Source organism: Cellulosimicrobium composti (assembly GCF_009711085.1).
GTDB classification, from domain to species: Bacteria; Actinomycetota; Actinomycetes; order Actinomycetales; family Cellulomonadaceae; genus Cellulosimicrobium; species Cellulosimicrobium composti.
This window is the reverse complement of the sequence record NZ_WMKA01000004.1, coordinates 57,672-113,829: the sequence shown is the minus strand read 5'-3', so window position 1 is coordinate 113,829 and position 56,158 is coordinate 57,672. Positions and strand designations below refer to the sequence as shown.

General features: G+C 75.1%; 55 protein-coding genes and 1 riboswitch (2 of these 56 only partly in view). Of the genes, 28 read left to right on the top strand and 27 right to left on the bottom strand.

The window, feature by feature from the left end; genetic code table 11:
- The 3 genes in view from GJV82_RS03015 to GJV82_RS03005 are tightly spaced (at most 48 nt apart) and all read right to left on the bottom strand, a layout consistent with a single transcriptional unit that may run on beyond the window.
- Positions 1 to 533, bottom strand: the beginning of a protein-coding gene (locus GJV82_RS03015; protein WP_024840987.1) for an NYN domain-containing protein. Its footprint begins 742 nt before the window's first position; only the first 533 of its 1,275 coding nucleotides appear in the window; it begins with the start codon at positions 531 to 533; its stop codon lies off the left edge, out of view.
- A gap of 48 nt (positions 534 to 581) precedes the next feature.
- On the bottom strand, positions 582 to 1,148 hold the full coding sequence (locus tag GJV82_RS03010) for a GNAT family N-acetyltransferase (RefSeq protein ID WP_318657218.1): 567 nt from the start codon (positions 1,146 to 1,148) through the stop codon (positions 582 to 584).
- A 40-nt stretch (positions 1,149 to 1,188) separates the two neighbouring features.
- Positions 1,189 to 1,830 carry a hypothetical protein gene (locus GJV82_RS03005; RefSeq protein ID WP_024840985.1) on the bottom strand — a complete coding sequence of 214 codons (642 nt, stop codon included), beginning with the start codon at positions 1,828 to 1,830 and terminating at the stop codon, positions 1,189 to 1,191.
- Positions 1,831 to 2,032: 202 nt separating this feature from the next.
- Between GJV82_RS03005 and GJV82_RS03000 the strand changes: the two genes are divergently transcribed.
- From GJV82_RS03000 to GJV82_RS02960, 9 genes are all read left to right on the top strand, one after another.
- Positions 2,033 to 4,318, top strand: a complete 2,286-nt coding sequence (locus GJV82_RS03000) for a carbon starvation CstA family protein (RefSeq protein WP_155098186.1) — start codon at positions 2,033 to 2,035, stop codon at positions 4,316 to 4,318.
- Complete coding sequence (locus GJV82_RS20615; protein ID WP_318657217.1) at positions 4,315 to 4,650, top strand: YbdD/YjiX family protein; 336 nt, start codon at positions 4,315 to 4,317, stop codon at positions 4,648 to 4,650. Before GJV82_RS03000 ends, GJV82_RS20615 begins: the two co-directional genes overlap by 4 nt.
- 178 nt (positions 4,651 to 4,828) lie before the next feature.
- Complete coding sequence (locus GJV82_RS02990; RefSeq protein ID WP_115943426.1) at positions 4,829 to 5,524, top strand: VOC family protein; 696 nt, start codon at positions 4,829 to 4,831, stop codon at positions 5,522 to 5,524.
- 45 nt (positions 5,525 to 5,569) lie between these two features.
- Positions 5,570 to 6,193 (top strand): hypothetical protein, encoded by a 624-nt coding sequence (locus GJV82_RS02985; protein ID WP_155098185.1) that lies wholly within the window; start codon positions 5,570 to 5,572, stop codon positions 6,191 to 6,193.
- A gap of 42 nt (positions 6,194 to 6,235) precedes the next feature.
- Positions 6,236 to 7,408 carry a sensor histidine kinase gene (locus tag GJV82_RS02980; protein ID WP_155098184.1) on the top strand — a complete coding sequence of 391 codons (1,173 nt, stop codon included), beginning with the start codon at positions 6,236 to 6,238 and terminating at the stop codon, positions 7,406 to 7,408.
- Complete coding sequence (locus GJV82_RS02975) at positions 7,405 to 8,250, top strand: LytR/AlgR family response regulator transcription factor (protein WP_318657216.1); 846 nt, start codon at positions 7,405 to 7,407, stop codon at positions 8,248 to 8,250. The genes GJV82_RS02980 and GJV82_RS02975 overlap by 4 nt, the downstream gene beginning before the upstream one ends.
- A 116-nt stretch (positions 8,251 to 8,366) precedes the next feature.
- Positions 8,367 to 8,765, top strand: a complete 399-nt coding sequence (locus GJV82_RS02970) for a heavy metal transporter (RefSeq protein WP_155098183.1) — start codon at positions 8,367 to 8,369, stop codon at positions 8,763 to 8,765.
- Positions 8,762 to 10,288, top strand: a complete 1,527-nt coding sequence (locus GJV82_RS02965) for a sodium/solute symporter (RefSeq protein WP_318657215.1) — start codon at positions 8,762 to 8,764, stop codon at positions 10,286 to 10,288. The genes GJV82_RS02970 and GJV82_RS02965 overlap by 4 nt, the downstream gene beginning before the upstream one ends.
- A gap of 217 nt (positions 10,289 to 10,505) precedes the next feature.
- Positions 10,506 to 11,771, top strand: coding sequence for an ATP-binding protein (locus GJV82_RS02960; RefSeq protein ID WP_155098221.1), 1,266 nt, complete (start codon positions 10,506 to 10,508; stop codon positions 11,769 to 11,771).
- 28 nt (positions 11,772 to 11,799) lie between these two features.
- Here the strand turns inward: GJV82_RS02960 and GJV82_RS02955 are convergent, their stop codons facing one another.
- Entirely contained in the window at positions 11,800 to 12,063 is a 264-nt protein-coding gene (locus GJV82_RS02955) for a hypothetical protein (protein ID WP_024840975.1), read from the bottom strand.
- A 48-nt stretch (positions 12,064 to 12,111) separates the two neighbouring features.
- Positions 12,112 to 13,056 (bottom strand): alpha/beta fold hydrolase, encoded by a 945-nt coding sequence (locus tag GJV82_RS02950; RefSeq protein WP_024840974.1) that lies wholly within the window; start codon positions 13,054 to 13,056, stop codon positions 12,112 to 12,114.
- 132 nt (positions 13,057 to 13,188) lie between these two features.
- Positions 13,189 to 13,291, top strand: a riboswitch (SAM riboswitch).
- Positions 13,292 to 13,382: 91 nt separating this feature from the next.
- Here GJV82_RS02950 and GJV82_RS02945 point away from each other — a divergent pair.
- Entirely contained in the window at positions 13,383 to 14,447 is a 1,065-nt protein-coding gene (locus GJV82_RS02945; RefSeq protein ID WP_318657214.1) for a methylenetetrahydrofolate reductase, read from the top strand.
- Between the two features lie 33 nt (positions 14,448 to 14,480).
- Positions 14,481 to 16,964, top strand: coding sequence for a 5-methyltetrahydropteroyltriglutamate--homocysteine S-methyltransferase (gene metE, locus GJV82_RS02940; RefSeq protein WP_155098182.1), 2,484 nt, complete (start codon positions 14,481 to 14,483; stop codon positions 16,962 to 16,964).
- A gap of 62 nt (positions 16,965 to 17,026) precedes the next feature.
- Here the strand turns inward: metE and GJV82_RS02935 are convergent, their stop codons facing one another.
- Positions 17,027 to 17,278, bottom strand: coding sequence for a hypothetical protein (locus tag GJV82_RS02935; protein WP_024840971.1), 252 nt, complete (start codon positions 17,276 to 17,278; stop codon positions 17,027 to 17,029).
- A gap of 52 nt (positions 17,279 to 17,330) precedes the next feature.
- Positions 17,331 to 17,579, bottom strand: coding sequence for a DUF2630 family protein (locus GJV82_RS02930; protein WP_024840970.1), 249 nt, complete (start codon positions 17,577 to 17,579; stop codon positions 17,331 to 17,333).
- Between the two features lie 111 nt (positions 17,580 to 17,690).
- Between GJV82_RS02930 and GJV82_RS02925 the strand changes: the two genes are divergently transcribed.
- Entirely contained in the window at positions 17,691 to 18,086 is a 396-nt protein-coding gene (locus GJV82_RS02925; protein ID WP_155098181.1) for a VOC family protein, read from the top strand.
- Positions 18,087 to 18,090: 4 nt separating this feature from the next.
- On the opposite strand, the gene atpC is transcribed toward GJV82_RS02925, so the two are convergent.
- Complete coding sequence (gene atpC / locus GJV82_RS02920) at positions 18,091 to 18,411, bottom strand: ATP synthase F1 subunit epsilon (protein WP_196217169.1); 321 nt, start codon at positions 18,409 to 18,411, stop codon at positions 18,091 to 18,093.
- Positions 18,412 to 18,992: 581 nt separating this feature from the next.
- On the opposite strand from atpC, the gene GJV82_RS02915 reads away from it, so the two are divergent.
- A complete protein-coding gene (locus GJV82_RS02915; RefSeq protein ID WP_024840967.1) occupies positions 18,993 to 19,499 on the top strand; it encodes an FBP domain-containing protein in 507 nt (168 codons plus the stop codon).
- Positions 19,500 to 19,532: 33 nt separating this feature from the next.
- Here the strand turns inward: GJV82_RS02915 and GJV82_RS02910 are convergent, their stop codons facing one another.
- Together GJV82_RS02910 and GJV82_RS02905 are read right to left on the bottom strand one after the other, a co-directional pair.
- Positions 19,533 to 21,839, bottom strand: a complete 2,307-nt coding sequence (locus GJV82_RS02910; RefSeq protein WP_155098179.1) for an MMPL family transporter — start codon at positions 21,837 to 21,839, stop codon at positions 19,533 to 19,535.
- Positions 21,840 to 22,081: 242 nt separating this feature from the next.
- Positions 22,082 to 25,405, bottom strand: coding sequence for a family 16 glycoside hydrolase (locus GJV82_RS02905; protein WP_155098178.1), 3,324 nt, complete (start codon positions 25,403 to 25,405; stop codon positions 22,082 to 22,084).
- Positions 25,406 to 25,593: 188 nt separating this feature from the next.
- On the opposite strand from GJV82_RS02905, the gene GJV82_RS02900 reads away from it, so the two are divergent.
- From GJV82_RS02900 to GJV82_RS02890, 3 genes are read left to right on the top strand one after another with little or no spacing between them, the layout of a single operon-like run.
- A complete protein-coding gene (locus GJV82_RS02900; RefSeq protein ID WP_155098177.1) occupies positions 25,594 to 26,541 on the top strand; it encodes a PhzF family phenazine biosynthesis protein in 948 nt (315 codons plus the stop codon).
- 57 nt (positions 26,542 to 26,598) lie between these two features.
- Complete coding sequence (locus GJV82_RS02895; protein WP_143314320.1) at positions 26,599 to 27,912, top strand: MFS transporter; 1,314 nt, start codon at positions 26,599 to 26,601, stop codon at positions 27,910 to 27,912.
- A 4-nt stretch (positions 27,913 to 27,916) separates the two neighbouring features.
- Positions 27,917 to 28,741, top strand: a complete 825-nt coding sequence (locus GJV82_RS02890) for an alpha/beta hydrolase (RefSeq protein ID WP_155098176.1) — start codon at positions 27,917 to 27,919, stop codon at positions 28,739 to 28,741.
- Positions 28,742 to 28,799: 58 nt separating this feature from the next.
- Here the strand turns inward: GJV82_RS02890 and GJV82_RS02885 are convergent, their stop codons facing one another.
- From GJV82_RS02885 to GJV82_RS02870, 4 genes are all read right to left on the bottom strand, one after another.
- The gene (locus GJV82_RS02885; RefSeq protein ID WP_024840961.1) at positions 28,800 to 29,789 is read right to left on the bottom strand and encodes a sugar phosphate isomerase/epimerase family protein; all 990 of its coding nucleotides are present in this window, start codon (positions 29,787 to 29,789) and stop codon (positions 28,800 to 28,802) included.
- A gap of 340 nt (positions 29,790 to 30,129) precedes the next feature.
- Positions 30,130 to 33,084: an FAD-binding and (Fe-S)-binding domain-containing protein gene (locus GJV82_RS02880; protein WP_318657213.1), complete on the bottom strand. Its 2,955-nt coding sequence runs from the start codon at positions 33,082 to 33,084 to the stop codon at positions 30,130 to 30,132.
- Entirely contained in the window at positions 33,081 to 33,968 is an 888-nt protein-coding gene (locus GJV82_RS02875; protein WP_155098175.1) for a MurR/RpiR family transcriptional regulator, read from the bottom strand. The genes GJV82_RS02880 and GJV82_RS02875 overlap by 4 nt, the downstream gene beginning before the upstream one ends.
- Positions 33,969 to 35,156: an N-acetylglucosamine kinase gene (locus GJV82_RS02870; protein ID WP_318657212.1), complete on the bottom strand. Its 1,188-nt coding sequence runs from the start codon at positions 35,154 to 35,156 to the stop codon at positions 33,969 to 33,971.
- Between the two features lie 146 nt (positions 35,157 to 35,302).
- Between GJV82_RS02870 and GJV82_RS02865 the strand changes: the two genes are divergently transcribed.
- On the top strand, positions 35,303 to 37,030 hold the full coding sequence (locus tag GJV82_RS02865; protein WP_155098174.1) for an outer membrane protein assembly factor BamB family protein: 1,728 nt from the start codon (positions 35,303 to 35,305) through the stop codon (positions 37,028 to 37,030).
- Positions 37,031 to 37,049: 19 nt separating this feature from the next.
- Here the strand turns inward: GJV82_RS02865 and GJV82_RS02860 are convergent, their stop codons facing one another.
- The 4 genes from GJV82_RS02860 to GJV82_RS02845 all read right to left on the bottom strand — a co-directional run bounded on the left by GJV82_RS02860 (position 37,050) and on the right by GJV82_RS02845 (position 39,530).
- Positions 37,050 to 37,745: a DNA alkylation repair protein gene (locus tag GJV82_RS02860; RefSeq protein WP_155098173.1), complete on the bottom strand. Its 696-nt coding sequence runs from the start codon at positions 37,743 to 37,745 to the stop codon at positions 37,050 to 37,052.
- A 77-nt stretch (positions 37,746 to 37,822) separates the two neighbouring features.
- A complete protein-coding gene (locus tag GJV82_RS02855) occupies positions 37,823 to 38,608 on the bottom strand; it encodes a 3-hydroxyacyl-CoA dehydrogenase (protein WP_024840955.1) in 786 nt (261 codons plus the stop codon).
- Between the two features lie 134 nt (positions 38,609 to 38,742).
- Positions 38,743 to 39,315, bottom strand: a complete 573-nt coding sequence (locus GJV82_RS02850) for a DUF6993 domain-containing protein (RefSeq protein ID WP_155098172.1) — start codon at positions 39,313 to 39,315, stop codon at positions 38,743 to 38,745.
- Between the two features lie 38 nt (positions 39,316 to 39,353).
- Entirely contained in the window at positions 39,354 to 39,530 is a 177-nt protein-coding gene (locus GJV82_RS02845) for a hypothetical protein (RefSeq protein ID WP_155098171.1), read from the bottom strand.
- Between the two features lie 170 nt (positions 39,531 to 39,700).
- On the opposite strand from GJV82_RS02845, the gene GJV82_RS02840 reads away from it, so the two are divergent.
- Complete coding sequence (locus GJV82_RS02840) at positions 39,701 to 40,183, top strand: glutathione peroxidase (RefSeq protein ID WP_024840953.1); 483 nt, start codon at positions 39,701 to 39,703, stop codon at positions 40,181 to 40,183.
- Positions 40,184 to 40,192: 9 nt separating this feature from the next.
- Here GJV82_RS02840 and GJV82_RS02835 read toward each other — a convergent pair whose 3' ends face one another.
- Entirely contained in the window at positions 40,193 to 40,834 is a 642-nt protein-coding gene (locus GJV82_RS02835) for a nucleoside/nucleotide kinase family protein (RefSeq protein ID WP_115941472.1), read from the bottom strand.
- A gap of 430 nt (positions 40,835 to 41,264) precedes the next feature.
- Between GJV82_RS02835 and GJV82_RS20400 the strand changes: the two genes are divergently transcribed.
- The gene (locus tag GJV82_RS20400) at positions 41,265 to 41,393 is read left to right on the top strand and encodes a hypothetical protein (protein WP_263971377.1); all 129 of its coding nucleotides are present in this window, start codon (positions 41,265 to 41,267) and stop codon (positions 41,391 to 41,393) included.
- Here GJV82_RS20400 and arsM read toward each other — a convergent pair.
- Positions 41,390 to 42,175, bottom strand: a complete 786-nt coding sequence (arsM, locus tag GJV82_RS02830) for an arsenite methyltransferase (RefSeq protein WP_024840951.1) — start codon at positions 42,173 to 42,175, stop codon at positions 41,390 to 41,392. The two genes, GJV82_RS20400 and arsM, sit on opposite strands and share 4 nt — an antisense overlap.
- A gap of 89 nt (positions 42,176 to 42,264) precedes the next feature.
- Here arsM and GJV82_RS02825 point away from each other — a divergent pair, with 89 nt between their 5' ends.
- Positions 42,265 to 42,639: an ArsR/SmtB family transcription factor gene (locus tag GJV82_RS02825; protein ID WP_024840950.1), complete on the top strand. Its 375-nt coding sequence runs from the start codon at positions 42,265 to 42,267 to the stop codon at positions 42,637 to 42,639.
- Positions 42,636 to 43,106 carry an arsenate reductase ArsC gene (locus GJV82_RS02820; RefSeq protein ID WP_318657211.1) on the top strand — a complete coding sequence of 157 codons (471 nt, stop codon included), beginning with the start codon at positions 42,636 to 42,638 and terminating at the stop codon, positions 43,104 to 43,106. The genes GJV82_RS02825 and GJV82_RS02820 overlap by 4 nt, the downstream gene beginning before the upstream one ends.
- 54 nt (positions 43,107 to 43,160) lie before the next feature.
- Here the strand turns inward: GJV82_RS02820 and GJV82_RS02815 are convergent, their stop codons facing one another.
- A complete protein-coding gene (locus tag GJV82_RS02815; RefSeq protein ID WP_155098170.1) occupies positions 43,161 to 43,997 on the bottom strand; it encodes an MBL fold metallo-hydrolase in 837 nt (278 codons plus the stop codon).
- A 153-nt stretch (positions 43,998 to 44,150) separates the two neighbouring features.
- Complete coding sequence (locus tag GJV82_RS02810) at positions 44,151 to 44,747, bottom strand: TetR/AcrR family transcriptional regulator (RefSeq protein WP_155098169.1); 597 nt, start codon at positions 44,745 to 44,747, stop codon at positions 44,151 to 44,153.
- A 79-nt stretch (positions 44,748 to 44,826) separates the two neighbouring features.
- Between GJV82_RS02810 and GJV82_RS02805 the strand changes: the two genes are divergently transcribed.
- The 3 genes from GJV82_RS02805 to GJV82_RS02795 are packed head-to-tail and all read left to right on the top strand — an operon-like array spanning position 44,827 to position 46,261.
- Positions 44,827 to 45,279 (top strand): hypothetical protein, encoded by a 453-nt coding sequence (locus tag GJV82_RS02805; protein ID WP_024840946.1) that lies wholly within the window; start codon positions 44,827 to 44,829, stop codon positions 45,277 to 45,279.
- Positions 45,276 to 45,830 (top strand): nitroreductase/quinone reductase family protein, encoded by a 555-nt coding sequence (locus GJV82_RS02800; RefSeq protein ID WP_318657210.1) that lies wholly within the window; start codon positions 45,276 to 45,278, stop codon positions 45,828 to 45,830. Before GJV82_RS02805 ends, GJV82_RS02800 begins: the two co-directional genes overlap by 4 nt.
- Positions 45,827 to 46,261, top strand: a complete 435-nt coding sequence (locus GJV82_RS02795; protein WP_024840944.1) for a VOC family protein — start codon at positions 45,827 to 45,829, stop codon at positions 46,259 to 46,261. The genes GJV82_RS02800 and GJV82_RS02795 overlap by 4 nt, the downstream gene beginning before the upstream one ends.
- Positions 46,262 to 46,279: 18 nt before the next feature.
- On the opposite strand, the gene GJV82_RS02790 is transcribed toward GJV82_RS02795, so the two are convergent.
- Positions 46,280 to 46,963 (bottom strand): FadR/GntR family transcriptional regulator, encoded by a 684-nt coding sequence (locus tag GJV82_RS02790; RefSeq protein WP_225873028.1) that lies wholly within the window; start codon positions 46,961 to 46,963, stop codon positions 46,280 to 46,282.
- 75 nt (positions 46,964 to 47,038) lie between these two features.
- On the opposite strand from GJV82_RS02790, the gene GJV82_RS02785 reads away from it, so the two are divergent.
- Positions 47,039 to 48,286, top strand: a complete 1,248-nt coding sequence (locus GJV82_RS02785) for an MFS transporter (protein WP_155098167.1) — start codon at positions 47,039 to 47,041, stop codon at positions 48,284 to 48,286.
- 161 nt (positions 48,287 to 48,447) lie between these two features.
- On the opposite strand, the gene GJV82_RS02780 is transcribed toward GJV82_RS02785, so the two are convergent.
- Together GJV82_RS02780 and GJV82_RS02775 are read right to left on the bottom strand one after the other, a co-directional pair.
- On the bottom strand, positions 48,448 to 49,626 hold the full coding sequence (locus tag GJV82_RS02780; protein WP_318657209.1) for an SLC13 family permease: 1,179 nt from the start codon (positions 49,624 to 49,626) through the stop codon (positions 48,448 to 48,450).
- A gap of 165 nt (positions 49,627 to 49,791) precedes the next feature.
- Entirely contained in the window at positions 49,792 to 50,658 is an 867-nt protein-coding gene (locus GJV82_RS02775; protein ID WP_318657208.1) for a helix-turn-helix transcriptional regulator, read from the bottom strand.
- A 101-nt stretch (positions 50,659 to 50,759) separates the two neighbouring features.
- On the opposite strand from GJV82_RS02775, the gene GJV82_RS02770 reads away from it, so the two are divergent.
- Positions 50,760 to 51,467, top strand: a complete 708-nt coding sequence (locus GJV82_RS02770) for an SDR family NAD(P)-dependent oxidoreductase (RefSeq protein WP_024840939.1) — start codon at positions 50,760 to 50,762, stop codon at positions 51,465 to 51,467.
- Positions 51,468 to 51,492: 25 nt separating this feature from the next.
- Here GJV82_RS02770 and GJV82_RS02765 read toward each other — a convergent pair whose 3' ends face one another.
- On the bottom strand, positions 51,493 to 52,464 hold the full coding sequence (locus GJV82_RS02765; RefSeq protein WP_155098166.1) for an AraC family transcriptional regulator: 972 nt from the start codon (positions 52,462 to 52,464) through the stop codon (positions 51,493 to 51,495).
- 82 nt (positions 52,465 to 52,546) lie between these two features.
- Between GJV82_RS02765 and GJV82_RS02760 the strand changes: the two genes are divergently transcribed.
- Positions 52,547 to 53,602, top strand: coding sequence for an aldo/keto reductase (locus tag GJV82_RS02760; protein ID WP_115941479.1), 1,056 nt, complete (start codon positions 52,547 to 52,549; stop codon positions 53,600 to 53,602).
- An 89-nt stretch (positions 53,603 to 53,691) separates the two neighbouring features.
- Complete coding sequence (locus tag GJV82_RS02755) at positions 53,692 to 55,317, top strand: ATP-dependent DNA ligase (RefSeq protein WP_155098165.1); 1,626 nt, start codon at positions 53,692 to 53,694, stop codon at positions 55,315 to 55,317.
- Positions 55,318 to 55,386: 69 nt separating this feature from the next.
- Here GJV82_RS02755 and GJV82_RS02750 read toward each other — a convergent pair whose 3' ends face one another.
- Positions 55,387 to 56,158: the final stretch of a glycoside hydrolase domain-containing protein gene (locus tag GJV82_RS02750; protein WP_155098164.1), read on the bottom strand. Its footprint extends 4,340 nt past the window's final position; 772 of the gene's 5,112 nt are visible here — the last part of the coding sequence; the start codon falls outside the window, past its right edge; the stop codon is at positions 55,387 to 55,389.

Here is a 56,158-nt window from a genome sequence, read left to right as displayed (position 1 = left end):
GTCCCGCCGGACGTGCGCGACCCGCGGACCGAGCGCGGCTCCGGCTCGTCGGGCACGTCCACGCCCTCCAGGCGGTCGTAGAACAGGAACTCGTCGCACGCGGGCGGCAGGAGGCGCGACGTCGACTTCTCGACGCCGACGCCGATGACGCGCTTGTTGAGCTCGCGCAGCTTGTGGACGAGCGGGGAGAAGTCGCTGTCCCCCGTGCACATGACGAACGTCGAGATGTAGTCGCGCTCGAACGCCATCTCGATCGCGTCGACGACCATCTTGATGTCGGCCGCGTTCTTGCGCGACGCGCCCATGCGCTGCGGCATCTCGATGAGCTCGACCTGGTGCCGCGTGAGCGAGCGGCGGTCCTCGTCGAAGTACGACCAGTCCGCGTACGCGCGCCGCACGACGACCCGCCCGCGCACCGCGAGGGCGTCCGCGATCGGGCCGAAGTCGAACGTCATGCCGCCCAGGTGCTCCCGCGCACCGAGCGCGAGGTTCTCGTAGTCGATGAAGACGGCCAGGCGTTCCTCGGTGTCCATGGCCGCCAGCCTAGGTCCAGACGGCGGGGCTGCTCTCGCCGAACGGCCTCACGGCGTCGGGGCGGTGACCTCGAAGAGCTCGCACGTCGTGTCGTAGTACGCCTGCGTCGTGCCTCGGTAGGTCATGCCGATCCGGCGGCACACCGCCTGGGACGCCGCGTTGTCGGCGTGCGTGACGGCGACGACGCGCTCCAGCCCGCGCTCGAACGCGTGCGCGAGGACGGCGGCCGCGGCCTCCGTCGCGTACCCGCGGCCCCACACGTCGGGGTGGAAGTGCCAGCCGATCTCCGTGTCCCCCGAGGGCTGCGGCGGCTCGCCCGTGCCCGACGCCGGGATCGGCTTGAGCAGGATCGACCCCACGGGCACGCCCTCGCCCGGGTGCGCGCCCTGCGCCGCGTCCGTGCGCGGCACGACGGCCCACACGCCGTGCGTCCCGTCGTCGACGGCGTTCCACCGCTTGACCCGCTCCGCCGCCTCGTCGCGGTGCTCCAGCACGCGCGGCGTCACGCCGACGAACCGCATGACGTCCCAGCGCGAGTAGATGTCGAGGGCGGCGTCGGCGTCCTCGGTCCGCCAGGGGCGGAGCGTGAGCCGGGCGGTGGTGAAGGTCTGCACCGCCCCAGGCTACGAGAGCGGGCGACGCCCGACGCCCCGGTCAGACGATCTTGGGGAAGCTCACGAGGAAGCCGACGCCCACGACGAGCAGCACGCACGCGGCGCCCACCATGCCCCACGACGCGCGGGGGGAGCGGAACCTCCCGGCGAACGCACCGAAGAAGAGCACGAGCGCGAACAGGACGGTCACGAGCGTGTAGTCGTCGCCCCGCTGGTTGCTCACGAGCGCCCGGGCGAACAGCGCGTCGGCGCGCGCGTCCGCCTCGGCGGCCTCGACCTGGCCCGGCGGGACGTAGGAGTCGAGCGCGAACGGGCTCGGCGCGGCGTCCGGGTTCTGCAGCGGCCGCGACGCGAGCCACTCCTCGAACGCGGGCTCGAAGTGCGTCGTGAACCGGTCGCGCGCGAAGTCGGCGAGCAGGTCGTTGCCGGTCGCCGTGCCCTGGAGGTACAGCGCGAACACCTGGAGGTCGATCTCGCGTGCGGCGTCCGCGTGCGAGCGCTCGGTCGACGCCTCGATGCGCTGGGCGGAGGCGCGCGAGAACGCGATCGACATCTCGCCGCCCCACTTGCTCGCCTCGAACCCGCTCCACGCCGTGAGGACGGCCGTCACGGACAGCAGCACCACCGTGACGGTCTCCCGCAGCGACCTGCCGTCCCGGCGGTCCGCTTCCTCGTCGGCCACGGCAGGACCGTAGTCCTCGCGGGGCGGGTGCGCGCGGCGAGGGACGCGTCCCGCCGGCCGCCGACGCGCCCGCCGTTCGTCGCACACCGGCCACCGTTCGTCGCACACCTCGACCGCCCACCGACGTGACGTGGGTCACGGTCCGCACCGGTTCCTAGCCTTCCCACGTCGGACCGCAACGACGCGACCCTGGAGAGGCTCGATGACGACAGACACCCGTGCGGCGCGGAACGCCGCCCCCGACGATCCCGCGATCGTCCAGGACCCGTCCCTGCCGCCCACGGCGGTGCCCGAGGAGAAGGCGCGCACGCGCTGGACCCCGCAGAAGATCGCCCTGTGGGCCGCGATCTCGCTGCTCGGCGGCGTCGCGTGGGTCATGCTCGCGGTCGTCCGCGGCGAGACCGTCAACGCGATCTGGTTCGTGTTCGCCGCGGTGTGCACGTACCTCATCGGGTACCGCTTCTACTCCAAGGTCATCGAGCGCTACATCACGCGCCCCGACGACCGTCGCGCCACGCCCGCCGAGGTACGCGAGGACGGCAAGGACTACGTCCCGACCGACCGGCACGTGCTGTTCGGCCACCACTTCGCCGCCATCGCCGGCGCCGGCCCCCTCGTGGGCCCCGTGCTCGCCGCGCAGATGGGCTACCTGCCCGGGACGATCTGGATCATCGTCGGCGTCGTGCTCGCGGGCGCGGTGCAGGACTACCTCGTGCTGTTCTTCTCCATGCGCCGCGGCGGCCGGACCATCGGTCAGATGGCACGCCAGGAGCTCGGCCGCGTCGGCGGCACCGCCGCGATCGTCGCGTCGCTGCTCATCATGATCATCATCGTCGCGATCCTCGCGCTCGTGGTCGTCAACGCGCTCGGCGAGAGCCCGTGGGGCGTGTTCTCCGTGTCGATGACCATCCCCATCGCGCTGTTCATGGGCGTCTACCTGCGCTACATCCGCCCGGGCAAGATCACCGAGGTCTCGGTCATCGGCTTCGTCCTGCTGCTCGCCGCGATCGTCGGCGGCGGCTGGATCGCGGACACCGCGTGGGGCGCCGAGCTCTTCCACCTCGACCGCACGACCATCGCGGTCGGCGTCATCGTCTACGGCTTCGTCGCGGCCGTCCTGCCCGTGTGGCTCCTGCTCGCGCCGCGCGACTACCTGTCGACGTTCATGAAGGTCGGCGTCATCGTCGTCCTCGCGGTCGCGGTGATCGTGGTGCGGCCCGAGATCACGGTCCCCGCGATCAGCGAGTTCGCGAGCGGCGAGACGGGCCCGGTCGTGTCCGGGGCGCTGTTCCCGTTCCTCTTCGTCACCATCGCGTGCGGCGCGCTGTCCGGGTTCCACGCGCTCATCGCGTCGGGCACCACGCCCAAGCTCGTCGAGAAGGAGCGCCAGACGCGCTTCATCGGGTACGGCGGCATGCTCATGGAGTCGTTCGTCGCGATCATGGCGCTCGTCGCGGCGATCTCCATCGACCGCGGCATCTACTTCGCGATGAACTCGTCCGCGGCCGCCACGGGCGGCACGGTCGAGGGCGCGGTCGCGTTCGTCAACGGCCTCGGCCTCATGGGCGTCAACCTCACCCCCGACATGCTGTCCTCCACCGCCGCGGCGGTCGGCGAGCCGTCGATCGTCTCCCGCACGGGCGGCGCACCGACGCTCGCGCTCGGTCTCGCGCACATCATGCAGCAGGTCGTGGGCGGCACCGCGATGATGGGCTTCTGGTACCACTTCGCGATCATGTTCGAGGCGCTGTTCATCCTCACGGCCGTCGACGCCGGCACGCGCGTCGCGCGGTTCATGCTCCAGGACACCATCGGCAACGTGGCGCCGAGGTTCCGCGACGTGACGTGGCGGCCGGGCGTGTGGCTGTGCACCGCGATCATGGTCGCCGGGTGGGGCAGCATCCTCTACCTCGGCGTCACCGACCCGCTCGGCGGCATCAACACGTTCTTCCCGCTGTTCGGCATCGCGAACCAGCTCCTCGCGGCCATCGCGCTCGCCGTCGTGCTGGCGATCGTCGCCAAGCGTGGGCGCAGCTACCAGCGCTGGCTGTGGATCGTCGCGGCGCCGCTCGCGTTCACCGCGGTCATCACGATCTGGGCGTCGATCGAGAAGATCTTCTCCCCCGTCCCCGCGGTCGGGTACTGGGCCAACCACAACGCGTTCAAGGACGCGCTCGCGGCCGGCGAGACGTCGTTCGGCACGGCCGGCTCGGTCGAGGCCATGGAGGCCGTGGTCCGCAACACGTTCGTCCAGGGCACGCTGTCGATCGTGTTCGTCGTGCTGGCGATCGTCGTCATCGTCGCCTCGGTCCTCGTGACGGCGAAGGCGCTGCGCGCCGGCGGCGGCGAGAACCACGAGGACGCGCCGGTCCCGTCGCGCCGGTTCGCGCCGTCCGACGTGGTCGCGACGGCGGCCGAGAAGGAGATCCAGAAGGAGTGGGCGGCGCTGTCGCCCGAGAAGCGTCCTGCCGCGACGGGGCACCGGTGACGGTGCGGCAGGACACCCCGCAGGCTCCCGCCGCGACGGTCCGCGCGACCGTCGTGGCGGGGCCCGCGGGACCCGCGACGTCGACGGGGCCCGCGGGCGGCGCGTCGTCCGCGGGGCTCGCGGCCCGCGCGTCGGGCATGGCACGGCGGGTGCGCGACGGCGCCGCCGCGGTCCGCTGGTACGTGCGCCAGATCATGGGCGACGACGCGTACGCGACGTACGCCGCGCACCAGCGCGCGGTGCACCCCGGCTGCGACGTGATCACCGAGCGCGAGTTCTGGCGCCGCCGCCACGCCGAGCAGGACGCCAACCCCGGCTCACGCTGCTGCTGAGCCGAGCACGACCTTCCTCGCCGCCGAACACGGGGTCGGTGCCGTTATCCGCTCGATGACGGCACCAACCCCGTGTTCGGCGGGGCCGGGTGGTGGGCCCCGACCTACGATGGAGGGTGCGCGGGCGCTCGACGGCGAGCGGCCCGGGACGCGCGACAGCCTCCGAGGGAGCCGGTCCATGAGCGAGCCCACGAGCGAGTCCACCAGCGCACCGACGAACGAGCCCGGCTTCGTCTCCGCCGCCGCGTTCCACCGAGCCCCGGGCGTCGCCGACTGGCGCGTCACCGGGACGGGACCGCAGGCCGTCTGGTCCGCGCGCTCCCTCGCCCACGCGGCCGGGCTCGTGGCGCCCGTCGTCGAGGCGGCCGAGCGGTCGGGCGTCCTGCCCGACGTCGACGTGCGCCCCGAGGGCGTCGTCGTGCGCGTCCCGAACCGGGGCACCGACGGCATCCCCGCAGGCGCCACGGAGTTCGCCGCGGCCGTCTCCCGTGCGGCGGCGGACCTGGGCCTGACGCCCGACCCGTCCCGCGCGCAGTCGATCGGCATCTACGTCGCGCAGCACTCCGGGGCCGACGTCCGCCCGTTCTTCGAGGCGGCGCTGGGCTACGAGCCGCTCGGCGAGACGGACGCGGCCGACCCGCTGCGCTGCGGGCCGCAGCTCGCCTTCAACCCCATCACCGGCGACGTCCCCTCGCGGGGGCGCACGCACCTCGACGTCTTCGTCCCGGCCGACCAGGCGGAGGCGCGCGTGGCGGCGGCCCTCGCGGCCGGAGGCCGGATGGCGGACGACTCCTCCGCCCCCGCCTGGTGGTCGCTCGCGTCGCCCGAGAACCACGGCGTGGACATCGCGTCCTGGACGGACACCGAGGGCTGACCCGCTCGGCCCGCCGCGGCGCTCCGACGTGGGACGATGCCGCGCGTGACCGAGCTGACGCTGCACGACGACGCGAAGCGCCGCGTCCTGCGCACCAACCTGTCGTCCGTCGCGATCCTCACGCCGGTCCTGGGCCTGGCAGCCGTCATGACCGCGATCAGCACCCGCAACCTCGTGCTCAGCCTCTTCTACCTGGCGCTCGTGCTGGCGATGGTGCCGGTGACGTACGTGCTCGCGCGCCGCCTCGCCGACCGCTCGCGCGTCACGTTCGGGGACGGCACGGTCACGGTGCAGGGGTGGGGACGCCCGCGACGCTTCACGGTCGCGGACGTCGAGCGCGTCGTCACCGTGGACAGCATGGCGTTCGGCACGGCCGGCCCGACGCACCACCTCATCGTCGTGGGCCCGACGAAGCGCCTGCTCCTGCTCGTCGGCCAGATGTGGGACCGCGGGCAGCTCTCGGCGCTGGCTCTCGACCTCGCGCACCGCGGCGTGCCGCTCACGCCGGTCCGCCACCCCGTCACGCCCGCCCAGCTCCGTGCGACGGACCCGCGCCTCGTGCCCTGGTACCAGGCGCACCCCGTCGTGCTCGGCCTCCTCGTCGCCCTCGGGGTGCTCGTGGTCGTCACGGTGGTGCTGGTCGTCGTGCTCGTCCTCGTCGTCGCCTGACCCTCCGGCGGCGGGCGGGCGGGGCCTCGTTACGATCGCAGCATGTCCGGGCCCGTGTTCGCCGGCGCCGTCGCCGGTCTCGTCGTGGGCGTGCTGCTCACCCTCGGGCTCGTGCTCGCGTGGCGGCTCGCGCGCGGGTCGCGCGAGCTCGGGAGCGACTCGGACCGGGCGACGTTCCGCACCCTGCACCTCGCGTCGCGCGCGGCGACGCACCTGCGCGACGGCCTCGACGGCGACGACGTGGGGCGCGCGGCGCGCTCGCTACGCCAGCTCCTCGGGGCCGACGCGCTCGCGGTCGTCGCGGCGGACGGCGCCGTCGCGCTCGACGGCAGCCAGGCGCTGGAGCCGGACGCGCGGCACGTCGCGGAGCGCGTGCTGGCGACGGGCCGTCACCACGTGGAGACCGGCGACGGCGAGGACGCCGTGGGCGAGCCCGTCGTCGCGGGCGGGCGCGTCGCGGGCGTCGTCGTCGCGTTCGCGGGCACCGTGCGACCGCCACTCGTGCGGGCGACGGGCGAGGTCGCGCAGTGGTGCGCGGCGCAGCTCGAGCTCGGCGAGCTCGAGGCGTCCCGCACGGCGCTCGCGCAGGCCGAGCTCCGTGCGCTGCGCGCCCAGATCAGCCCGCACTTCGTCTACAACGCGCTGGGCGCGATCGCGTCGTTCATCAGCACCGACCCGGAGCGGGCGCGCGACCTCGTGCTCGACTTCGCCGACTTCACGCGGTACTCGTTCCGCGGCCGGGGCGACTTCACGACGCTCGCGGACGAGCTCCGCTCCATCCACTCCTACGTCGAGCTCGAGCGGGCCCGGTTCGGCGACCGGCTCACCGTGACGCTGCAGATCGCCCCCGAGTCGCTGACGACGGTCATCCCGTTCCTGTCGGTGCAGCCGCTGGTCGAGAACGCCGTCCGGCACGGCCTGGAGCCGCAGGAGCGCGGGGGCACGATCGTCATCACGGCGCGCGACGAGGGCACCCAGACGGAGATCACGGTCGAGGACGACGGCGTCGGCATGGACCCCGCGGCCGTGCACGAGCTGCTCACGTCGCGCGGCACCGCGCACGTGGGCCTGCGGAACGTGGACACGCGGGTGCGCCAGCTCTACGGCGACGACCACGCGCTCGACATCGAGACCGCGCCCGGCTCGGGCACGCTCGTGCGCCTGCGCGTGCCCCGGTCCCAGCCGCTGCACGAGACGGAGGTGAGCGTGCCGTGACGGTCCCCGACCGGTCCCGCCCCGCGGAGGGCGGTCCCGCCGCCGCGCTCGACGTGCTCGTCGCGGACGACGAGCGTCCCGTGCTCGACGAGCTCGTCGCCCTGCTGCGGCGCGACCCGCGCGTGCGGAGCGTGCACGGCGTCTCGTCCGGGTCGGAAGCCCTGCGCGAGCTCTCGACGCGCGCCGTCGACGCGGCGTTCCTCGACATCCACATGCCGGGCCTGACGGGCCTCGACCTCGCCCGCGCGCTCTCACGCTTCGCGGACCGGCCCGCCGTCGTGTTCGTCACCGCGGACGAGGCGCGCGCCCTGGAGGCGTTCGACGTCGAGGCCGTCGACTACGTGCTCAAGCCGGTGCGCCGCGAGCGCCTCACGCGCGCGGTCGACCGCGTCGTCGAGCGCGTGTCCGACCGCACCGCCTCCGGGCGCTCGCCCGACGGCGCAGGGCCGGCGCCCGCGAGCGCCGCACCCCCGGCGCGGGGCGGGCGGTCGGCGCCGCCGGAGGACGAGACGGTCGTCGTGACGGTGGGCACGACGACGCGGGTCGTGCGGCGCAGCGCCGTGCGGTGGGTGCAGGCGCAGGGCGACTACTCGCGGCTCGTCACGGACACCGAGCAGTTCCTCGTGCGCGAGCCGTTGTCCGACCTCGAGGAGCGGTGGGCGCCCGCGGGGTTCCTGCGCGTGCACCGGTCCTACCTCGTGGACCGCAGCGCCGTGACGGCCGCGCGGTTCGGCGGCACGCAGCCCGCGCTCGTGGTCGCGGGGCACGAGGTGCCGGTGAGCCGCCGCATGGTCCCCGCCGTGCGCGAGGCGCTGCTCGGGCCGCACCGGGGACCGTCGTGACCGGGCCCGGCCCCTCCCCCGACGACCGACCTCCCCGGCCCCCGGACCGCGCGTCGGACCATCCCGCGGACGGCCGCGCGCACGCCCCCGCGCCGACCCCGCGCCCGGCGCCGCGCGTGCGCGTCCGCTCGACGGACCCCCCGCCGGGCGGCACGGACCCCGCCCGGGCCGCGGCGCCGTCGGGCACGCCCCCCGACCGCCCGGACGACGCCGACGACGGCGCGAGCCACTACACGCGCGGGCTCGTGCGGGCGCAGCTGCGGCTCGGCCTCGCGTGCGTGGTGTCGTTCCTCGCGGTCGTCGCGCTGCTCACCCTCACCATGTCCGCGGTCCCCGCGCTCGACCAGGTCGTCGTGCTGGGCGTCCCGCTCCCCTGGCTCGTGCACGCCTACGGGTTCTACCCCGTGATCGTCGCGTTCGGCGTCGTGTTCGCCGTCGCCGCGGCGCGCAACGAGCGCCGGTACGCCGCGCTCGCCGACGGCGCCGCCGGCCCCGACGACGGCGGTGCGCCGTGAGCACCGCCCTGCCCCTCGTGGGCGTCGCGCTGCTCCTGCTCGCGACCGGCCTCATCGGGTTCTACGGCCTGCGGGTCTCGCGCACCACGAGCGACTTCTTCGTCGCGTCGCGGACCGTGCGCCCCGTGTGGAACGCGGCCGCGATCAGCGGCGAGTACCTGTCCGCCGGCACGTTCCTCGGGCTGTCCGGCCTCGTGCTGCTCTCGGGCGCCGAGGCGTTCTGGTTCCCCGTCGGGTATGCGGCCGGGTACCTGCTCGTGCTGCTGTTCGTCGCCGGGCCCCTGCGCCGCAGCGGCGCCTACACGATCCCCGACTTCGTCCACGCCCGGCTCGACTCCGTCGTCGCGCGCCGCGTCACGAGCGTCCTCGTGCTCGTCATCGGGTGGCTCTACGTGGTCCCGCAGCTCCACGGCGCCGCGCTCGTCATCACCGCCGTCGCACCCGTGCCGCCATGGGTCGGGTCGGTCGGGATCGCGGTCGTCGTGAGCGCCGTCGTCGCGGCGGGCGGCATGCGCTCCATCACGTTCGTCCAGGCGTTCCAGTTCTGGGTCAAGCTCACCGCGCTCACGCTGCCGCTCGTGCTCGTGCTCATGGCGCTCGGCGGCGCGTTCGAGCCCGGCGGCGCCGCCGTCACGTTCGACCCGGCCACCGTGTTCCCCCACGACGCCGGGCCGGGCGGCCTCGACGCGTACGCGACCGCGTCGCTCCTCCTCGCGCTGCTGCTCGGCACCACCGGGCTGCCGCACGTCCTCGTGCGCTTCTACACCTCGCCCGACGGCGGGTCCGCGCGCCGCACGACCGTCGTCGTGCTCGTCATGATCAGCGTCTTCTACATGGTGTCGAGCACGCTCGGCCTCGTGGCCCGGGTCGTCGCGCCCGACCTCGCGCGGCCCGGCGTCGCGGACACCGTGGTGCTCGAGCTGCCCACGCGCCTCGTCCCCGGGGTCGGCGGCCAGCTGCTCGCCGCGCTCGTCGTCGCCGGGGCGTTCGCCGCGTTCCTCGGCACGTCGTCCGGTCTGGTCGTGGCTCTCGCGGGCGTCGTGAGCCAGGACCTGTTCGGCGGCACCGTGCGCTCGTTCCGCTGGTCGGCCGTCGCGTGCACGCTCATCCCGCTCGCGTTCGCGCTCGTCACCATCCCCCAGGGCCTCGTGACGAGCGTCGGGACGGTGTTCGTCTTCGCGGCGTCCGCGCTGTCGCCCGTGATCCTGCTCGGCGTGTGGTGGCGCGGCCTCACCGCGCGCGGTGCCGTCGCGGGCATGGTCGTGGGGTCCGTCCTGTGCGCGACGGCGCTGCTCGCGTCGTCCGCGATCGTCGCCTCGGGGTACGGCGCGGGCCCGGCCGGGGAGACGGCCGGCGGCCTCCCCGGGGTCGTGCGCGCCTTGCTCGCCCAGCCTGCGGCGTGGACGATCCCGCTCGCGACGGCGACCGTCGTCGTCGTGTCCCTGCGCGACCGCCACGGCCCGCCGCTGCGCACCGACCGCTTCCTGCGGCGCCTGCACGTGCCGGAGCGCCGCCGGTCGTGACCTCCGGCAGACCGGCAGGGTGAGGACGCGAGCACCCGGAACGCCCGGGGCAGCAGGGTCTGGGATCTGTCGTGTGGCGTGCCTGAAATTTGTAGCGTGGAGAGCCTGAAATTCGTAGCGTAGAAGTCCTGAGATCTGTAGCGTAGGAGGCCGAGGAGCCTCCGAGTCGGTTTCCTACCGGGGCGGGAGCACGCGAGCACCAGGGAGCCGATCAGTGATGGACTACCGCAGGCGCGTCATCGACGACGTGCTCGACGAGCTTGTCGCAGAGCTGCCGGCGATCGAGCTCCACGGGCCGAAGGGCGTGGGAAAGACAGCCACCGCGCAACAACGCGCCCGTACCGTGATGCGCCTGGACGATCCTCGCGAACGTGAGCTGTTCGCCAGCGACCCGGCACGAATCCGCGCCGCAGACCACCCGCTGCTCGTGGACGAGTGGCAGCGGGTCCCGGAGTCGTGGGACGTGGTCCGACGAGCGGTCGACGACGGCATCGGGACCTACCTGCTGACCGGCAGCTCCGTCCCCCTCGAAGCACCCGTCCACTCGGGCGCAGGCCGGTTCGTCACGTTTCGCATGCGTCCCATGAGCCTCCTGGAGCGAGGGTTCGCAGAACCCACCGTCAGCCTCGGCGACCTGCTGAACGGGTCTCGGCCCGAGATCACCGGGTCGTCGAGACACGGCACACGTGACTACGTCGACGAGATCGTGCGTTCTGGGTTCCCGGACATCCACGGCCTCGCACCGCGCGCCCGGCGGCACCGGCTCGAGGGATACGTCGACCTGATCGTCACGAGGGCGTTCCCCGAGCAAGGACTCGTCGTGCGTCGCCCCGGCGTCCTGCGCGCGTGGCTCACCGCCTATGCAGCCGCGACGTCGACGACTGCTACCTACCAACGAATCCTTGACGCCGCCACACCCGGCCTCTCCGAGAAGCCCGCTCGGAGCACCGTGACCGCGTACCGCGACGTGCTCGAACAGCTCTGGATGCTCGATCCCGTCGAAGCGTGGCTCCCGGGCCGGAACCACCTCGCCCGGCTCGCACGCGCACCCAAGCACCAACTCGCGGACCCCGGTCTCGCCGCCCACCTGCTCGGTGCAGACCAGTCCGCGCTTCTCGGGGGCGGCGAAGGCCCTGTCCCCAACCTCCGCGACGGGACCTTGCTCGGATCGCTGTTCGAACACCTCGTCACTCTGGACGTCCAGGTCTATGCCGAACGGTCCGAGGCGCGGGTACGTCACCTCCGGACGGCCGACGGCGCGCACGAGATCGACATCATCGTCGAGCGTCCGGACGGCCGGGTCCTGGCGATCGAGGTCAAGCTGGCGACCACGGTCACGGACCATGACGTCCGGCACCTCACATGGCTGCGCGACAGGATCGGCGACGACCTGCTCGACACGGTCGTCGTCACCCCCGGCCCACACGCCTACCGCCGCAGGGACGGGGTCGCCGTGGTGCCGGCCGCGTTGCTCGGCCCCTGAACGCCGCGCGCCGCCAGGATCGGCGCTCTCAGATCCAGCGCGCGCCGATCTCGTCGTGGAGCTGCTGCGTCTTCTGCACGCGCAGGACGCCGTCCTCGACCGCGACCTCCAGGCCGACCTCCCGCGCGATCGCGACGATCGCGTCGCGCTGCTCCGGGTGGTCGTCGGCGTCGCCGCCGTCCCAGAGCTCGAGCCACCGGTCGGTCGGGTCGTCGCTGCCGGAGTCGGCCCACACCCGGCAGATCCGGTCGAGCTCGTCCTGGGTCATCGGGCGGGTCGGGGTCGCGTACACGGCGGGCTCCTGTGCTCGCTCGGCGTCGGTGAGAGGTCGTGGCTCACCCTAGACCTGGGCCGGCGCGTCCGGCGCGTCGGTTCCCGCCGACCCGGCTGCCCGCCGCGCGGCGGACCCCGCCCGCTCGAGCGCGTCGTCGACGAACGCGGCGAGGAGCGCGGCGACCTCGCTGCCGTGCGTCTCGAGCAGGAAGTGGCCGGCGTCGTAGACGTGCACCGCGAGAGTCTCCATGACCTCGTGGTAGGCGAGGACCTCGCGGAGGTCGAAGAACGTGTCGAACCGCCCCCAGAGGACCAGGCACGGGGGCTGGTGGCGCCGGTGGTACGCGGCGATCGCGGGGAAGCGTGCCACGTGCGAGCGGTAGTCCGTGAAGAGCCGGAACTGCAGCTCGGTCATGCCCGGGCGCGACAGCCGCTCCCAGTCGAGGTGCCACGACTCGGGCGGGTGAAGCTCCTGGACGCTCGGAGGCGATCCGGCGAGGTACTGGTCCCGGGTCCCTTCGAAGGTCAGCCAGTCCGGGAGCGCCGCCCGGTTCTCCGGGGTCGGGTCGGCCCAGAAGCGCCGGGCCGTGTCCCACGCGTCGTTGAGGCCTGCGTCGTGGGCGTTGCCGTTCTGCACGACCAGCCCCAGGACACGACCCGGGTCGCGCATCGCCAGCGAGTAGCCGACGGGGGTGCCGAAGTCGGTGACGTAGAGGACGTAGCGCTCGATCCCCAGGCTCGCGACGAGCGCCTCGGTCACGTCCGTCAGACGCTCGAACGAGTACTCCTCGGGCGGGAGCGCGTCGGAGAAGCCGAATCCCGGCAGGTCGGGGGCGACGACGTACGCGTGGTCGGCGAGCACCGGCATCACGTCCCGGAACGAGTGGGACGAGGCGGGGAAGCCGTGCAGGAGCAGCACCGCGGTGGACGAGCGCACCCCGGCCTCGCGGAAGTGGACCCGCACCCCGTCGACCTCCCGGGAGAGGTGCCGCGGCTTGGACGAGTGCTTCATCGGGCTCCTCCTGAGCGCTCCGACCGACAGGTCGTGGCCGTCCGTACCGCCCATCATAGGAACGGCGCCCCAGCGGGCGTCTCAGCACGCGAGCACCCTCGACCGCATGGCGGAAGCGCCGTAGGATCGTGCCAACCATCCAGAGCGGTCGAGAGTCCTGGCTCGACGACACCGCAGCAACCCGCCGACGGAAGCCTCCCGAGGACAAAGGTGCTAACGCCAGGGTCGATGGAGTGACGCATGGTCTCAGAGGCATCCTTCGTGCACCGTCCGGGCCGCCCGTGCCCGGCGACGGTCGCGCACGCACGCACCCCCGGGGCGACGTCGTGAGCGTCGCGGACGCCGTCGGGCAGGCGCACGGCGGGGCGGCACGGCCGACCGTGTCGTTCGAGCTCATGCCGCCGCGCCGCCCGGACGCGGCGCCCAAGTTCTGGGAGACGGCGCGCCGACTCGTCGCGACGCACCCCGACTTCGTGTCCGTCACGTACGGCGCGGGCGGGACGGACCGCGCGACCGCGCGCCAGGTCGTCGGGCGCCTCCTCCAGGGCACGCCCGTGCTGCCGATCGCGCACCTCACGTGCGTGGGCGCGTCTCGCGAGGACGTCGAGGAGGTCATCTCCGACTTCCTCGACGAGGGCGTGCGCAGCTTCCTCGCGCTGCGCGGCGACCCCCCGCGCGACCAGCCGGACTGGCAGCCCGCGCCCGACGGCGTGCGGTCGTCGACCGAGCTCGTCGCGCTCCTGCGCGAGGTCGAGGCGTCGCGCTGCGCGTCCGACCCGGCCGTCGCGCTGCGCGGTGCGGCCCGCCCGCTGACGATCGCCGTCGCGACGTTCCCCGACGGCAACCCGGCCGCCCGCACGACGCGCACGCAGGAGGTGCGCCGCCTGTGGCAGAAGCAGCAGGCGGGCGCGAGCTTCGCGATCACGCAGCTCTTCTACGACGCGTCGTCGTACACCGACTTCGTCGCCGAGGCCCGCGCGGCCGGCGTGACGATCCCCATCCTCGCCGGGCTGCTGCCCACGACGGAGCCCGCGCGGCTCCGCCGCGTCGAGGAGCTCACGGGCGTGCGCGCGCCCCAGCGCCTGCTGGACGCGCTCGACGCCCTGCCCGACCCGGAGGCGCAGCACGCCTACGGGATCGCGTACTCGGTCGACCTCGCGCAGCGCGTCCTCGACGCCGGTGCGCCCGGTCTGCACGTGTACACCTTCAACAAGCACCGCGCCGCTCTTGACCTGCTCGAGGGTGTCCACCTCGGCGGCGGGTCGCGCGGGACCGGCGGCAGCACCAGCGCTGCCGCGGCCCCGCTCGTCCCGGACCTGGCCAGCGGGCCGTGGGTCACCGGCACCTCCCTGCCCACGACGGGCGCCGCCACGCACGGCACGCCCGTCTGACCGGTCCGCGAGGACCAGCAAGAGGTTTCGATCATGGCCACTTCCCTACCCTCCCCTACCCAGATTCAGGTCGGCTTCCCCGCCGGCACCGTGCTCGGCTACCCCCGCATCGGGCGCCGCCGCGAGCTCAAGAGGGCCGTCGAGGCGTTCTGGGCCGGCACGACGTCGGCCGACGAGCTCGAGGCCACGGCCCGCGAGCTGCGGCTCGCGACCGTGCGCCGGCTCGTCGACCTCGGCCTCGGCGCCGACGACGCGTCCGTCCCCGGCTCGTTCTCCTACTACGACCAGGTGCTCGACGTCGCCGCGGCCCTCGGGGCGGTCCCGTCGCGGTTCGCCCACCTCGCCGACGCCGACGGCCGCCTCGACCTCGCGGGCTACTTCACCGTGGCACGCGGCCAGGGGGACGACGCCCCGCTCGAGATGACCAAGTGGTTCGACACGAACTACCACTACCTCGTGCCCGAGATCGGCCCGGACACCCCGATCCGGTTCGTCGACGACCGCGTCGTGCGCGAGTTCGTCGAGGCGAAGGAGGCGGGCGTCGTGACGCGGCCCGTCGTCGTCGGGCCGGTGACGTTCCTCGCGCTGTCCAAGGCCGCCGACGACGCACCCGCCGGCTACTCGCCGCTCGACCGCCTCGACGACGTCGTCGCCGCCTACGCCGACCTGCTGCGCGCGCTCGCCGCCGCGGGGGCGCCGTGGGTCCAGCTCGACGAGCCGATCCTCGTCACCGACTCGGTCGACGTGCCGTTCACCGACCTCGCCGCCGCGGTGGAGTCCGCGTACCGCGCGCTCGCGACCGACCTCCGCCCCGTGCCGGACCCGGGGTCCTCACCGGACCCGTCCGCGAGCCCCGCCGCGACCCCGGGTTCGGCGCAGGACGCGCGGCCCGCGATCCTCGTCGCGACGCCGTTCGGCGGGCTGGAGACGTCGCCGGACGCCGACGGCGCGACCGTCGACTTCCTGGCGACCCTCGCGGGCACGGACGTCGAGGCGATCGCGATCGACGCCGTCCGTGCGGGCCTTCCGGACTCGCCGTACGACGACCTCGTGTCGAAGACGCTCGTCGTCGGCGTGATCGACGGGCACAACGTGTGGCGTGCCGACCTCGCCGCGAGGCTCGAGGTGCTCGATGCCGCGCGCGGCCTCGGGGCGGGCGCCGTCGCCGTCGGCACGTCGACCTCGCTGCTGCACGTGCCGCACGACGTCGAGGACGAGACCTTCGCCGAGCCCGGCACGGCGTCGGGCACGACGCTCGACCCGCGCCTGCGCGACTGGCTCGCGTTCGCGGACCAGAAGGTCGGCGAGGTCGCGACGCTCGCCCGCGCGCTGACCGAGGGTCGTGAGGCCGTCGCGGACCAGATCGAGGCGTCCCGCGCGGCCGTGGCGTCGCGCGCGGAGGCGAGCGGCGTCGTCGTGCCCGCGGTGCGCGAGCGTGCGGCCGCGCTGACGGACGCGGACTTCGCGCGCGGCGACCACGCCGAGCGCGCGGCCGCGCAGGCCGAGCGCCTGAACCTGCCGCCGCTGCCGACGACGACGATCGGCTCGTTCCCGCAGACGCCCGAGATCCGCCGCGCCCGCGCGCTGTGGACGAAGGGCGAGCTCTCCGACGCGGACTACACGACCGCGATGCGCGAGGAGATCGCGCGCGTCGTCGCGCTCCAGGAGGACCTGGGACTCGACGTGCTCGTGCACGGCGAGCCCGAGCGCAACGACATGGTGCAGTACTTCGCGGAGCACCTCGACGGGTTCGCGGTCACGGCGAACGGCTGGGTGCAGTCGTACGGGTCGCGCTGCGTGCGGCCGCCGATCCTGTGGGGCGACGTCACGCGGCCCGCGCCGATCACGGTCGAGTGGTCCGCGTACACGGCGTCCCTCACCGAGAAGCCGGTCAAGGGCATGCTCACCGGCCCGGTGACGATCCTCGCGTGGTCGTTCGTGCGCGACGACCAGCCGCTCGCCGACACCGCGAACCAGGTGGGCCTGGCGCTGCGCGACGAGATCGCGGACCTGGAGGCCGCGGGCATCGAGGTCGTGCAGGTCGACGAGCCCGCGCTGCGCGAGCTCCTGCCGCTGCGCCGCGCGGACCAGCCCGCGTACCTCGACTGGTCGGTGCGCGCGTTCCGGCTCGCGACGTCGGGCGTGGCCGCGGCGACGCAGGTCCACACGCACCTGTGCTACTCGGAGTTCGGCGAGGTCATCGGCGCGATCGACGGCCTCGACGCGGACGTGACGTCCGTCGAGGCCGCGCGCTCGCGCATGGAGATCGTGCCCGAGCTGCGCGACGCCGGGTACGCGCGCGGCATCGGGCCGGGCGTCTACGACATCCACAGCCCGCGCGTGCCCTCGACCGAGGAGGTCACCGAGCTGCTGGGGCTCGCGGTGACGTCGATCGACCCCGCGCTCGTGTGGGTCAACCCCGACTGCGGGCTCAAGACCCGCCGCTACGAGGAGACCGTGCCGTCGCTGGAGCACCTCGTCGCCGCGGCGAAGGCGGTGCGGGCCACGCTCGGCTGAGCGTCCCGGAACGCGGCCGAGGCCGGGCTCCCCGCGGGGAGCCCGGCCTCGGCCGTGGTGCGTCAGCGCTCGGTCGTGCCCGTGCCCGCCATCGGGAGGGCGAATGCGAGCGTCGCGGCGAGGAGGCCGCCGACGAAGAGCCACACGCCGCCGTCGACCCCGGACATGCCGGACCCCATCAGGACCAGACCCCCGACGAACAGGGCGAACGCGACGACGAACCGCGCGAGCGCTCCCGCGTGACCGGGGATGTCGCGGCCCTCCGTCCCGGTGGGGAGGGGGCTCTCGGCCGCCTGCTCGCTGGTCGTGGTCATGTCGTTCTCCTTCTGAGGTCGGTACGAGGCCCGGGGTCGACGCGCGCGGCGATCACTCCAGGTAGTTCTCCACCGTACCGGGGTCTCGGACGGTCGCCGCATCCGGGTCGCTCCCGAACTCGCGCGCCGCGTCGCGCTGCCGCAGCAGGTCCCAGCACTGGTCGAGCTCGACCTCGATCGCGCGGAGCCGCTCGTGCTCCTTCCCCCCGCTGATCTCGCCCTTCGCGAGCTGCTCGCGCAGCTCGCGCTCCTGGGCCACGAGGTCGCTGATCGTCCTGCGGATGCCGTCGTCCGTCGCCATGCGTCCACGGTATGCCCGACGGCGCACGTCCGCCCGGGCGGTCGGGCGCGGTTCCGTGGACCCGCGCTCGGGGGTCGCCGGCGCGCGGCGGCGACGCCCTAGGCTCGGGCCATGACGACGACGATCGGCCGGACCGTCCTGCTCTGCCGCGACCTCGACGCGAGCGCCGCGTTCTGGGCCGACGGGTTCGGGTTCGGCACGCTGTTCCGGGGCGAGACGGACGGGTTCCCGCTCCTCCACGTCGGTCCCGGACGGGTCGACGAACCGGGCCTGTGGCTCGTCCCGCTCCCTGAGGGCGGCACCCCGCTCGTGCGGCACGGGCTCCCGAACCTCGTGCTCTACGTCGACGACCTCGACGCGACCCTCGACCGGCTCGCCGCCGCCGGGGTGACGCCGTTCGTCGGCCCCGACACCGACCCCGAGTCCGGCGACCGCTACGCGCACGTCAACGACCCCGACGGGCACCGCGTCGTCGTCGTGCAGCTCGGGACGACCGCGCCCGCGTAGCGGGTTACCGGGCGGGGACCCAGGTCGCGTCGTCGGCGAGGATCGTCACCGCGTCGTGGTCGACGACGACGAACCCGCCGCCGATGCGCAGCTCGGCCGTCGGACGGTCGGGCGTCCGCAGCCGCACGCGCCCGGCCGCGAGCGACGCGGCGACCGGCTCGTGGCGCGCGAGGATCCCGAGCGTGCCCTGCACCGACGGCACGGTCACGCTGCGGGCGTCGCCCGCCCAGAAGACGCCGGACGGCACCACCACCTCCACGGACACCAGGCGCTCGCCCCCCGGGGCGGCGACAGTCTCGGACGGCTGCGCGGGCACGACGGGCACGGAAGGTCCTCCGGGTGGCAGGGGCTCGGAGCCTCCGAGTCTGGCCACGTCGACCCTGCGCGCGACCTGGGCGTTCGTCACCCGCGCGGGGCCGAAGGTCATCCGGCGGGGCGCGGCGCGGCGCCAAACACGTTGACGCGGGCCGCCCGGGAGGCGCACCATCGAGAGTGACGGTTGCCGAGGGCAGCCGTCCGTCGTGCCGGACGGCACGACCACGGTTCAGGTTCGCGCCGGACGGCGCGCCGCACGGGACGAGGAGACGCGGATGCACGGCACCGCAGGCTGCGAGGTGGCCATGACGGCCTGCTCGGGCACCCTCCCCTCCCGCACCGTCACCCGCTGAGACCAGCACCCGACGCCGACCAGGCGTCCGCACACCCGGGCGCGTCGCCGCCCTCGTGCGCGGCGACCACCGGAACGCTCACCGTCTCGGCTCCGACGGCTGCGGGCACGCCGTCATCCCCGCCCCTCCGGCGGCGCCCTCGCGCGCCCGGCGGCCTCTCGCCGTCGTGCGCCCGGCCGAGCGCCGCGGCGCCACCGGACCGGGGCGGGACCCGTACCGACACGGAAGCCGTGAACCCATGAACCCCCTGACCGAGAAGCAGATCCGCGCGTCCTTCGTCAACGCCTCCAAGCGCGAGGCCGCGCAGGCGACCCTCCCCGACCTCGACGCGCTCGACTGGGACCGCCTCGACTACCTCGGGTGGCGCGACCGCAAGGCGCCGCTGCTCGCGTACGCCGTGGTCGAGGTCGACGGCGAGCCGCGCGGCGTCCTGCTGCGCTCGACCGACGCCAAGACGGGCGGCATGCGCAAGCGCGCCGTGTGCGCGTGGTGCGAGGACGTCGTCGTGACCGACGACGTCAGCCTCTACGTCGCGCGACGCGCGGGCGCCGCCGGCCGCCGCGGCAACACCGTCGGCACGCTCATCTGCACCGAGTTCCTCTGCTCGCAGAACGTGCGCCGCGCCCCCACGCGCACCGAGATGGGCGACGACGAGTCCATGCGCGAGCTGTTCGTCGAGCTCCGCGTCGACGGCCTCCGCGAGCGCTCCGCGCGCTTCGTCACCGAGGTCCTGCGCGACGTCTGACGCACCACGGCTCTACCTCGGCCCACCAGGGCTCTACCTCGGCGGAGCGGAGGGCGACCCGGACGCCGAGGGCGACGGCGGAGCGGGGGCGGGGCGGGTCGTGGCGGGTCTGGCGGGAGCCGCGAGGGACGAGCGGCGGAGGGTAGACCCGCCCCGCCCCCGCGCAGCCGTCGCCCGGTCGGGCCCCCCGCTAGGCGCAGACGCCGCCCGGCCCGACACACCGCCCCGCCACGACGGCCACCAGTTCCAGCGCCCGAGGAGCGTCATCGTCGCGGGGAGCAGGAGCCCGCGCACCACGGTGACGTCGAGCAGCACGGCGACGGCCATCCCGACGCCGACCTCCTTCATCGCGACGAGCTCGCCCGCCGCGAAGCCGAGGAACACGATGCCGATGGCGACGGCGGCCGTCGTGACGACGGGGCCGGACGCGGTGATGCCGCGGAGCACGGCCCGGTCGTTCGCGGCGCGAGGATCCTCGCCGGGCGTGCGCGCGCGCCACTCCTCGGCCGTGCGCGCGAGGAGGAACACCTCGTAGTCGGTGGACAGGCCGAACACGAGCATGCCGATGAGCAGGGGTGTCGTGACGTCGAGGGCGCCCCACGGCTCGAACCCGAGGAGCGAGGCACCGACGCCGTGCTGGAACACGGAGACGAGCACGCCGAGCGTCGCGGCGAGCGTGAGCAGGTTGAGCACGAGCGCCTTGAGCGGCACGACGAGGGAGCCGGTGAGCAGGAACAGCAGGAGGAAGGTCGCGAGGACGACGACGCCGGCGGCGACCGGGAGGCGCTGCGCGAGGTGCGCCTGCGTGTCGACGACCTCGGCGGCGGGTCCGGCGACGCGGACGTCGAGGTCGGTGTCGACGGCGCGCACCGCGCGGACGAGGTCCTGCGCCTTCTGGGCGGTCGCGTCTCCGCCGGGGCCGACGTCGGGCGTGAGGTCGACGACGGTGACCTCGGGCGGGTAGCCGGTGTCCTGGAGGGCGTCGTCGACGCCGAGCAGGGTGGACACCTGGTCGAGGTAGGTGGCGACGTCGTCGTCGAGCGGTGCGTCGACGAGCACGGTCACGGGCGCGACGCCGAGGTCGGCGAAGCGGGTCGTGGAGGCGTCGGCGGCGAGGCGCGCCTCGGCGTCGGCGGGCAGCGAGTGGACCTCGGAGCTGCCGAGCGTGAGCGACCCGAGCGGGGCGGCGAGCGCGAGGAGGAGCGCGGTGGCGCCGAGCGTGACGAGCACGGCGTGGCGCTGGGCGGTGCGGGCGAGGCGGCCGAGGGTCCCGGCGCCGCCACGGCCGGTCCACGGGTGCGACCAGGTGCGGGCGCCGGGCGCGGGGATGGCGCGGTGCCACGTGGCGACGAGCGCGGGCACGAGTGTGAGCCCGGCGGCGGTCGCGACGAGCACGACGACGGCGCCGCCGACGGCCATGCCGGACAGGAGGGGGTCGCCGAGCAGGAGCAGTCCGGTGAGGGCGATCGCGACGGCGAGGCCGGACGCGAGGACGGCCCGGCCGGCGGTGGCGAGCGTGCGGCCGACGAGCTCGTCGGTCGCGACGTCGGGGGCCGCAACGCGCTCCTCGCGGAAGCGCGCGAGCACGAGGAGGCTGTAGTCGACCGTGAGGCCGAGACCGAGGAGCGTCACGACGTTCACGGCGAACTCGTTGACGGGGACGATCCCGAGCAGTCCGCTGAGCACGAGCAGCGCGACGGCGATCGCCGCGAGGGCGGTGAGGAGGGGCACGAGGCCCGCGCGCAGGCCGCCGAGCACGACGACGAGGAGGACGAGCAGGACCACGACGGCCACGCCCTCCCCGATCGCGGCGTCGGTGATCGCCTGCTCGACGAACGCCTCCTCGGCGAGCAGCGGGCCGCCCACGAGGACCTCGGGCGTGTCGATGGTGCGCAGCGAGTCGGCGACGTCGTGCGCGAGGGCGAGCGCGTCGTCGTCGGACAGCGCCGGGTCCAGCTCGACGACGACGAGCGAGCCCCGACCGTCGTCGGCGATGAGGCCGCCGCCGGTGTAGGCGTCGAAGACGTCGACGACGCCGGGCGTCGAGCGGACGCCGTGGAGGACCTCGCTCGCCTGGGCGACGAGGTCGGTGGAGAAGTAGTCGCGCCCGGAGAGCACGGCGACGACGGTCTCGCCCTCGGGAGCGAGCGCGTCGAGCCGCTCGGCCGCGAGCGCGGACTCGCTCCCGGCGGGTGCGGGCTCGATGTCGCTCGTCCGGTCGAAGACGGCGCCGCCGAGCACGGCGCCCACGACGAGGAGGACCGCCCAGACCGCGAGGACGACGGCGCGACGGCGCGCGGCGAGCCGGCCGGTGCGGTGGAGCAGGCGTCCGAGCGCCATGGCTGTCCTCCTCGTCGAGAACGTCGGTGGGTCGATGGCGCGCCGGGCGCCGACGTGAGGTGAGCACCCTACGCGAGGTCGGAGCGCCGTCGGACCACGCTCCGGCCTCGCGTCGCCGGGTGCTGAAAAGGGTCTGCGGACGCGTCGGGCGGGGGCGGCTCGTGCCGCCGCCCCCGCCCTTCACGTCCCCCGTGGTGCGTCCCGGGGCGGGCGGCTTAGCCACCCGCCCCGGGACGGGCCGGTCAGCCGCAGCTCACGGCGTCGTACGCGGCGTCCGTCTCGAACGTCCGCCCGTCGCCCGACGCGGACACCTGCGCGGAGCCCGCCTCGACCGAGGTCGCACGCGTCGCGAACGACTGGTACGCCGAGGCACCCGGCTCGACGCCGGTCACCGTCTTCGTCCCGAACGGCGTCGTGAGCGTGACGTCCGCCGGCACCGTGTCGTCGTTCGTGGCGCGGACCGCGACGTACACCTTGCCCGCGAGGCAGCGGGTCTGGACGGTCGTCGAGATCGCGAGCTCCTCGACCGGCTCGTCCGTCAGCGCCTTGAACCGGATGTTGCGGTAGCTGACCATCTCGCCGCCGCCGTGGTTCTGGATGCCGACGAAGCTGTTGACCAGCCGTGCCGGGTCGGTGCTCGTGAAGTCGTTGACGAGCACGTCGTTGAGGTAGACGCGGATGCGGTCGCCCTCGACGCGGATGTCGTACGCGTTCCACTGGCCGACCGGGTTCAGCGCGCCCGCGACGGCCTCCAGGTCGGCGCCCTGGAACGTGTAGATGGCGCCGGTGGTGCGGTCGTCGGCGTCGGTCGCGTCGATCTGGATCTCGTAGCCCTGGTTGACGGCCACCCACGGGTCGTCGCCCGGGTGCGGGAACCCGACGAACACGCCGCCGTTGTCGTCCTTCACGAGCTTCCAGTCCAGCTTGAGGCTGTAGCTGTCGCCGAGCTCCTCGTCGTACCAGAGCAGGCCCATGCCGCCCTCGCCGCGGATGGAGCAGTCGTCCTGGCGGCCGAAGCCACCCGGACCGGCCATGCGCCAGCCGTCCTGCAGGCTCTGGAGGGTGCCGTCGAAGAGGGCGGTGTAGCCGTCCTCGACGTCGCCCGGCGAGCAGATGTCGGCGGTGTCGCCGACGGAGAGCACGTCGATGTTGATGTTGCCCTCGTCGCCGTTCTCGTACACGAGCGTGATGCTGTTCGCGCCGGCCTGGAGCTCGAGGTCGCGCGTCTGCACGCCCCAGTCCTTCCAGCTCCCGGTCGTCGGGAAGCTCCACTGCCCGAGGTCCTGGCCGTTGACGTGCAGCGACACGTTCTTGGCGCGCAGCTCGTTGTACGGGTGGATGCCGTTCGCGTAGCGCACGTGCACCGGGTAGGTGCCCGCCTCCGGGACGGTGACCGTGAACGTGCGGCCGGAGCCGACGTTCGTCATGCCGGCCGCGAAGCCCGAGCCGGAGTAGTTGCTGTGGTCGGACGCGATGCTCGACCCGCCGAGGGGCTGCGCGAGCTCGGCCTCGTACCAGCCGCGCTCGGTCGGCGCGACGTAGCCCGGGAGCGAGTTGAGCGTGTACCAGGCCTCGGTGCTGAGGAGCTCGGCACCGCTCGCGGAGGCGAACGGGCGCGGCGAGCGGACGTACACCACGTGACCCGGCTTGAGGCCGTCGATCGTCAGCGTGACGGTCGTGCGGTCCTCGGAGACCTGGGCGTCGGAGACGTACAGCGGCTGCTCGTCGACCTTGGGCCCGCCGTACTGCTGCGTGGGCACGTAGCGCCACTGCTTGACCTGGTAGGCCTCGGCGAGCTTGTCCACGACCTCGTCCGAGACGGGGTCGGTGTACTCGATCTCGAAGCCGCCCTCGACGACGCGCATCTCCTTGATGTCGAAGGAGTCCTCGTTGACGGGGACGAGCTTCTGGAGGCCGTACCGGAGCTTGCCGGACTCGCCCCAGTTGCCGCCCTCACCGGTGCCGCCGGCGTACAGCGCGCCGTCGGGACCGTAGATGACGCGGTTCACGCCGACCTCGAGGCCCGCGGTGTGGCGGAAGACCGCACCCTGGAACTCGCCGTCGACCTTCTCGAGGAAGGCGCGCTGGATGCCGCCGTAGGTGACGTCGCCGAGGAGCATCTGCCCCGCGAACTCGCCGTCCTGCACGAGGATCGGGTTGCCCGGGGAGTTGGCGATCTCGTTCTGCGGGAGCCACACGGCCGGCGGGGAGACGGGGTTCGCGTCGAACGGCCCGGCCGGGTTCGTGTAGTGGTTGTAGAACCGGTCCGGCTGGATGTGGATGAGCTTGTTGGCCGGCAGCCACGCGCCCTGGTTGTCGGTCGCGAAGATCCCGCCCTCGGGTCCGAAGCCGATGCCGTTCGGCGTGCGCAGGCCGCCCGCGACGTACGTGACCTCACCCGTCTCGCGGTCGATCTTGATCGACGTGCCGCGGTTGGCCGCGGGCTGCGGGTTGGTCGTCGCGCCGCCGTTGTCGATGGCCACGGAGAGGTTGACGTAGAAGTAGTCCTCGTCGTGGATCAGGCCGAACGCGAACTCGTGGAAGTTGCCGCCGTCGGGCCACTCCGCGATCTTCGTGTGCTGGTCGTAGAAGCCGTCGCCGTCGGGGTCGGTGAGCTGCGTGAGCTGGTACCGCTCCGAGACGAAGATCGAGTCCTCGACGACCTCGATGCCCATGGGGTTGAGCAGCTCGTCCGCGACGAGCGTCGCCGTGACGTCCTCGGGGCCCTGCGCGTCGAGCACGCCGTCGAGGAAGTAGACCTCGCCGGACACCGGGTCGGGGCGCCAGCCACCGGAGCTGACCTCGCCCGTCGTCACGACGGCGAGCTGGTCGTCCGGGGTGAACGCGAGACCCGAGACCTTGGGCTCGAAGCCCTCGGGGCGCAGGTTCACGAGCTCGTAGTTGGGGTTGACCGAGTCGAGGCGCAGGCCGTCGCCCGCGGTGTCGGTCGCGCCCTCGCAGTACTTGTAGCCGGGCGCGGTCACGCGCACGACGCCGGCCTCGGTGCTGAGCGCCGAGGTCGGGATCACCTGGAAGGTGGAGCTGCCCGGCGTCTTCCACGCGAGCGTGAGGCGCTGGTTGTAGCCACCCTCGTAGTAGTCGACCCGCAGGTCGTGCACGCCCGCGGTGAGCGCGACGCTGCCCTCGACGGAGGTCGAGTCGTTGGGCCCGTCGTTCTCGAGGACGAGCTGGCCGTCGATGTAGACGAGCGCGCCGTCGTCGTTGGTCACGCGGAACTGGTACTGGCCGTCGGCGGGGACGTGCAGGTTGGCGCTCACCTGCGAGATGAAGTTGTCCTCCGCGCCGAACTGCTCGGCCGTCGACCAGTCGATGGTCGGCATGAGCTTGTCGACGTTCGGGGTCTGGCCGGACTTCAGGGTGCAGACCGCTCCGGGGTCCTGCGCGAGCTGGAAGGTCCGCAGCGTGACGCCGGGCTCCTGCTCCGGAAGATCGGCCGCGGCGGGGACGGCCCAGCCCGCGACGACGACCGCGCCGAGGGTCAGGGCGGCCGCGCCGCGTCGGTACCTGATCCGGCGGGACGCCGGCAGGCTGGTGCGTTCGAGCATCGTTGCTCCTTCTCGGTAACACATCGAGTTCGACGGAGCGTAGCCCTAGCCGCCCCCCCTCGCCGCACCCTGCCGTCCCCGTCGATGACAACGGTGGACAATCTAGCCCGCGTTTCATCGGCATGTCTACAACTTCCGTCGCCTGGTCGGCAAAAGTGGAGCCAGAGCCGCCGTCGTACGCTCGGCCCATGAGCGCACGCCACGGCGACATCGCCGACCGCACCGCGTCCCGGCCGTTCGCGCAGGTCGACGTGTTCACGGACGTGCCCACGCGCGGCAACCCGGTCGCCGTCGTGCTCGACGGCGAGGGCCTGACGGACGAGCAGATGGCCGCGTTCGCGCGCTGGACCAACCTCTCCGAGACGACCTTCCTGCTCCCACCCAGCCCCGAGGGCGCTGCCGGCGGCGCCGACTACCGGCTGCGGATCTTCACCCCCGGCGGCGAGCTGCCCTTCGCCGGCCACCCGACGCTCGGCTCGTGCCACGCGTGGCTCGAGGCGGGCGGCCAGGCGCGGGCGCGCGACGTCGTCGTGCAGGAGTGCGGCGTCGGCCTCGTGACGATCCGGCGCGAAGGCGCCGGGACCGACCCGGGCGCCGGCGCCGGCTCCGACCGGCCGTCCCGGCTCGCGTTCGCCGCGCCGGCGCTGCTGTCGGACGAGCCGCTGCCCGCGGACGAGCTCGCGGCGGTCGTCGCAGCCCTCGGCGTCCCGGAGGACGCGGTGCTCGACCACCGCGTGCTCGACAACGGGCCGGGGTGGCGCGTCGTGCTGCTCGACTCCGCGGAGCGCGTCGCCCGGCTCGCGCCCGACTGGTCCCGGCTGCGCGCCGAGCGCCCGGACCTGTCCGTCGGCGTGGCCGGCCTCTACGGCGACGACGGCGGCCCGGACGGCGCGGCGGTCGAGGTGCGCGGGTTCGCGCTCGGCATGGGCATCCCCGAGGACCCGGTCACGGGCAGCCTCAACGCCGTCGTCGGCCAGTGGCTCGGCCGTGACGGGCGCCTCCCGGAGCAGTACGTCGCCGCGCAGGGAGCCGCCCTCGGACGCGCCGGCCGCGTGCACGTCACGCGCGACGACGCCGGCACGGTCTGGGTCGGCGGCGCGAGCGTGACGTGCGTCGCGGGGACCGTCCGTCTCTGACCGGCGGCCGCGGAATCCGGCGGCGCCGCAGGGGCGCGCATCCGTAGACTGCGGCAAGTGTCAACAAACCCATCGGTTTCCGCGCCCGACCCTGCCCTGACGCCGGGTGCGGTCCTCGTGCGCGCCCGCTGGGCGCTCATGGTGCAGTTCGCGCTGTTCGGCGTCATCGGCACCTCGTGGATGAGCCGGCTCCCGTCCGTCCGCGAGGCGCTCGGGCTGAGCTCCGGCCAGCTCGGCGCGCTGCTCGTCGTCGGCGGCGTCGGGACGCTCACCGCGGTGGTCGCCACGGGCGCGGTCGTCGCACGGTTCGGCAGCCGCACGACGCTCGTGGTCGCGACGACGGCCAACGTCGTCGGGTTCGGGCTCGTCGCGCTCGGCACGGCGACGGGAAGCGTGGGGGTCTTCGCCGTCGGGGCGTTCCTCAACGGGATGTGCGGCGCGCTGACCAACGTGCCCATCAACATCTGCGCGGCGTCCGTCGAGCAGCACGTGGGGCGCGCGATCCTCCCCCACTTCCACGCCGCGTTCTCGATCGGCGCGGCGTGCGGGGCGCTCGTCGCGGCCGCGTTCTCCTGGGCGCACGTCGGCATCGCCGTGCAGGTCGTCGTGGTGACGCTCGTCGTCACCGCCGTGCGCGCCCTGCTCATCGCGCCCGCGACCGCCCTCGCCCCCGAGCGGGCCGCGGCCGCCCGCGCGGACGCACCGGCCACCGCGGACGCGACCGACGACGACGTGCCCGTGGTCGCGCCGCGGCGCGGTGCCGGGTTCCGCGCGGCGCTCGCCGCGTGGCGCGAGCCGCGGACGCTGCTCATCGGCCTCGTGCTCCTCGCGTCGTCGCTGTCCGAGGGGTCGGCGGGCAACTGGCTCTCCATCGCGGTCGTCGACGGGTTCGACGTGCGCGAGGCGCTCGGCGCCGTCGCCTACGGGACGTTCGTCGGCGCGATGACGGTGTTCCGGTTCGCCGGGACCGGCCTCATCGACCGGTTCGGCCGCGTCGCGGTGCTGCGCGCGTCGGGCGCGTCCGCGCTCGTGGGGCTCCTCGTGTTCGGCCTCGCCCCCACGCTGCCCCTCGCCTGGGCCGGCATCGTGCTGTGGGGGTGCGGCGCCGCCCTCGCGAACCCCGTCGCGATCGCCGCGGCCTCCGACGACCCCGCCCACGCGGCGCCGCGCGTGGCCGTCGCGACGTCGTTCTCCACCGTCGCGATGCTCACCGCGCCGCCGCTGCTCGGGCTGCTCGTCGACGGCGTGGGCGCCCGCCACGCGCTCCTCGTCATCTGCGCCGCGACGGTCCTGTCGCTCGCGGTCGCGGGCCAGGTGCGCCCGCTGCCGCGCCCGACCCCTGCCGCCGCAGCGGTCCGGGCGCGAGGATAGACGCGTGGACGACGCCCAGGTCGCACGGCTGCGCCGCGACGCGCACGAGCGGGCGCTGCGCCGCCCCCGGCTCCCGTTCGCGGGGACCGTGCACGACGAGGCGCGGGACGGCGTCGGGCTGCGGCGCTACGTGCCCGAGGCGTCGGACGCCGGCACGGCCGTCGTGTTCCTGCACGGCGGGTACGGGCTGCTCGGGGACCTGGAGCTCCAGGACGGCCCGTGCCGACGCCTCGCGACCGCGCTGACGGCACCCGTCGTGGCGGTCGACTACCGGCTCGCGCCGGAGGCGTCGCTCGCCGAGTCCGCCGAGGACGCGCTCACCGCGCTCGCGCTCCTCGCCGCCGAGGGCGTGGGCCGCCTCGCGCTGGTCGGGGACTCCGCGGGCGGGACCGTCGCGGTCGCCGCCGCACGACGCGCCCACGGCACGCCGCTCGCCCCGGCGTGGCTCGCGCTGACGAACCCCAACCTCGACCTCACGCTCGGCTCGTTCGACGCGGCCCGGCCCGGCGGCCCCGATCTCGCGCTCTCCGCGGCGTCGTTCCGCGCGTGGACGCGGGTCGAGGACCTCGCGGACGCGCCGCGGTTCGACCTCGACGCCTCGGCTCTTCCGCCGACGTTCCTCGCCGTCGGCGACCAGGACGCCCTGCTCCCCGAGGCGCGCGCCCTCGCCGAGGCCTGCGCCCGCGACGGCGTCCGGTGCGAGCTCCTCGAGCTGCCGGGAGCGAGCCACGGCTTCCTCGGCGGCGACGACGCGCCCGCGGTGCTCGCGCGCCTGCGTGCGTTCGTGCGCGACTCCGCGGCCGCGGACACGCGAGCGCCCCGACCGTAGGCCCCGGACGCACGAGGGCCCCGCCCGCGGGTGCGGACGGGGCCCCGGCCGGGACGGCTCAGCCGCGCAGGCCGAACATCGCCGTGTAGCTGCGGCGCGCGTTGCCGAACGAGTCGAGCGGGTTCGGCGGGACCGCGGTCGTGGCGGCGTTGTCCTGCTCCCAGATGCCGTAGCGGGTGCCGCGGGCCTTGGTGGCGCGCAGGAACTCGCGGTACGGGAGGTCGCCGGCGTCGAACTCGATGATGTCGAACCCGTTCGGGTTCGCCGCGTTGCGCGCCCCGTCCTTGAGGTGCAGGAGCGGGAACCGGTGCGGGTTCTCGCGCACGTAGTCGATCGGCTCGAAGCCCGGGTAGAGGTGCTGGCCCACGAAGGCCCAGTACACGTCCATCTCGAGGAACACCGTGTCCGGGTCCGTGTTCTCGAAGAACACGTCGTACAGACGCACGTTCGGCTGGTCGGTGGCGAACGCGAACTCGCCCGCGTGGTTGTGCTGGTAGAGCTTGAGGCCCGCGGCCTTCGCCTGGGCGCCCCACGCGTTGAACTCGTCCGCGGCGGCGCGGTAGCCCGCGACGGTGTTGATGTTCGACGGGGCGTTCGCGGTGCCCACGTGCGGCATGCCGAGGATGTTCGCAATCTCGAGCTGGCGCGGGAGGTCGTTGCGCAGCGCGGTGAGGCTCACGTGCGAGCCCACGGCCTTGAGCCCGTTGTCGTCGAGGAGCTGGCGGATCTCCTCGGGGGTGATCGGCCCGACCTGGCCCTGCGTGTACCCGGCGAACTCGATCTCGGAGTAGCCGATGTCGGCGAGCTCCTCGAAGACGGCCCGGAACCCGAGGCTCGAGACCTTGTCGCGGATCGAGTAGAGCTGGATGCCGATCTTGTTCGGGGGCAGGAGCCGGCCGTTGCCGTTGCTGCTCCCGGCGGCGGCGGCCGCGTTCGGGTTCGGTGCGGCCGAGGCCGTCGGCGCGACGGCGGCTCCGAGGCCCACGGCCACGGTCGACGTCGCGAGCGCCCGGATCAGGCTCCGACGCGTCATGGTGGACTTGCTCATCGTCTCTCCTTCGAGGGATGGGCGGGACGGCTCCGGTGAGCCGCGCCGCGGTGGTGCAGTCGGCAGCGAGTCGGCGACACCCAGCGCTCGCCGCCCCCGTGACCCCGTCGTCGGGGCCGCGGGCGCCCCCTGCGTCCTCGTCTGTCCTGGTTCGGGCCTCGAACGGCGCCCGGCGTCGGCTCCTCCTCGTCTCGTCGTCGAGCGGGGTCCTCTCGCACGTCCTCGTGCGAGGGGAACGCGTCCCACGGTGTCTCGGGTGGTTCTCACCTACCACCCGGTCGTCATCCTACGAGGCTTTTGTCGCGTGTCAATCAAAAGTCGGAAGGTCGTCGGCGCGACGTCACCGCGGCGACGCGGAGGTCGTCCGGGTCGCGGCCTCGAGCAGCTCCAGGACGTGCACGTAGTCCTGGCCGGTCGCGCGCGTCATGCCCATCTCGCACGTGCGGTTGCTCGACACGTGCGCGTCGAACGCGCCGCCCGGGAGCGTGGCCGCGCGCGCCGCGACCTCGTCCGCCTCGGCGCGCGTCGCGCCCGCGGTGAGCTCGGGGTGCAGCATGCCGCGGTCGCCCGCGAACCCGCAGCACCCCCACGCGGCGGGCACGGTCGCGCGGTCCGCGACCGCCTCGGCCACGGCCCGCAGGTCGTCCACGGCGCCCAGGTGCACCGTCGCGCACGTGGGGTGCACGACCACGTCCCCGGCCCTCGCGACGTCGACCCCCCGCGCCGCGAGCGCCGGCAGCACGTCGGTGCGCACGAACGTCACGGCGTCGACGACGCGCAGCCGGGCGAAGCGCTCGCGCGCCCGCTCGTCGCGCGGGTCCGTCCCCGTGAGGTGGCGCGCCGTCTCGGCGAGCCCGTGCGTGCAGCTCGACGCGTCGCTCACGACGGGCAGCGCGCCCTCGCGCGTGGCGACCCACAGCGCGTCCACGACCTTGCGGGCCATGGCCGCCGCGCCGTCGGGCAGGCCCTTGGACGACCACGGGGTGCCGCAGCACAGCCCGCCGATCTTGTCGGGAACCACGAGCCCGACGCCCGCGCGCTCGCACAGCGCCCGGAACGCCGCCTCGGCCCCGACCGGGCGGCTCGCGCCGTCGCCACCGCCCGCGCCCGCCGGGAGTCCGCCGTCCGCGGGCGCGAAGAGCTCGCCCGTGCACGACGCGAACAGCACCGCGCGCGCGTCGGCGTCGCCGTCGTCGGGCACGACGCCCGTGGTCCCGCGGCGCGGCCCCGGGCCGGGCAGGTCGGCGTCGACGCGCGGCACGACGTCCGCCCCGACGACCCCGCGCGCGACCTCGGACGCGACGCGGACGAGCGGCGTCGGGAGCGCCTCGACCACGCCGAGCGCGCCCCGCAGGCCCGTGACGACGGACCCCCAGCGCTCGGCGGCGGCCACTCCCCCGCGCTGCACGACGCGCGGCTGCGAGCGCGCGCGGTGGCCCTTCATGACGACGCCCGTGTCGATCCCCACGGGGCACGCCTGGACGCACAGCGAGTCCGCGGCGCACGTCTGGACGCCCTGGTAGGCGTACTGCCGCTCGAGCTCGCGCCGCTCGGCGGGCGGCGCGGCGGCCATCTCCTTGAGCAGCGCGATGCGCTGGCGCGGGGTCGTGGTGACCGTCCGCGACGGGCAGCCCGGCTCGCAGTACCCGCACTCGACGCACCGGTCCACGAGCGGCGCGTCGTCGCCGCCCGCGGACGACTCGACCTTGAGGTGCCGCAGGTGCTCGTGGTCGTCGTCGGTGATGAGCACGCCGGGGTTGAGCAGGCCCGCCGGGTCGAACAGGCCCTTGACCTCGCGCATGACGGCGTAGAGCTCGTCGCCGAACTGCCGCCGGACGAACGGCGCCATGATGCGGCCCGTGCCGTGCTCGGCCTTGAGCGTGCCGCCATGGCCGAGCACGAGGTCCACGAGGTCGTCGCTGAACGCGGCGTACCGGTCGAGCTCGGCGCGGTCGCCGAGGCGTGGCGTGATCATGAAGTGCAGGTTGCCGTCCTTCGCGTGCCCGAACGTCACGGCGCCGCCGTAGCCCCGGCGCTCGAAGAGCGCGCCGAGGTCGCGCACGGTCGCGGTGAGGTCCGCGACGGGCACGGCCACGTCCTCGAGCAGCGCGGTGCTGCCCGGGGGCCGCGCGCCCGCGACGGCCGTGTACAGGCCCTTGCGCACGCGCCACAGCCGCTCGCGCGTCGCGGCGTCGGTCGTCACGGTCGCGGGCACGGCGAGGGACCCGGCGAGCGAGCCGACGACGTCGCGCGCCGCCTCCTGGAAGGGTGCGAGACCGTCGGGGGTCGCGGCGCGGTACTCGACGAGGAGCGCGGTCTGGTGCTGGATGCCCGCCCCGGAGGCCAGCGACCGCATCGAGGGGTCCGCAGCCGGGTCGGCCGCGGCGACGCGCAGAGACGCCGCGTCGAGCAACTCGATCGCCTCCGCGCCCGACGCGACGAGCGGCACGAGCGCGTCCGTCGCGTGCTCCAGCGAGTCGAGCACGAGGAGGGTCGTCGCGGCGTGCGCGAGCAGCGGCACCGTCCGGAACGTCACGTCCGCGACCCAGCCGAGCGTCCCCTCGCTGCCGACGATCAGGTGCTCGAGGATCTTCACCGGCTCGTCGTGGTCGACGAACGCGTTGACCGAGTAGCCCATCGTGTTCTTCATCGAGAACTGGCGCTCGACCTCCGCACGCATCGCCGCGCTGCCCCGCACTCGGTCGCGCAGCTCCGCGAGCCCGCGGTGCAGCGCGGGCTCGGCCGCGCGCAGGCGCGCGTCGGCGTCGGGCGCACCCGTGTCGACGACCGTCCCGCTCGCGAGCACGACCGTCATCGCCTCGACCGTCCGGTACGCCGTGCGCGCGGTGCCCGACGACATGCCCGACGAGTTGTTCGCCACGACCCCGCCGATCGTGCACGCGATCTCGCTCGCCGGGTCGGGCCCGAGCCGGCGCCCGTGCCGCAGCAGGTGCGCGTTGACGAGCCGCAGCGTCGCGCCCGGCTCGCACCGGACGCGGTCGCCGCCGTCGAGCACCTCGACGCGTGTGAAGCGCGTGCGCGTGTCCACGAGCACCCCGCCGCCCGACGCCTGACCGGACAGGCTCGTGCCGCCCGAGCGGAACGTCACCGGCAGCCCGCGACGCGTCGCCTCGCGCATCGCGGCGACGACGCCGTCGCGGTCGTGCGCGCGCACCACGACCTCCGGCCGCAGCAGGTAGTGCGACGCGTCGTGGGCCTGCGCGACGCGCGTCAGCAGGTCCGTGCGCAGCTCGAACCCGGGGCCCGCGGCCCCTCGCGCACGACCCCGTGTCACGGGCGCGACCGACGGTCGTAGCCGAGGCGGTGCGGCTGCACGGCCTCGTACGTCGCGCGCAGGTTCGCCGTCGTGCGGTCGAACAGGCGCTGGGCGACGCGCACGAACAGGAAGTCGACGAGCGCGAGCTGCGCGATGCGGCTCGACAGCGCGCCGGACCGGAACTGGGTCTCGCGCGCCGTCGTCGTGAGCACCACGTCGGCGTGCGCGACGAGCGGGGACTCCGGGAAGTTCGTCACGGCGACCGTCGTGGCGCCGCGCTCGCGCGCGATCCGCAGGGCGTCGTTCGTCTCGACCGTGAGGCCGCTGTGCGAGACGCCGACGGCGACCGCGCCGGGGCCGAGCAGCGCGGCGGACTGGAGCTGGACGTGCGGGTCGGGCGACGCGAAGCACACGAGGCCGATGCGCTGGAGCTTCTGCGCGAGGTCCTGCGCCGTGAGCCCGCTCGACCCGACGCCGAACAGGTCGATGCGCGTCGCCTGCGCGACCGCCTCCGCGACCTGCTCCAGCGCGTCGAGGTCGAGCATGCGCGCCGTCTCCTCGATCGTGCGGGCCTCGTGGAACGCGATCTTCGTGACGACGTCCTGGAGCGTGTCCTCCGGGTCGATCTCGCCGTGCGCGACGTTCGCGCGCTCCTGCTCCACGGCGCGCCGGCTCGTCGCCTGCGCGAGGTCGATCCGGAACTCGGGGTAGCCCGCGTACCCGACCGCGCGGCAGAACCGGACGACCGTCGCCTGCGACGTCCCGACGAGCGTCGCGAGCTCGGTGATCGTCTTCCCGACGACGGCCGCCGGGTCGGCGAGCACGGCCTCGGCGATGCGCGCCTCGGCGGGTCGCAGGTTCGGCAGCGACTGACGGATGCGGACGAGACCGTCGGCGGCCATTCAGTCCTCCTCGGTGGGGTGCGGGTCGGCGGGCGCCGGGTCCGGCGCGCGGTCGGTCGGGTCGGGCGGGTCTGTCGGCGGGGCGTGCGGGGTGCCGAGCGTGAGCCACGGGGCGTGCCCGACGACGGCCCCCGGCTCGGTCGCGAGCCGCGCGGCGAGGTGCAGGGCGCCGTCGAGCGGCGTCCCGGCGGCGTCCACGAGCTCGACGGCGGGCCGCAGCACCCCGAGGCGCGCCCGGAACGCGCCCGTGAGCAGCGGCCCGATCGCGAGCACGCCGCCCGTCGCCGCGGCGAGCGGCGGGACGCCGTCGACCAGGGCGGCCGCGAGCGTCGTCGCGAGGTGCGTGCCCGCGCCGGCGAGGACCTGGCGGGCCACGGCGTCGCCGTCGTGCGCGGCAGCGGCGACGTCGGGCGTGAAGGAGGCGAGCACCTGGGCACGGTCGGCACGCGTGTAGAGCCGGCCCGGCCACGTCGGCACGGGGCCGAAGCGCTCCGTCGCGGCGGCGAGCAGCGCCGTCGAGCCGCCCTTGTCGCGGCCGTCGTGCGCGGCGACCGCCGCGCGCAGCCCCTGCGCGCCGATCCACGAGCCCGAGCCGAGGTCGCCGAGCAGGTGCCCCCACCCGTCGACGCGGTGCCACACGTCGCGCAGGTCCGTGCCGAGCGCGATCGCACCCGTCCCGACCGCGACGACCGCCCCCGGCCGCCCGCCCAGCGCGCCGAGGTGCGCGGTGAGCGCGTCGGCCGCGACCGCCGTCGGCGGCCCGCTGCCCGGCCGCACGTCGAGCATGGGGTCGCGCGGCATCGAGAACGGGGTTGGTGTCGTCATGGGCCCCATCACGGCACCAACCCCGTTCTCGGCGGACGGGGGGAGGGCCGCGCGGAGGACGGCGTGGAGCTCGGCGGGGTCGCGGACGAGCGAGGCGAGGCCCGTGGCCCCGACGGCGGCCGCGGCGACGCCGTCGGCGTCGAGGGACGGGACGTGCGCGCGGAACCGGGCGAGGAGGTCGCGGACCACGTCGACCGCGTCGCTCCCCGCGGGACCGATGGCGACGGGTCGGCCGGTGAGGGTGACGTCGGGTGCGGCCACGGACGACGAGGGGGCTCCGGGGCGTCGTGCAGCGAGGCGGCTCCCCGAGCCACCGACGTCGAGCCCGACGACCCACGCGCCGTCGGGCGTGCTCCTGCTCACGAGGGACAGTCTGGCACAAAGTTTCACGCTAGTGGTCAAGGGTGGAGATTCTTGCCAAGCGTCCGGGACCGTCCGGTTCGCCCCACGGTACGCCGCTCCGCGCGCGAGGGAACCTCGCCACGCCGCCGTGCGGCTACCCTCGCGGGGTGTCCCGACGACGACGGCCCGACCCCGTGACCATCGCCTTCACGCTCGACGAGGCGACGCCGGCGGACGACGCGCGACACGACGACGCGGCCGAGGGCGGGACACCGGACGCGCGCGCCGACGCCGACGCAGCGAGCACCGGCTCGGCGAGCACCGACCCCGCGGGACCCGCGGCCGGCCCGGCCCCCGCGGCGGCCCGGTCGGCACGGCGCCGCCGACGCGCCGCGGTCGGCGCGGTCCTCGCCGCGGTCCTCACGCTCGGCGGGATGGCGGCCGTGGACGCCGCCTCGTCGCGGTCGTCGACCGAGACGCAGCGCCGGTCCACCGGGGGCGTGGACGCGCTCGCGACCGCGCCGGTCGAGGTCTGGTCGGCCCCCGGCCCGCAGGCGGGCGCCCTCGCGACGCTGCCCGGCCTCCTCGTCGTCGTGCGCGACGACGAGGCCGTCGCCCACGACCTCGACACCGGCACCGTCCGGTGGGCCGTGCCCCTGCCGCCCACGTCCCGCTGCGGCGGCGAGCTCGAGCTCGCGCTGACGGCCCCGGTGCCGGACGAGACGCTCGTGTGCGTGACCGACGACGTCCCCTCGCCGCTCGCGAGCCGGACGCTGCTCACGACGACCACCGGCGAGGCGGTCGACACGACAGCCGCCTCGCCGGCCCCGCAGGTCACCGTGCTCGACGCCGACGGCACCGCCACGACCCGCACGCTGGACGCGGCACGCGGCTGGTCGGCACCCGGGCCGGACGGCACCGTCGCGCGCTTCCGCCGCGTCGGCGACACGCCCGCCGCACCCGTGCCCACCGACCCCACGACGGGCCTGCCCACCGACGTGTCGGCGGGGCGCGCCGCCGTCGTCACGCTGGAGGACGCCCGGACCGGGACCGTCCGCTGGGAGCACGAGCTGCCCTTCGTCGCCGGGGAGGGCGACTGCCGCCCGTACTCCCCCACCGAGGACACCACCTATGCCGACCTCGACAGCGGGACGGTCAGCCGCTCCGCCGGGCTCGTGGCCGTGCGGGGCTGCGGCGTCGACGCGAGGTTCACCCCCGAGGGCACGCGGGTCGACGACCCGGAGGCTCCCGCGGACGCGGTCAGGCGACTCCCGGACGACGCGCTCCTGCGCGTGGACGCCCGCGAGTCGGCAGCGGCGGACGGCACGGGTGCCGCAGCCGTGCTCGAGCCGGACGGCGCCCTCCGGTGGGAGCCGCCGGGCGAGGTGCTCGTCCCGATCGCGACGGACGGGACCGCGCGGGACCTCGTGCTCACGCGGCAGGTCACGGACCTCGTCGCGCACGACGCGGCCGGGCGCACGCGCTGGGAGACCGGGGAGGTGAACTCCCCCGAGATCGCGTACGTCGTCGCGGACGGCGTCGCGGTCGTCCTCCAGGGCATGCGCTCGGTCCTCGTCGGGGTCGACGTGGAGACCGGGCGCACCCTGTGGACCCGCACGATCGACGAGCTGGTCGACGACGGCGCGGGGCCCACCGTGGCCCCCGGGATGCTGCACGTCGGGCAGGCGTTCACGGACGGCGCCCGCGCGCTCCTCGCCGTCTCGGCGTGGGAGGACGACGAGCACAGCACGACGCGGCTCGTCGCGCTCGACCTCCGGGACGGCGCGGTCGCGTGGAGCACCGACACGGCGACCAGCACGCGGTACGCCGCGGTGCAGGGCAGCCTGCTGCAGCTCCGCCTGGGTGACGACCCGACGGTGACCCGCCTGGGCTGAGGCACACCGCCCCGGACGCTCAGCGCGCGAGCCACTCCTTGCGCTCGGCGGGCGGGAGCTTCTCGACCGCGGCGCGCAGCACGTCGCGCGACATGGTCGTGACGTGCTCCTCGAGGAACGCGCGCAGCCGGTCGGGCTCCACGTCGCCCGCGTGGCGCAGCATCCAGCCGACGCCCTTCTGCACGTAGGGCTCCGGGTCGTCGACGAGCGCCTCGGACAGCCGGAACGTGTCGTCCACCTGCCCGCGCCGCAGGAACGCGGCGGTCGCGACGATCGCCGAGCGGCGCCGGGGCCAGTCGGGGGCGCGCGCGAGGTCGTCGAGGACGCCGCGCGGCCGGTCGAGCAGCCACGAGCCGAGCACCTGGTACGCGGTGAGGTCCACGAGGTCCCACGTGTCGATGCGGTCGTGGCGGCGCAGGAAGAGCTGGACGAGCTCGGCGTGCCGCTCGACCGTCACGCGGCGGGCGGTGGCCGCCTTGCCCATGATCGAGCACGCGCCCGCGCGCACCTCGTGCACGCGGTCCTCGAGCAGGAGCTCGATCTGGTCGACCGGCATGTCCAGCGCGCTCCTCGCGAGCGTGAACACGTCGCCCATGCGGACGCCCGCGAGCGAGTCGTCGCCCGGGAAGTGCCGCGTGTAGGCGCGACGCTGGGCCGCTGTCGCGCGCGCGAGCAGGTCGGCGCGGAAGTCGGTCGCCGTCGTGTACGGCGGCATCGTCCTTCTCCTCTCGTGCGGGCGCCCGGCCCGCGGTTCGGCGTGTCGGCGGTGCGGTCGGCGCGCGACCGCGCCGCTCAGCGCGGTGCCATGCGGATCGCGCCGTCGAGGCGGACGACCTCGCCGTTGAGCATCGGGTTCTCCACGATCGCGCGCACGAGGTGCGCGTACTCCTCCGGCCGACCGAGGCGGCTCGGGTGCGGCACCTGGGCACCCAGCGACTCCTGCGCCGCCTCGGGCAGCGACGACATCATGGGCGTGCGGAAGATCCCCGGCGCGATCGTCATGACGCGGATGCGGTGCTGCGCGAGGTCGCGCGCGAGCGGCAGCGTCAGCCCCGCGACGCCGGCCTTCGACGCCGCGTACGCGGCCTGCCCGACCTGCCCGTCGAACGCCGCGACGGACGCGGTCTGCACGACGACGCCGCGCTCCTCGCCGTCCGGGTCCGGCCCGTCGGGGCCGAGGGGGTCGAGCGCGAGCATGCGCTCGGCCGCGAGCCGCACCACGTTGAACGTGCCCACGAGGTTGACGTCGACGACGCGGCGGAACGCGTCGAGCGCGTGGAGCCCCGACTTCCCGATCACGCGCTGCGCGAGCACGATCCCGGCGCAGCTCACGACGACGCGCGCACCGCCCAGGTCGTCCGCCGCGTCGAGCGCGCGGGCGACGTCGTCCTCGTCCGTCACGTCGGTGGGGACGAACCGCGCCGCGTCGCCCAGCGCACCGGCCACCGCCGCGCCGTCCGACGACGCGAGGTCCGCGAGGACCACCCGCGCCCCCGCCGCGACCAGAGCCTCCGCCGTCGCGCGCCCGAGGCCGGAGGCCCCACCGGTCACCAGGGCCGTCGTGCCCTCGATCCGCATCTCTCGCCCTCCGTCAGCCACGCGAGCGTCGTCGCCCGCCCCGCTGACCGTACCCAGGTGGAGCCGCTGGTCGCGAGGTCGGCCCACCGTCGGCCCTGCTCCGGACCGCGCCGAGGCCCGTCCCCGCCCACCCGTCAGTGCGTGGGCATCTCCAGGCACCCGCCGTCGGCGATCGGGCCGCCCGCGTCGAGCGTGACCGCATCGGGCGTGACCGCCCCGTACACGCACCCGCCGGGGACCGCGACGCCCACGCCGACGGTCGTCGCGGGGTCGCCGAGCGGCGTCGTGGGCCCGGTGACCTGCACGTCCTCGAAGCCCGCGTCCGCGAGCGCCGCGACGACCTCCGCGCCGTCGACGGCGGACCCGTCGGCGACCGGGTCGAGCGCTGCCTGCACCGCCGGGACGGAGCGCGCCGCCTCGGCGTCGCTCTCGGGGGTGCCGGAGCGCTGCCGGTACGCCTCGTCGGACGCGTCGAGACCGGTCTCCCGCCCGAGGCCGGTCGGCTCGCCGGCCGGGTCCGCCGCCGTCGTGCCGGGGTCGGCGGGGTCGTACGCGTCCGCCCACCCCCGCATGCCGACCGCGACGACCGCGACGTACCCGACGACGCCCACGCACGCGAAGATCGCGATGCCGACGACGACGCCGACGACGGCGCGCGTCACGCGCGAGGTCTCGGCGCCCGGGGCGTCGGGGTCGGGGGACGTCATGCCCCGAGTCTGGACCGGGGCGCCGCGGGTGACCAGCGCTATTCCCCCCGGGTCCCGCTGTCGCGGGTCGCCGCCCGGACGCCGTCGAGCCACCGGTCGAACTCCTCGGCGAGCTCCTGCTGCGACATGCGCAGCGCCTCGGCCGGGCTCGTCGCCTCCCGGCCGGCGACGTACAGCCGACGCACCATGTCGGTCTTCGGGGTCCACGGGCGCATCGGCCGTCCCTTCTCTCGTCCTGCGGGCAGCGCGCACATACTCCAGCACGCCGCCGCGCCGCTCGCCCGCCGTCGTGGGCCGCCGGGCCGCCGTCGGACGAACGTCACACCCGCAGTGCGAGGATGGACGCCGGCGCGCACGCGCCGGTCACCCGCGGCGAGGAGACCCCATGAGCCTGTACGACATCCCGTTCGACGCGATGGACGGGACGACGCGCACGCTGCGCGAGCACGCGGACGAGGTCGTGCTCGTGGTGAACGTGGCGTCGCGGTGCGGGCTCGCGCCGCAGTACGCCACGCTCGAGGCGATGCAGGAGAAGTACCGTGACCGCGGGTTCACGGTGATCGGGTTCCCGAGCAACCAGTTCCTCCAGGAGCTCGGCAGCAACGAGGCGATCCAGGAGTTCTGCTCGCTCACCTACGGCGTGACGTTCCCCGTGGTCGACCGCGTGCGCGTCAACGGGCGCCACGCCCACCCGCTGTACAAGGAGCTGACGAGGACCCCGGACGCCGACGGCAAGGCGGGGCGGGTGTCGTGGAACTTCGAGAAGTTCGTCGTCCTGCCCGGCGGCGAGGTGCACCGCTTCCGGCCCCGCACGCTGCCCGACGACCCGGCGATCATCGACCTCGTCGAGGCCCACCTGCCCCGCTGACCCGGCGACTCACGGCACGACGAGCGCGGGGTGCCGCGCGTCGTCGACCCGCACGACGACGTCCGCCGTCCCGGCCGGCCGGACCTCGTCGTCGTAGCGCGCGTACGCCGCGAGGGTCCACGCGTCCTCGGGCGTCGTGCGCCGCGCGAGCGTCGCGGCGCGCACCGCGAGGTGCGCCGTGAGGTCCACGGCGAGACCGCGGCCGAGCGAGAGCGACCCGTCGAGCACGACGACGAGGCCCGGCTCCGCGTCGACGTACGCCGCGCGCGTGGAGCGGCTCGTCGCGGGGTCGCGCAGGCTCGGCAGGTAGCGTCCCGGGCCGCCGGGACCGACGGCGTCGAGCACCTCCCGGTTGAGGCCCGCCACGTCGATCCACGCGTCGAGGAGCGCGTCCGGGTCCTCGCGGCCGTGCTCGAGCCGCAGCGACGCGGGGCGCCAGAAATCCTGCACCCGGACCCGTGCGACCGGACGACCCGCGGCGCGCAGCGGGGCGACGAGCCGGTCGGCGAGCGCGTCGGGGCGCGTGGACGGGTGCCCGTCGACGAGGAGCCGGGTCGCGCCGCCCGGCGTGCCGTCGCCCGGCGGGTGGCGCAGGACGCGCGCGACGAGCCGGTCCACGAGGACGTCCTCGGTCACGGGTTCCACGCGCACCGCGCCAGGATGCCACGGCGCCGGACGCCCCCTGCTCGAGCGTGCCGCCGTCGCGATCTCACCCGCGGCGGGTAGGGCTCGGCGCGCCGTCGTCCGCTACACCGGAATGCGGCACGTCCGAATGACCGGGAGGGACCGTGGCCGGCTCAGGCACGATCGGCGGGACGACGCGGGGAGCGGGAGCGCTGCCTCCGCCCTGATCCCCCGCACCCGGCGGGCGCCTGCCCCGCCGACGACGAGGGCGCGACGACGCGCCCTCCCGTGCTCGAGCGTCGTCCGGGCCGCGGCCCGATGCCCAGCACACGGCCGGTACCGCCGCGACGGCACGGACCCTCGAAAAGACCTGGCTCCCCGGACGCCGGAGCGCGCACGCTGTCGTGGACCCCGGCGAACCCTGTCACCGCGCCGGGGCACGGAAAGGCTGACGGAGATGACTGCTGTGGCCACACCTGGGCACGCGCCGACGACGCGGAGGCGCGACGAGCGCCCCGCCGACCGGGAGGACGGGGTCCTCGTGCGCCTCGCCGCCCACGACGACCCCTACGGGGACCCGCTCTAGCGGTACGTCGAGCCTCCCGGCTTGGTGGCGCGGACGATCGCGCCGTGCATGGCGTCCACGACCTCGTGGGTGAAGGTGACCTCGGCGTCGACGAACCCGGCGGCCGCGAGGCCGTGGAGGTACTCGGACCGCGAGAGCGCGCCGGCGACGCAGCCGACGTGGCTGCCGCGCTCGGCGCGCTCGGCCGGGGTGAGGTGGTCCTCCGCGACGACGTCGGAGACGCCGACGCGCCCGCCCGGGGCCAGGACCCGGAACATCTCGGCGAGCACGGCCTCCTTGTCCGTGGAGAGGTTGACGACGCAGTTCGAGATGACGACGTCGACGCTCGCGTCGTCGAGCGGCAGGTCCTCGATGGTGCCCTTGCGGAACTCGACGTTGGTCGCGCCCGCCTCGTCGGCGTTGCGCCGCGCGAGGTCGAGCATCTCGTCGGTCATGTCGACGCCGTAGGCGAACCCGGTCGGGCCCACGCGGCGGGCGGAGAGCAGGACGTCGATCCCGCCGCCGGAGCCGAGGTCGAGCACGCGCTCGCCCTCGCGCAGCTCGGCGACGGCGGTCGGGTTGCCGCACCCCATGCTCGCCAGCACCGCGGTCTGCGGCAGGTCCGTGACCTGCCGCGCGTCGTACAGGCCGGACCCGAACACCGGCACCTGCGGGGCGGGACCGCAGCACGACGACGAGGTCGCGCAGCACCCGTCCTCCGCCGGTGCCCCTGCCGCGGCGACCCCCGCCGCCTCGGCGTACCTCGCCCGGACCTGCTCGCGCACCTCGTGGTCGACGGCCATGACGGAACCCCTCTCGTATAGACGAACTTCGATACGAGAACCGTGGAGCACGCATCGACGGTTGTCAATACGTGTGGGACGATGGGGCCATGACCACCCTTCTGCCCATCGCCGCGACGAGCGACGGGTGCTGCGCCCCGGCCGACGGCGGCGGGCTGACCGTCGAGGCGGCGCGGGACGTCGCCGCCACGTTCAAGGCGCTGGGCGACCCCGCGCGCGTGCGCCTGCTGTCGATCATCGCCGCGCGACCCGACGGCGAGGCGTGCGTGTGCGACCTCACCGACCCGCTCGGCCTGTCCCAGCCGACGGTGTCGCACCACATGACCACGCTCGCCCGCGCCGGCCTCGTCACGCGCGAGCAGCGCGGCAGGTGGGCCTACTTCGCGATCGCCCCCGGGGCACGAGACCTCGTGACGGGCGCCGTGCGCGCGGTGCTCGCCGACGAGCCGGCGGCCGTCCGGTGACCGACGCGACGCCGCGACCGAGCGTGCTGTTCGTGTGCGTGCACAACGCCGGCCGCTCCCAGATGGCCGCCGGGTTCCTTCGCGAGCTCGGCGGCGGTGCGGTCGATGTCCGCTCGGCCGGGTCGATGCCCGGCGACCGGATCAACCCCGTCGCGGTCGAGGCGATGCGCGAGGTCGGGATCGACATCGCAGACCAGCAGCCCCGGGTGCTCGCTCCCGCGGCGGTGGAGGCGTCCGACGTCGTCGTCACCATGGGGTGCGGCGACGCGTGCCCGTACTACCCCGGCACGCGCTACGAGGACTGGGAGCTCGACGACCCCGCCGGACGGGACCTCGACGCCGTCCGGACCATCCGCGACGAGATCCACGCCCGCGTGGTCGCCCTCCTGGAGTCCCTGGGCGTCGCGCCCGCGGACGTCGGAGGGTCGGAGGCGAGCGGCGGCCCGGTGGAGGGCCGCGCCGGCTGATCCCCCCACGAGCACGGCCCCGTGGCCGTCGGGCTCGCCCGCCCCGGAGGACCCTCAGTCGGGCCGCCCGCCGCGCTCTCGGCGTCGCGCGACGCCCCGGGCCTGCCCCTCGTGGATGTCGCTCACCCACTCCCAGCCGGGCCGGGCCGACGGGCCGACCCGCGGGTCGTCGGGCGTGGTCCCGTCGCGCAGGGCGTGCACGTAGGCGCGGTCCAGGTCGATCCGGCCACGAACCTGGTCGGCCCCGCAGACGGACCCGTGGCCCGGGACGAGGACGGTGACGTCGCCTGACAGGTCGTCGAGCACCCCGAGGCCCACGAGGTACTCCTCGACCGGGTCGTCGGCCTTCTCCAGGTCGTCGAGCATGGGGACGAAGAGGTCGGAGAGCATGTCGCCGGCGGCGAGGACGCCGCACCCCTCGACGAGCAGGGCGGCATGGCCGGGCGAGTGCGCCGGGTGCTCGACGACGCGCACGTCCGGGCCGCCCCACGGGACCCGCGCGCTCCCGGCGGGCAGGGCGGTCACGAGGCCGAACCCGTCCAGCGGTGTCTCGTCGGCGATCTCCGGCGGCAGGGCCTCGACGACGCGCTCCCTCCAGCCCGGCTGCGACCGCAGGTCGCGCATCGCGGCCGCGCAGCGGGCCGTCCCGTACCGGGGGACGTCCCCCAGCACGGGGTGCCACAGCACGTGGTCCCAGTCCGGGTGCGTCGAGAAGCCCGCCACGACCGGCTGGCCGAGCTCGCGCAGGTCGTCGGCGAGGCAGGTCATCTCGGAGACCGTCAGCCCCGGGTCCACGAGCAGGACGCCGGTCCGCCCCTCGACGACGACCGTGTTGTTCTGCAGCAGCTCGCTCTGATGGACCAGGACCCCCGGCGCCACCTGTGTCAGCATCGGTGCCTCCTCCGGCTCGTCCGACCTGATGTCCGACCGTGGTGCGGGGCAGGACTCATCGCCGGGCGCAGAACCTCGCCACGCACGGGAGAGGCAGGGCGACCGTGACCGTCCGGCCCGTCCACGACGGTCTACGCCGCCGCGTCGCGACGCTCAGCGCGCGGGCCACGCTCCGCGCAGGGGCGCCAGCCCTTCCTCGACGTAGGCCGCGATGGGCCGCGTGCCGCCGTCGGAGTACCAGCTCTCGAGTGCCGCGAAGTAGCCGAACACGACCGCGTGCGCGGCGACCGCCGCCTGGACGGGGCTCATGGCGCCCGGCGCCGCCAGGAGCGGCGCGACGCGCTGCGCGGCCCGGTCGAGGGTCGCGAGGGCTGCCGCGCGCACGGACGGCTCGAGGAAGAAGTACCGCACGCGGCGCCACGGGCTGCGCTCGGCGAGCGGCGCGTCGTCCGGCCCGGCGCCGCCTGCCGCCTCGTACGCACGGACCACCCCGAGCATGCTGCCCACGGGGTCGGTGGGGTCGACGAGCTCCTCCAGCTGGGCGGGAGTCATGCTGTCGAACTCGTCGGCGACGAGCAGCCCCTCCTTGGTGCCGAAGTAGCGGTAGACGGACGACGGCGAGACCTCGGCGGCCGCCGCGATCTCCTCGATCGTCACCGCGGCGAACCCGCGCTCGTCGAAGAGGTCGAGCGCACGTTCCTGGATCGTCGTCATGGCGGTGCGACGCCACTGCTCACGGAGGCCTGGCATGCGCCTGACCCTACCGCTCCTGACAGTCACTGTCAGAAAGGGGTTGACTCGCGCGCTCGTCTGCGTACAGTCACGTGCTATGAGACAGTCACTTTCAGAAACGATCGACCGTCGCACCGCCGCCCTCGCCTGGGCCGGGCTCGCGCTCACCGTCCTCGCCGCGGCGTACCCGGTCGTCGACCGCGCGACCACCGGCCTGCTCGCGGACCACGTCCGTGCCGGCTACCCCGCGTATGGGACCGCGGAGGTGGACGCCGCGGTCACCGCGTACGTCGCGATCCTGGCCGTCGTCGGCGTCCTCGGGGTGGTCGGCTGGCTCCTGACGCTGCGTGCGGCACGCACCGACGCCCGCTGGGGCCGTTGGCTCGCGGCCGGGCTCCTCGTCGCGGGAGCAGGGGTCGCGCTCGCCGGGCTCACGGTTGTCGACACGTCCGGGGACGTCGGCCTCGCGCCCGCGCTCGCCTGGCTCCTCGTGCTCCCGTGCCTGCCCGGCCTCGCCGTCGTCGCCCTCCTGTGGAGGCGACCGTCGTGACGCCGGCCCGCCGCGGCCCGGCCCGGGCCCCCGCCGCGCTCGGCGCGCTCAAGCGCGCGCTGTACCGCGACGGGCGGCCCGGGCGGGTCGCCCGCCTGTGGAACCGCGTCGACGCCGCCCTGTACGCCGCAGGCGTCGGGGTCCCTCGCCAGGCGGCGACGCTCGAGGTCGTGGGCCGGGTCTCCGGCCGCCCCGTCACCACGCCCGTCGCCGTCGCGGACGTCGACGGCGTCGACCACCTCGTCTCGATGCTCGGCCCGCGCGCGGGCTGGGTCCGCAACGTCGAGGCGTCCGGCGGCCGGGCCGTGCTGCACCGACGCGGCCGCGCGACCCCCGTGCGCCTGGAGCCCGTCCCCGTCGCCGCACGACCTCCCGTGCTCCGCCGCTACGCGGCCGTCGCGCCCGGTGCGCGCCCGCACCTCGGCGTCGGGAAGTCGCCCACGCCCGCCGAGCTCGCGCGCATCGCGCCCGACCACCCCGTGTTCCGCGTCGTGCCGGACCCGGAAAAGGGGCCCACCACCGGCGTCGCGCGTGGCAGGGTGGGCCGATGACGACGGTCAGGCAGGTCCAGGTCACGTTCGACTGCGCGCAGCCCGAGCGCGTCGCCCGGTTCTGGTGCGAGGTGCTGGGCTACGTCCCGCCCTCGCCGCCCGAGGGGTTCGCCACGTGGGACGACGCGAACGCCGCGCTGCCGCCCGAGCAGCGGGACGCGTGGTTCGCGTGCAGCGACCCCACGGGCGTCGGCCCGCGGCTGTTCTTCCAGCGCGTCCCCGAGGGCAAGGTCGTGAAGAACCGCGTGCACCTCGACGTCCGGGTGGGCACGGGCCTCGCGGGTGCCGAGCGCCTCGCGGCGCTCGAGGCGGAGCGCGACCGGCTCCTGGCGCTCGGCGCGACGTGCGTGCGCGTCATGCTCGCCGACGAGGAGAACGAGTCGTGCATCGTCATGCAGGACGTCGAGGGCAACGAGTTCTGCCTCGACTGACCGTCGGCGCGCCCGCGGTCAGCCCTCGGCGGCGACGCCCCGCTCCGCGGCGGCCCGGCGCATGAAGGGCGCGAAGATCGAGGCCACCGCCGCCGCGGCTCGGTCGGAGTCCTTCTCCGCGATCGCCTCGACCAGCTCGTGGTGTCGCCGGTGCGCCGCGGCCTCGTCGTCGGTCTCGTCGTCGCGCATGTGGATCGCGAACACGTCGAGCATGCTCGAGTAGAGCGTCACGTACAGCGGGTTGTGCGTCGCCACGACGATCGCGCGGTGCAGGTCGAGGTCCGCGGCGGCGCGCGCGTCGAGGTCGCCGGTCGGCCACGTCGCCTCCCGCCGGTCGCGCAGGTCCCGGAGCGCGGTGACGTCGTCGTCCGACCGGCTCGCGGCGGCCAACGACGCCGCGGTGCTGTCGAGGGCGAGGCGCAGCTCGAGGTAGTGCCGACGGCTGCCGCCGGCGAGCTGGCGCTCGAGCGTGCCCGTGAGCTCGGAGCGGGAGATGACGAACGTGCCGCGCCCCTGCTCGCGGCGCAGCAGGCCGGCGTGCACGAGCGACTGGAGCGCCTCACGGACGGTGTTGCGCCCGATGCCGAACTCCGCGACGAGCGCGGGCTCGGTCGGGATGCGCTCGCCGACCGGCCAGCGCCCGGACACCACCTCCTCGCGGAAGCGCGCCGCCGCCTGGTCGATGAGCCCTACTCGACGCATGGGCTGCCGTGTGACAGACTCCTCGCGATTCATCCCATGATCCCATGATCGGCCGACCGGACATCGGAGTCTAGCGTGGCGACCCTCACCCCCTCGCGCGCCCCCGCACGGCGCGGTCACCAGCTCGCGTGGGCCGGGCTCGCGGTCGCCCTCACGGCGCTCAACCTGCGCACGGCCGTCACCGGCTTCACCCCGCTCCTGGAGACCATCGGGGCCGACCTCGGGTACGGGGTGACGGCCGCGGGCCTGCTCGGCACCGTGCCCGCGGTGTCGTTCGGCGCGTTCGGGTTCCTCGCCCCGCTCGTCACGCGACGGTTCGGCCTCGAGCGCACCGCCGCCGTCGCGCTCGGCCTGACCGCGCTCTCGCTCGTGCTGCGCGCGCTCTCCCCCACCACGACGGCGCTCGTCGCGTCGACCGTGGTCGCGCTCGCCGGGATCGGGGCGGCGAACGTCGTCATCGTGCCCCTGGTCAAGGCGTGGTTCCCCGACCGGATCGCCCTGTGGACGTCGCTCTACCTGATCCTCATGCAGACGGGCCAGTTCGTCGCCCCGCTCCTGGCGGTGCCCGTCGCCGACGCGACGACCTGGCGGGTCTCGGTCGGGGTCTGGGCCCTGCCCGCCGCGGTGGCGGCCGCCGTCTGGCTCGTGCTGGCCGCCCGGCTGCGCGCCGACCACCACGCCCCCGCGACCCCGACCGCCGCCGTCGCGCGCCTGCGGGTCGGCCGGTCGTCCACGGCGTGGGGTCTCGTGGTCCTGTTCGCGGCGATCTCGCTGTCCAACTACGGGATCATCACGTGGGTCCCCGCCGTGCTCACCGACGCCGGGGGCAGCACGGCCCTGGGCGGCACGATGGTCGCGCTCTACTCGGCCTGGGGCATGGCGGCCGCCCTCGTCGTGCCGCACCTGGCCACCCGCCTGCGGAACCCGTTCGTCGTGGTGGTCGTGTGCGCGGTCGTCCTCGTCGCCGGCTACGTGGGGCTGCTCGTGTCCCCGCTCGGCGGGACGGTGCTGTGGATGTGCGCGCTCGGCGTCGGGGTGAGCACCTTCCCGCTCTGCATGACCCTCATCAACCGGCGGACCAGGACGCCGCAGTCCGCGTCCGCCGTGTCGGGCTTCGTCCAGGGGATCGGCTACGGGCTCGCGTGCCTCGGCCCGATCGGCCTGGGCCTGCTGCGCGAGGCGACCGGCTCGTGGACGGTCCCGCTCCTCGCGCTCGCCGCCACCGCCGTCCCGGGAGTGATCGGCGGCTGGTTCGCGTGCCGCCCCCGCTTCGTGGAGGACGCCGCGCCACCGGCGCCCGAGCCCCGCACCGCCACCCCATGATCCCGTGGGGCCCCGTGCGCCTGCCCCGTGCCCCCTGACCCCGTGACGCCGCAGCACCTGCCGACGCAACGCCGTCGAACACGAGCTTCCTCGCCGCCGAGAACGGGGTTGGTGTCGTTATCGGGCGGATAACGACACCAACCCCGTGTTCGGCGGGATGCCTAGGTGAGCACGACGGCGGCGACGCCCGCCGCGACGGCCAGCGGCGCGAGGACGAGGCCCTGGCGCACCACGTGCCAGGGCGGCGGCGGCCCGTGCTCGAACGCGTGCCGGCGGTACTGCTGCCACCACAGCACGGTCGCGAGCGACGCCCACGGCGTGACGAGCGGCCCGGCGTCCACGGCGACGAGGAGCGTCGCGAGCCGGTCGACGCTCTCGCCCGCGGCGGGGAGCAGCGCGAGGAACGCGGGCAGGTTGTTGACGAGGTTCGCCGCGACGACGCCGGTCGCGGCGAGTCGCGCGAGGTCGCCGGGCCCGTCGCCGGTGCCCGCGACGGCCGCGAGGAGGTCGCCGAGACCGTGCGCGTGCCACGTCTCGACGAGCATGAAGAGCGCGGCGACGACGATCGCCGACCGCCACGGCAGCATGTCCCGAACCGGCACGAGAGGCCGCACGCGGCGCCACCACGTCGCGAGGCCGAGCACCGCGGCGCCGGCGAGCGCGGTCGGCGCGACCGGGAGCTCGACCGCGAACGCGACGGCGAGCAGCGCCACGACGGCCGCGGTGACGACCAGCAGGACCCGGTCGGGCGGCGTCGGTCCGGTGCCGGTGAGCACGAAGCGCCCGCGCAGGTGGCGCCCGTGCAGCGCGAGGAGCACGACGACCGTCACGCCGAGGACCGCGAGCGCCGGCGCCCCCATCGCCCCGACGTACCCGGCGCCGAACCGGTGCGCGGCGAGCAGGTTGGTGAGGTTCGAGACGGGCAGGAGCAGCGAGGCCGTGTTGGCGAGCGCGAGGACGGTGAGCGCCAGGGGCAGGGGCCGCGTGCCCGTGCGCCGCGCGAGGGCGAGCACGACGGGCGTCACGAGCACCGCCGTCGTGTCGAGCGAGAGCACGACGGTGCTCGCGGTCGCGAGGACGACGACGAGCGCCCACAGCGCGATCCGCCGCCCCCGGGCGAGGCGCGCCGCGCGCTCCGCGACGGCGTCGAACAGGCCCGCCCCGGCGCACAGCTCGGCGACCACGGTGATGGCCAGGAGGAACACGAGCACCGGGCCGGTGCGGGCGAGCAGGTCGCGCGCGTCGGCGGCGGGGAGCAGTCCCGTCGCGGGGAGCGCGACGACGACGACCGCGGCGACGAGCCACGGCGGCACCCGGCGACGGGCGCCGGGCGCGCTCACGCCGCGCCGCCGCGCGGGACGGCGAGGCGAGCGGGGTGGAGACCTCGCGCGTCGGGACGGCGGGGGCGGAGCGGGATCACGTCGTGATCGTAGGGCGCCGGCGACGTCGTGACGGCCGCCCCGCGCACGCGCCGAGCGGGACCGCGTCCGGGTGCCGGGGGACGGTCAGCGGTCCCGGAGGGCGCGTTCGGGCGCGAGGTCCTGCGTGCCGAGCACGCGCGTCAGGGCGAGGCGGTCGGCGTCGACCGTGCCGGGCTCCGCGGTGTAGACCATGACGCGCAGGTCGTCGCCCTCGACGACCAGGGTGTCGCAGTCGAGCGTGATGCGGCCGACGTCGGGGTGCTCGATCTCCTTGCGGCGCGGCTGCTCGCCGCCGGGGTGGAGCCCGACGGTGTCCCACAGCCCGGCGAACCGGTCGCTCCGGGCGGCGAGGGCGCGCGCGATCCGCCGGGGCCGCGGGTCGGCGGGGTACCGCGCGGCGGTCAGGCGCAGGTCGGCGACGAGGCGGGCCTCGAGGTCGGCACGCTCCTGCGGGGTCGAGACGGCGCGCGTACCCGGGCCGACGAGGTGGCGCCACAGGGCGTTGCGCTCGATCCCGCGCCAGGTGGTCGTCGCCCCCATGAGCGCGTCGTAGGAGGCGTTCGCGACGAGCAGCGTCCACGTCGCGTCCCAGACCGCGACGGGCGTGTGGTCGAGCCGGTCGAGGAGCCGTTGCACGCTCGGCGTGATCCGCGCGGGCACGAGGTGGCCGCCCGGGGCGGCGTGGCCCGCGAGCCGGAACAGGAGCTCGCGCTCGCCGTCGGTCAGCCGGAGCGCGCGGGCGAGGGCCTCGACCACCTGGACGGACGGCGCCGTCGACCGGCCCTGCTCGAGCCGCGTCAGGTAGTCGACCGAGATGCCCGCGAGCCCCGCGAGCTCCTCCCGGCGCAGCCCTGCCGCGCGACGGTGCGGGCCGCGCGGCAGCCCGACGGCCTCCGGAGCGACGCGGTTGCGCCACTGCCGTACCGCCCGGCCCAGGTCCCACTCGTCCACCCGGCCAGTGTGGCCGCCCGCGGGGCTCGTGTCGTGGTACTGCCGGTCCTACGACGGACGGACGACTTCATCACGGCCGGAGGGCGCGCGAGCCTCGTGGCATGACCACGACACTCATCACCGGAGCGAACAAGGGTCTCGGCAAGGAGACCGCCCGCCGCCTCGTCGCCGCGGGCCACACCGTCTACGTGGGCGCGCGGGACGAGGCGCGCGGCCGCGCGGCCGCCGAGGAGGTCGGCGGCCGCTTCGTCCTGCTCGACGTGACCGACCAGGCCTCGGTCGACGCGGCGGTCCGCCGGATCGAGGCGGACGGCGGGCTCGACGTGCTCGTGAACAACGCCGGCGTGGAGGGCCGCCTGCCGGACAACGGCATCGTGCCCGCGGAGGACACCACGGCGGACGTCGTGCGCGAGGTCTTCGAGACGAACGTGCTCGGCGTCGTGCGCGTCACGCACGCCTTCCTGCCGCTGCTGCGGCGGTCCGCGGCGCCCGTGGTCGTCAACGTGTCGAGCGGCCTCGCGTCGCTGACGTGGCTGAGCGACCCGGAGAGCCACACGCACTTCTACCCCGGCGTCGCGTACCCGGCCTCGAAGGCGGCGGTCAACGTCGTCACGATCCAGCTCGCCAAGGCGTTCCCCGCGATGCGGGTCAACGCGGTCGAGCCCGGCTACACCCGGACCGACCTCAACGGCCGCACCGGCACCCAGACGGTCGAGGAGGGCGCGGAGATCATCGTCCGCATGGCGCAGGTCGGTCCCGACGGCCCGACCGGCACCTTCACCTCGGTGCACGGCCCGCTGCCCTGGTAGGGGCGGTCGGGCCGGGCCGCGGCGGTCAGGGCGTCGCGGGGGCGAGGGCCGGCGGGGCGGCGTCCGCCGCACGCTCGCGCAGGCGGGCGCGATAGCGCAGCGGGGACTCGCCCACGACCCGTTTGAACGCGGTGCTGAACGCACTCTCCGAGCCGTAGCCGAGCCGCTGCGCGAGCTCGCCCACGCGTGCGTCGTCCTCGCGCAGCGCCCGCCGGGCGAGGAGCATGCGCCACTGCGTGAGGTACGCGAGGGGAGGCATCCCCGCGACGTCCCGGAACCGCTCCGCGAACGAGGTGCGGGACATCGCGACCGCACGGGACAGCTCGTCGAGCCGCCACGCCCGCGCCGGCTCGGCGTGCATCCGGTCGAGCGCGGGGCGCAGCCGGTCGTCGGTGAGCAGGCGCAGGAGGCCCGGGGGGAGGTCGGGCCGCCCGGCGTAGGCCCGCAGGAGCCCGAGCAGCAGGAGCCGGGCGTGCTGGCGGATCGCGAACGCCGCGCCCGGCCGCGCCCCGCCGGCCTCGTCGAGCAGCCGGAGCAGCGTCTCGCGCAGCCCGTACGCGTCGGCGTCGTGCGCACGGACCACCGCGACGGGCGGGAACGACCCCGTGAGGAGGGTGCGGCCCGCCTCGTTGAGGCGGACGCACCCGCCGAGCAGCACGTCGTCGCCCGGGGCCCGGGTCGTGAACGGGGGCGACGCGAAGTCCGACTCGGGGCCCACCTCGGTGCGCGGCTCCTCGCCCGACTCGAGCTCGACCCAGGACCGGCCCACGAGGATCGCGACGTCGCCCGGGGCGAGCGCGACCGGTACGTCGACGCCGTCGGTGCGCAGGATCGCCGCGCCGTCGAGGAGCGCGAAGAACTTGATCGGGTCGCTGATCCGGCCCCGCGACCGCCAGGCGCCGCGCGCGACGACGCCACCGGTCAGGAGGCTGTCGACCTCGACGAGGTCGCACAGCTCGGTGAGGTGGTCGATGGTGCTCTCCGTACTCTCGCTCAAGAAATGCGGTCCGTCACGTATTCAGCGTACGGCCTCGGGGCGTGAGGCTGGAGTCGTTCATCACCACACCAGGAGGACCGCGATGGAATACCGCCCCCTCGGCCGCACCGGGATCCAGGTCAGCCCGTTCGCGCTCGGCGCCATGATGTTCGGCGCGCTCGGCAACCCCGACCACGAGGACTCGGTCAAGATCGTCCACCGGGCGCTCGACGCCGGGATCAACCTCGTCGACACCGCCGACGTCTACTCCGGCGGCGAGTCGGAGGAGATCGTCGGCAAGGCCCTCCAGGGCCGCCGCGACGACGTCGTGCTCGCCACCAAGGCCGGCCTCCCCGTCGGGCACGACCCGCGGGACCCGCAGGCGCGCCCGCGCCCCAACACCTCGGGCGCGTCCCGGCGCTACCTGACCCGGGCGCTCGAGGCCTCGCTGCGCCGGCTGCGCACCGACTACGTGGACGTCTTCCAGGTCCACCGGCCGGACCCGGGGACCGACCTCGAGGAGACCCTCGCGGTGCTCACCGACCTCCAGCGCGAGGGCAAGATCCGCGCGTTCGGCACCTCGTCGATGCCCGCGTCCGACATCGTCCGCGCGCAGTGGGTCGCCGAGCGCCGCGGGCTCGGGCGCCCGCGCACCGAGCAGCCGCCGTACAGCATCCTCGACCGCGGGATCGAGCGCGAGGTCCTCCCGGCCCTGCAGGAGTACGGGATGGGTGCGCTCGTGTGGTCGCCGATGGCGGGCGGGCTCCTCACGGGCCGCTACCGCAAGGGGCAGGCCGCCGGCACGCACCGGTCCCGGTTCGGGTTCCGGCACCTGTCCGACGAGGCCCGCCTCGCCGCGGTCGAGTCCCTCGTGGGCGTCGCCGACGAGGCCGGGATCGCGCTGCGGCACCTGGCGCTCGCGTTCGTCGTCGCGCACCCGGGCGTGTCGGCGGCGCTGATCGGCCCGCGCACCATGGAGCAGCTCGACGACCTGCTCGCCGGCGCCGAGACCGCGCTGAGCGACGACGTCCTCGACCGGATCGACGCGATCGTGCCGCCCGGGACGGACGTCGGGACGCTCGACCAGGCCTACCGGACCCCGGCCCTCACCGCGCCGGCGCTGCGCCGCCGGCCGGTGGCGGAGCGCCGGGCGGCCTGACCCCGCTCGGGGGGCGGTGCGCTCGCCGCCCCCGGGCGGGGCACCGCGGCCGGCGGGCGAGGCGTGGGTGGTCGGCGCGAGGATGGAGCATGCTGCTCGCCGAGGTCGCCGCCACGTCCGACGCCGTCGCCGCCACGCGCTCACGCCTCGCGAAGCGCGCGGCCATCGCCGACCTGCTGCGCCGCGTCGCGGACGACGCGCGGGACGCCGCGCGCGACGAGATCGAGATCGCCGTCGCGTACCTCGCGGGCGAGCTGCGCCAGCGGCGCACGGGGCTCGGGTGGCGCTCGCTGCGCGACCTGCCCTCCCCTGCGCAGGCTCCGAGCCTCACGCTGACCGACGTCGACGCCGCGTTCGCGCGCATGGCCGGGCTCTCGGGTCCCGGCTCGGCGACGGCCCGCCAGGCGGAGGCCGCGACGCTGTTCGGCGCCGCGACCGCGCGCGAGCAGGCCCTCCTCGCGGGACTCGTCTCGGGCGAGCTGCGCCAGGGCGCCCTCGACTCCGTCGTGGTCGACGCCGTCGCCGAGGCCGCGGGGGTCCCCGCGGACGCGGTGCGCCGCGCCGTCATGCTCGCGGGTGCGACGGGACCGGTCGCACGCGCCGCGCTCACCGCCGCGAGCCCCGAGGCCGCGCTCGACGCGCTCGCGACGTTCCGCCTGACCGTCGGCCGCCCCGTGCGGCCGATGCTCGCGCAGTCCGCGCCGGACGTCGCCGCCGCGCTCGACAAGCTCGGCGCCGCTCCCCCGCCCGGCGGTGACGAGGCCGCCGGGGCCGGGGACGCGCCGTCGGGCACCCCGGTGGCGGTCGACGTCAAGCTCGACGGCATCCGCGTCCAGGTGCACCGCGACGGCGACGACGTGCGCGTCTTCACGCGCTCGCTCGACGACGTCACCGAGCGCGTCCCGGAGATCGTCGCCGCCGTGCGCGACCTCGGGCCCCGCACGCTCGTGCTCGACGGCGAGGCGCTCGTCGTCGGACCCGACGGCGTCCCGCGCCCGTTCCAGGAGACCGCCGCGCGCTCGGCGACCCAGGGCGAGCGCAGCGCCGCGCAGGAGGCGGAGCTCGCGGCGGCGCTCGAGCTGTCCCCGTTCTTCTTCGACGTGCTGCACGTGGACGGCCGCGACCTGCTCGACGAGCCCTTGCGCGACCGGCTCGCCGTGCTCGACGACGTCGCCGGGCGCCACGCCGTCCGCCGCCTCGTCACGGGCGACCCGGACGCCGCGACGACGTTCTTCGAGAGCGCGGTCGCGGAGGGCCAGGAGGGTGTGGTCGTGAAGTCGCTCGACGCGCCCTACGCGGCCGGGCGGCGCGGCGCGGGCTGGGTCAAGGTCAAGCCGCGGCACACGCTCGACCTCGTGGTGCTCGCCGTCGAGCAGGGCTCGGGCCGACGCAGCGGGTGGCTGTCGAACATCTGGCTCGGCGCGCGCGACCCCGACGGCGGGTTCGTCATGCTCGGCAAGACGTTCAAGGGCATGACGGACGAGATGCTCCAGTGGCAGACCCGCCGGTTCCGCGAGCTGCAGACGTCGGACGACGGGTACGTCGTGCACGTGCGCCCCGAGCAGGTCGTCGAGATCGCGTTCGACGGCCTCCAGCGCTCCACGCGCTACCCGGGCGGCCTCGCACTGCGGTTCGCGCGCGTCGTCCGCTACCGCGACGACAAGACCGCCGCCGAGGCCGACACGATCGAGACCGTCCGGGCGCTCGCCACCTGACGAGGGCCCGGACGCGCGCGTGCCCGCGTCGCGGCACGAGGCCACGACGCGGGCACGCGTCCGGTCGGGTCAGCAGGTCGGGATCGTCACCGTCTGCTCGACCGTCTGCTCGCCGTCCTCGCCCGTCGCGGTCACGGTGACCACGAGGTCGCCCGTCGCCGTCCTGGCCGCGAACGACTGGTACGCGTTCGCACCCGGCGCGACCGCGGCGAACGACTTCGACCCGAGCGCGCTCGCGAGCTGCACGTCCACCGGCCCGTCGGACGTGTTGGTCGCCCGGACCGCGACGTACGGCTTCCCGGCGAGGCAGCGCGGGCTGACCTCGACCGTGACGAGCTCGACGTCGCCCGGCGCCTCCAGGGCGTCGATCGCGCCCTGGAGCGCGAGGCGTGCGTCGCGCAGCGCCTCGTCGGACGCCGACGCGTCGTCGCGCGTCGCGGTCGCCGCCGCGAGCGCGTCGCGGAACGCCTGCCACGACTCGGGGCTGTACCCCTCGTCGGTCAGGGCCTCGGCGCTCGTCACGAGGTTCTCGAGACGACGCCGCTCGGCGGGCACGAGCTGGTCGGTCGCGAGCGCGAGGCGTCGCGCCCGCTCGTCGACCTGCGCCTGGCTGGCGCCGGTGGCGGCGAGCAGCGAGCGCGCCGCGGCGAGCTCGCGCGAGAACACGCGCGCGTCGATCCACACGTACCGCTCGACCTCGGCCTCGAACGCGGCGGCCTCGTCCACGAGGCCCGCGAGCGCGGCGGTGTCCGCGGGCGGGACCTCCGTCTCGTAGGCGTCCGTGAAGAAGGTCATGCTGTCGAGGTTCGCGACGTACGGGTGGTTGGCGTACGCCTCGGTG

Coding starts and splice junctions, on each gene's coding strand:
- GJV82_RS02840 (WP_024840953.1), top strand. CDS start 39,701: ATGAGCCTGTACGACATCCCGTTCGACGCGATGGACGGGACGACGCGC.
- GJV82_RS02805 (WP_024840946.1), top strand. CDS start 44,827: ATGAGACAGTCACTTTCAGAAACGATCGACCGTCGCACCGCCGCCCTC.
- GJV82_RS02885 (WP_024840961.1), bottom strand. CDS start 29,789: ATGAGCAAGTCCACCATGACGCGTCGGAGCCTGATCCGGGCGCTCGCG.
- GJV82_RS02930 (WP_024840970.1), bottom strand. CDS start 17,579: ATGGCGACGGACGACGGCATCCGCAGGACGATCAGCGACCTCGTGGCC.
- GJV82_RS02905 (WP_155098178.1), bottom strand. CDS start 25,405: ATGCTCGAACGCACCAGCCTGCCGGCGTCCCGCCGGATCAGGTACCGA.
- GJV82_RS02795 (WP_024840944.1), top strand. CDS start 45,827: ATGACGACGGTCAGGCAGGTCCAGGTCACGTTCGACTGCGCGCAGCCC.
- GJV82_RS02770 (WP_024840939.1), top strand. CDS start 50,760: ATGACCACGACACTCATCACCGGAGCGAACAAGGGTCTCGGCAAGGAG.
- GJV82_RS02825 (WP_024840950.1), top strand. CDS start 42,265: ATGACCACCCTTCTGCCCATCGCCGCGACGAGCGACGGGTGCTGCGCC.
- GJV82_RS02915 (WP_024840967.1), top strand. CDS start 18,993: ATGAACCCCCTGACCGAGAAGCAGATCCGCGCGTCCTTCGTCAACGCC.
- GJV82_RS02950 (WP_024840974.1), bottom strand. CDS start 13,056: ATGAAGCACTCGTCCAAGCCGCGGCACCTCTCCCGGGAGGTCGACGGG.
- arsM (WP_024840951.1), bottom strand. CDS start 42,175: ATGGCCGTCGACCACGAGGTGCGCGAGCAGGTCCGGGCGAGGTACGCC.
- GJV82_RS02900 (WP_155098177.1), top strand. CDS start 25,594: ATGAGCGCACGCCACGGCGACATCGCCGACCGCACCGCGTCCCGGCCG.
- GJV82_RS02990 (WP_115943426.1), top strand. CDS start 4,829: ATGAGCGAGCCCACGAGCGAGTCCACCAGCGCACCGACGAACGAGCCC.
- GJV82_RS02850 (WP_155098172.1), bottom strand. CDS start 39,315: ATGACGTCCCCCGACCCCGACGCCCCGGGCGCCGAGACCTCGCGCGTG.
- metE (WP_155098182.1), top strand. CDS start 14,481: ATGGCCACTTCCCTACCCTCCCCTACCCAGATTCAGGTCGGCTTCCCC.
- GJV82_RS02755 (WP_155098165.1), top strand. CDS start 53,692: ATGCTGCTCGCCGAGGTCGCCGCCACGTCCGACGCCGTCGCCGCCACG.
- GJV82_RS02760 (WP_115941479.1), top strand. CDS start 52,547: ATGGAATACCGCCCCCTCGGCCGCACCGGGATCCAGGTCAGCCCGTTC.
- GJV82_RS02875 (WP_155098175.1), bottom strand. CDS start 33,968: ATGGCCGCCGACGGTCTCGTCCGCATCCGTCAGTCGCTGCCGAACCTG.
- GJV82_RS02810 (WP_155098169.1), bottom strand. CDS start 44,747: ATGCCAGGCCTCCGTGAGCAGTGGCGTCGCACCGCCATGACGACGATC.
- GJV82_RS02960 (WP_155098221.1), top strand. CDS start 10,506: ATGGACTACCGCAGGCGCGTCATCGACGACGTGCTCGACGAGCTTGTC.
- GJV82_RS02935 (WP_024840971.1), bottom strand. CDS start 17,278: ATGACCACGACCAGCGAGCAGGCGGCCGAGAGCCCCCTCCCCACCGGG.
- GJV82_RS02980 (WP_155098184.1), top strand. CDS start 6,236: ATGTCCGGGCCCGTGTTCGCCGGCGCCGTCGCCGGTCTCGTCGTGGGC.
- GJV82_RS02860 (WP_155098173.1), bottom strand. CDS start 37,745: ATGCCGCCGTACACGACGGCGACCGACTTCCGCGCCGACCTGCTCGCG.
- GJV82_RS02925 (WP_155098181.1), top strand. CDS start 17,691: ATGACGACGACGATCGGCCGGACCGTCCTGCTCTGCCGCGACCTCGAC.
- GJV82_RS02845 (WP_155098171.1), bottom strand. CDS start 39,530: ATGCGCCCGTGGACCCCGAAGACCGACATGGTGCGTCGGCTGTACGTC.
- GJV82_RS02790 (WP_225873028.1), bottom strand. CDS start 46,963: ATGCGTCGAGTAGGGCTCATCGACCAGGCGGCGGCGCGCTTCCGCGAG.
- GJV82_RS20400 (WP_263971377.1), top strand. CDS start 41,265: ATGACTGCTGTGGCCACACCTGGGCACGCGCCGACGACGCGGAGGCGC.
- GJV82_RS02815 (WP_155098170.1), bottom strand. CDS start 43,997: ATGCTGACACAGGTGGCGCCGGGGGTCCTGGTCCATCAGAGCGAGCTG.
- GJV82_RS02855 (WP_024840955.1), bottom strand. CDS start 38,608: ATGCGGATCGAGGGCACGACGGCCCTGGTGACCGGTGGGGCCTCCGGC.
- GJV82_RS03000 (WP_155098186.1), top strand. CDS start 2,033: ATGACGACAGACACCCGTGCGGCGCGGAACGCCGCCCCCGACGATCCC.
- GJV82_RS02910 (WP_155098179.1), bottom strand. CDS start 21,839: ATGGCGCTCGGACGCCTGCTCCACCGCACCGGCCGGCTCGCCGCGCGC.